Origin of the sequence: Dorea sp. 210702-DFI.3.125, from assembly GCF_020560945.1 — a bacterium.
GTDB classification, from domain to species: domain Bacteria; phylum Bacillota; class Clostridia; order Lachnospirales; family Lachnospiraceae; genus Dorea; species Dorea formicigenerans.
The window spans coordinates 1-57,671 of record NZ_JAJCNF010000006.1 but is presented as its reverse complement, the minus strand read 5'-3'; the positions used below and the strand labels follow the sequence as shown (position 1 = coordinate 57,671).

Below are 57,671 nucleotides of genomic sequence, written 5' to 3'. Positions count from 1 at the left end.
TTTCCGATTGCAAAAATTAATTTTTCGTCTAATTCACAAGCTTTTTCCATGCTTGCTACCGCACGAGTTGTACCGTCGCGCTTTGCTTTTTCTGCCACATCTTCATCAGACATAAAGCAGTACACCTGTCCCCCGTACTGAGCCAGTCTTTTTTTATTAATTCCGGAACGTCCCATCTGGGTATCTGTTACAATGGATGCTCCATTACGGATTGCTTCTTTTGCACGTGCAATTGCATTTTCCGAAAATACAAGGTTCTGCGCATAATCAAAATCTGCACTAGTATGGATACAGCGCTTGATAACCGGTGCTTTTTCCGGATCCAATACAATCCCACTCTGTGTAAGTTCTTCGGTTATAATCTCAAAACTCCTCTTCTCAATCTCAGAAGGAAGTACATTTTCCAATTCGATCGCCATTACTTTTCCTCCACATTTTCCTTCATAATCTCATAAATCCGCTCCATGTCCAGATGTGAACGAATACCATCAGCAAGTTTATCATATTGTTCTTCCTTAAATGACTTCAGATCTATGCCGGATGCTTTTTCCAGTGTAATCCCTTTTTTCTTTGCCAGTGCTTTAACAATTACATCGGTAACACCTTCCATATCAAAAATGCCATGGATATAAGTACCATATACATTTCCATCTGAGATACCATCCTCACTGATCTTACCGCTGACTGTATCCTGAATCCGGCTCATATGCTCCTTGGAAATAACTTCTTCCACGTATGTTGTCTCACCCATATGAATTTCATATCCTTCAAATGCTACATTAGAAAGCTCCGAAAAGATTCCTTCTACATGTGCAAATGTTCCATTTACTCTTGTCCGTGTTTTCTGTCCGGTAAATACAGTCTCCGAAGGCAGCAGTCCCATGCCCTGCATCGTTCCGCCGTCCTCAACCTGATCCGGGTCACATAAAACTTCTCCCAGCATCTGGTATCCACCACAGATTCCCCAAACCGGAGTTCCGCTCGCTGATGCTTTTAAAATACATGCTTCCAAGCCACTTTCACGGATCCATTTTAAATCGCCCATTGTATTTTTAGTTCCCGGAAGAATAATCATATCCGGGGTTCCGAATTCAGACACATTTTTCACATAGCGAAGGGATACTTCCGGAATATTTTCCAATGCCATAAAATCCGTAAAATTAGAAATTCTTGGCGTACGTATGACTGCGATATCCAGAAGCCCGCCACTTTTCTTTGAAGTGAAACGCTCTGTCAGACTGTCCTCATCTTCAATCTCCACATGAAGATACGGCGTTACTCCTATAACCGGAACATTCCCTTTTTCCTCCAGCATCTCGATTCCGGGATCCAGAATAGTCTTATCCCCGCGAAATTTATTGATGATCAGCCCTTTTACACGTTCTTTTTCATCCTCCTCTAATAGAAGCAATGTGCCAAGAAGCTGTGCAAATACTCCTCCCCGGTCAATATCTCCGACAAGGAGAACCGGAGCATCTACCATCTTTGCAAGCCCCATATTGACAATATCATTTTCTTTCAAATTAATCTCCGCCGGACTTCCCGCACCTTCAATTACAATGATGTCATAATTTTCTTCCAGTTTATGAAAAGCCTTCATCACATCTGGAATCAATTCTTTTTTGTATTTAAAATAATCACGGGCACTCATATTTCCCAAAACTTCACCATTTACAATTACCTGAGATCCAACATCGTTGGTCGGCTTAAGTAAGATTGGATTCATGGATACTTCCGGCTCGATTCCTGCCGCTTCTGCCTGTACAACCTGGGCGCGTCCCATTTCTAGACCTTTGTCTGTGATAAATGAATTCAATGCCATATTCTGCGATTTAAACGGTGCAACTTTGTAGCCATCCTGCTTAAATATCCTACATAATCCCGCACAGAGAAGACTCTTTCCTGCATTGGACATTGTTCCCTGTATCATAATCTTCCAAGCCATGTGATCAACCTCTCATTTTCTTCTTTTGTCCGCACTGCGATCCGGTAAAAACCTTCTGACAACCCTTCATAATTCTGACAATCGCGGATCAGAAATCCTGCTTCCAGTGCCTCTTTTTCAAGTCCTGGTCTTCCTTTGAAAAACAGATAATTGGCTTTTGATGCAAATACCACATATCCCATCATCTTCAAGATATTTCTCATATACTCCCGCTGACCAGATACATATTCTCTTGTCTGTCGGATATATTCTTTTGGCTTTTCAAGTGCTGCCACTCCCGCCATCTGTGCCGGAACGGACACATTCCACTGTTGAAGCTTCCAGGACATTTCTTCCAGAATATCCTGATTACTGCTGATTGCATAACCAAGACGCAGTCCCGGCATACTGAATATTTTTGTAAATGCTTTGATGATTAGTAAGTTTGGATATTCTCCCCTTAGATCTGACATCTCATATCTGTTTGGTTCATCCAGGAATTCTAAGAAACACTCATCCAATATGACAACTATATTCTGCTTTTTACAACGATCCAGAATCTTAATCAACATATCCCGGTCAATGGTCTGTCCGGTTGGATTATTCGGATTACACAAAAATATCATATCTATTTCTTCCGAAAGCTTATCCACATAATCTTCCCGAATCTGAAAGTTATCTTCCTCACACAGATAATAATATTCTACTTCTGCACCAACACTTCTTAGAGCTTCTTCATATTCTGAAAATGAAGGCGCTATCACCAGCGCTTTTTGTGGCCAAACTGCCTGCACTACCGCGAAAAAAAGCTCTGCCGCACCATTTCCACAGAGGATTTCTTCCATATTCACTTGTTCAAATCTGCTGATTGCTTTCCTGAGAGCTTCGCATCTTACGTCCGGATAATGCTCAATCTTTGCTACGCTCTCCTGTACCGCGCGTTTCACCGATTCCGGTGTTCCCAACGGATTCGTATTGACCGAAAAATCAATCACGTCCGGGTGACGGTAAATATCTCCGCCATGGAGTTTCCTTGGTTTCTTTTGCACTTGATTCTCTCCTTGATTCTCAATTCATTCTTGCCTTATTATGCGGTTACAATTACATTGACAATTCAATGCATTGTGCCTGTTCTTTTATACTTGTACAGTAAAATACCACAAACATACCAGCACTTTCACAACTTCAAATACCACTAATGCAAGTACTGCTGTCATATACAGTAATGTGTGAGATCTGCGGATATCCTCCGGTTCAATCTCCCGGATCGCATCTCCGATCGTAGGCTTCTTGCAAAGCTTTCCAAAATACCAGGCGTCTCCGGCAAGCTGCACATCTAATGCTCCTGCTATAACGGATTCTGTCTGTGCAGAGTTGGGACTTTTATGATTATATCGATCCCTCAGGAATACTTTCTTTGCATTTTTCCAGTCCATGTGCGTAATTGCAGATGCCAGAATCATAAGCCAGGCAGATAATCTTGCCGGGATATAATTCACTACGTCATCAAATTTTGCTGCTGCCGTGCCAAAATACTGATATTTTTCATTCTTATATCCTACCATGGAATCCATGGTATTAACTGCTTTATAACCAAATCCAAGCAAAGCTCCGCCGATTACCATATAAAAAAGAGGTGCAATAACACCGTCTGACGTATTTTCTGCAACAGTTTCTACCGCAGCCTTTGTCACTCCTTCGATTGTCAGATTCTGTGTATCCCGTCCCACGATCATGGAAACGGCTTTTCTTGCCCTCGCAATATCTCCTGTCTGAATTTCCTGATAGACACGGTCACTCTCCACCTTCAGTGACTTTGTTGCAAGGATCTGATAACACATAAAGCTTTCCACTGCCAGTCCAAGATAAAAGGAAATGTGGTATGCAAGATACAGAATTCCTCCTGGAACTGCCATACTGACTGCCACCACGATTACGACTAATAATCCTCCTCCGATCCGCTCCCCCGTTTTTCCACTAGGGAATAAGCTTCTTATAATTTTTTCCACCCCTGAGATCAAATGACCGATCATTCTCACCGGATGATACAGCCACACCGGATCTCCAAACATCAGATCCAGCACAAATCCCGCCATCACCGGAAGAAACATCTGCAATAATAAGTTCATATCCTTCTCCGTTCTTCACTTGATAATCATAATAACTGCCGTCCGGCTGACCATTCTCATCTCTGGCATATCGGTCCATGATACTCATGATCGTTCCACCATGCGCCACAACTGCGACGCTCTTGATCTGATCATGTCTGCACTCCTTTATGACCTTTTCAAAACCGCGCACACATCTTTTTCTGAATTCTTCCGGATTCTCTCCTCCCGGAAATGTCATGGTCCCCCCACTGTCAATCCATGCCTGATATTCCGGGCAATCCGACAATTCTTTATAATTCTTATTTTCAAATATACCAAAATCACATTCCCTGAGTTCTTCTACTTCATAAAAGTTTTCTTTGAAAATCAATTTTGCTGTTTCCATGCAGCGCTTCATGGGACTTACATATACCCTCTGGACTTCCGGATATATATTTTTCTGAATATAACTTTCCAGTAATACAATTCCCTCCGGGCAAAGTGATTCATCCGTCCGTCCAATATATCGTTTTTTCAAATTGCCTGCCGTCATAGAATGACGAATTAAATATAGTTGTATCATTCCATTTATTTCCTCATATAAATCTGCTTCCATTTATCATAATTGGGGCTTTTGCTCCTAACATCATCCTACTTCTAGTATCAAAGATAAACTATTTGACCTGCGCCTTAATTACCGTCGGAATTCCACAGACAACTCTTATCACACTCTTTGCATCTTTCGCCAGCTCTGTGCAGATGCGCCCTGTAGTTTCCCGTACTTCTCTGAGAAATGGGTCCATCGGCACGATTCCATATCCAATCTCGTCCGTCACTAAAATCAAATCTGGATTTTTCTCCTTCAACTGCTTCGCCAGTTCGGAAATATCTTCTCCTTCCGAGAGCAATCGTTCTATATATTTATGAAAATGAAAAATTCCCCTGTACTGAAAGATTGCTTCTTTTTCGCACTGCTCTCCGTCTGTCCAGCGCACATCCGGAAACGTCTCCTTTGCATAGGCAAGTTTTCCCTGATATGCTCCTCCTATAATCATGATCATCTCTTTTCACATGCCTCGTCTTTCTCTGCGTATATCCTATTGACCTCGCATCTACTTTAATAACAATAAAATCTGTTCCATCACTACAACTGCCAACGCCATCAGAATTTCACACATTTGTAGGAAATACCCTGCCAGATCTCCGGTGACCCCGCCGAATTTGCTGATACACATGTGATGATAATACCAGAATACAAGAAGTGCCATAATCACCGCTGCTGCCCCGGACCATTTCCCCACCACAATCATGAGTGCACTAAGTACGATCAAATATATCATGAGCGTTCTTCGATTCACTCTTTTTTCCGCACTTTCTGAAAATGTTGCCACAAGCCCCTGTCCTTTTTTTCTCGCCTGTGGAAAACAGATAACCGAAAGTCCACTCAATGTACGCGACAGCATAAAGCTAATGGCGATTACTTTCGCTGCATGAGCTGTAAGCATAGAATAAATCCCCGCGTACGCTAAAAAATATACGCTGCAGGAAATAATTGCAAATGCTCCGGCATGAGAATCTTTTAAAATCTCCAGTCTGCGTTCCATCGGCTGATAGGAACTTAAAGCATCCTGTGTATCCAAAAAACCATCCAGATGAATTCCGCCAGTAATAAAGATGGGAATCAGCACTAATAAAATCGTCAAAAAAAGATTACTACTGCCTGGTATTCCAGAAGATAACGTTTCCTGCCTGTCAGCCAGCCAGCCTCCTGCCTGATAGACAACCCATGACGCCAGACCGATAACAGCACCCACCCACGGAAAAAAACACATCGCAAGCGACATATTTTCATCTGTCCATTCACTTTGTGGCATGGGAATCTTGCTGTACATAGAAAATGCAATTTTAAAACTATTCCACATTTTTTTCATACTACTTTGTAACCTTCCTATTTCTATATCCCATCATAGTTGGGACTTTTGCTCCAACATCATTTTACTATTCGCTCATTTTATCTTAATCGGGATTCCATAGACAACTTCTGTTACCTGATCTGCCATTTTTCCAAGCTCCTGATTAATCTTTCCGAGAAGTCCGATATATTTTTTTGTTTCTTCTGAATAATCCTGCAGATCACTATGCACTTCGTTCGTCACAATCGCCAATCGCTCCGTCTGTGTGTTCAAATAACGGATTCCTTCTACAATCGTCTCCAGAACCACTTCATCCTCTGCAAGACTTCCATCTTCCTGATATAGCACATCCGCCAGTAAATTGGAAACGCACTCTAACAGAATTCCTCCTATTTTAGCATTCTCCTGATTTTTTTCGTTCCTACAAGTTTTATTGATATCTAAGATACTTTTACTTCTCTTCCACCTTTGGATAGAATCATCAAGCGTCCTCAAATCTCCATAACACTCCAGCGTCTGAAATCCTTTTCCGGCGCGCATCTGTCTGTGGCGTTCAATCTTCTTTTGTGTCTCTGCACCAAATGGACGCATGGTCGCAATATACAGATATGGGCATATCGCTTTTTTTTCTTCGCTTTTCTCCGGTTTTCCGGTCAGCCACATTTCCGCATAGGCAGATTTTCCACTTCCACTGCCCCCGGTTATTACATGCATCATCATTTTATCCCCAGACTTTCTTTGAATATTCTATTTATCTCCTAATTCTTCATAATCGTCAATGTGAATATCGGAAAATGTACTCATTTTCTCATATACAGCCAATGCCATATCCAGTACCGGAAGAAATGCAACAGCTCCTGTCCCTTCTCCAAGACACATATCACAAGTCATAGATGCTTCCCTCCCAAGTGCCTTAAGAAGAATATGCATTCCCGGCTCTTTGGACACATGAGACACAATGATATATTCTCTGACTTTATTGCACATTTGCACTGCTGCAAGTGCCGCTACCGCTGAGATGAAACCATCCATAATTACCGGAACGTGGTAATACGCTCCGCCCAGATAAATTCCAACAAGTCCGGCAAGATCAAATCCTCCTACCTTTGAAAGTACATCTACCGGATCATCTGCATTTGGCTCATTTTTTGCAATGGCTGTTTTGATAGCACATATCTTTCTTCTAAGACCAGCACTGTCAAGTCCGGCTCCTCTCCCGGTCATTGTCTCCACTGATTCATCTAAAAGGACACTCGCCACTGCACTGCTGGTCGTTGTATTACCGATTCCCATCTCTCCGGTCGCAAGTATCTGATATCCTGCTTCTTTTTTCTCTTTCATAAGATGCACTCCTGTCAGGATTGCCTGAAGCGCCTCTTCTCTTGTCATTGCAGGCTCTTTCACCATATTCTTTGTTCCATAAGCAACTTTATAATTCGGTACTCTTGTATCACGAACCATACCAATGTCTATCGGAAACAGATCTACCTCTGCACTCTGACACATAATCGCGGCGCTGGTAGCTCCTTCCAGAAAATTCTCTGCTACAATTGCAGTTACTTCCTGTCCGGTCTGTGTCACACCTTCTTCCACGACACCATTATCTGCACACATAGCTATCAGTGCACGATTCTTAAGTTCAACCTCGGCATTTCCAGTAATTCCGGCAATCCGGATAATATGCTCTTCCAGCTTTCCAAGGCTATGTAATGGCTTTGCGATAGAATTCCATTTCTTCCGGGCAGTTTCCATAGCCACATTGTCCAGATTTTCGATTCCATCTATAATAATTCCAAGTTCCTCTTCCCTTGTCATCTATTAATAACCTCCTGCTTCTTAGCTTCCTATCCCTCTTGTCTGTCCTGACATCATGCCTGTTAATCTTTTTCTTTATATCTTCTGCACGCACCCGCAAATGCTTCTGCAACTTGTGGGTTTCCCATATAATGAATATGTGGATATCCTGCCAATATTGTATCTGTACTGATCATACACTCCCATCCCCTCGTGGACATCGGTTTTTTCGCTGTAAATGCATGACCACATTCTTCTGATTCGTAATAATGAAATTCATGTGCTGTAATGTTTCCAACATTATGACCAAAAACTGTCCCTTTGGATAATATAATATATCCAAACCTTCTCAGTTTTTCTGTCTTATAGCTTTTTCCCAAAAGCGCTCCGGCCATATCATATATTTTCCCGTCAGAACCTTCCATCCGTTCCTGCAGATACATAAATCCTCCACATTCAGCAATACATGGTACTCCCAACGTTACTGCATGGCAGATACTTTCACGCATAGAATCATTTTCACTTAATTCTTTCGCATACAGCTCCGGATACCCTCCATAAAGAACAATTCCCTGTATATTCTCAGGCAGGCTTCTGTCATGTATTGGTGAAAATGTGACAATTTCTGCTCCCAATTTTTTTAAAATCTCCAGATTATCCGGATAGATAAAACAAAATGCTTCATCATGTGCAACTGCAATTCGAATCCCTTTTTGCAAAGTGTCTGATAAGTTCAAAAGATGCTCTTTGACTTGTGTATCTTCCTGCATTGCTGATACATTCCGGGCAAGTTCTAATACTCCGTCCAAATCTACGGTATCTTCCATCACCCTTGCCAGATGTTCCAGCTTTTCATCGATTTTCTCTACTTCTTCCGGAATCTGCAAACCCAGATATCTGCTTTCCAGAACACATTCTGATACAACCGGAACATATCCATATACGCGGACTTTTAACTGTTCTTCTATCATCTGCTTCATCCTTGCATACATCATCGGGGAGATACGGTTTAAAATCACGCCCTTGATATGATGTTCTGTTTCATATTCCAAAAATCCTTTTACAACTGCAACTGCAGAGACAGAGACTCCTTTGCAATCTAAAATCAATATAGCTGGTGTATCTGTTGTATCTGCCACATCCCATGCGCTGGCTTCTTTTGAAATTCCGGCAATTCCATCATAATATCCCATCACACCTTCCAGAACACAGATATCTCTGTTCTTTCCATGAGAAAGAAGTGATTGTCTCACTCCTGTTCTTTTGCACATAAAGGTATCCAGATTGTAACTGTCGATTCCAAGCACTTTCCGGTGGAACATCGGGTCGATATAATCTGGTCCACATTTAAATGCAGCACAATTAAGACCACGATTTTTCAGAGCCTTTAATATTCCACATGTAATCATCGTTTTTCCGCTTCCACTGGATGCGGCTGTCAATAATAATCTTGGAATTGCATTACTATTTCTGTTATTGTCTTTATCATCTATGGGCTGCATATTTTTTCTGTTTAACTCCTTGTTCAAAGTCCGGCCGTATAATTAATCTAATTCAAAACTTACAACATAAATCGGATTCTGTCCTGTCATCATATGATAACTTCCAACTACTTTAGATTTTGCAATATTGACCTGCACGATTTCATCATTTTTAATCGGATATTTTCTGCAATATTCCAGAGTCTGCGCCAATGTCTCCAGTGAAATAGCATTTAATACCACTCTTGCCTGTGGATTCTTTTTCCTGATAAGCTCCAGAATCTCTTCCAGCCGTCCTTTACTTCCTCCGATAAATACACAGTCTGGTGCCGGAAGATCTTTTAATATTTCCGGCGCACTGCCTTCAATAACTTTTATGTTGCTCACTGCAAATTTTCTGGCATTTTCCTCAATAAGACCAGCTGCCTCCGGATTGATTTCCACTGCATAAACCTGTCCGTCTTCTGCCTGAATTGCAGATTCCACAGATACAGATCCGGTTCCCGCCCCGATATCATATATAATATCCGACTTTCTGATCTTCATTTTTGAAAGACTGATGGATCGCACTTCCTCTTTTGTCATTGGAACATCTCCACGGATAAATTCTTCATCATTCATTCCATGAGTCACCGCATTTTCTCCACCATATGGATTGGCAATGAGCACCGCTGCAAGATTGTCTCCATCATAATCCAGGAATTCTGACACATTTCCTTTTAAAATCTGCTCTCCCTCATAAGTAAGCTCTGCCCCGACTACCATGTTACAATCCCCAAGTCTGGCATCGATCAAAGTTTTTGCAAGCTTACGGACATCTGCTGCAGAACCTGTCAGTGTAAACGTATACTTATTATTTTTCACAGCTGCAAGAAGATTTTCCTCTCGTCCATGAATGCTGACAAGTTTTATGTCTTCCCATGGAATCTGAAGTTTTGCACACAAACTGGAAACTGTAGAAATTCCCGGTAAAATCTCTGTCTTTACACGCTCAGGCTCACCACTTTTTTTCAGCCTGTCACGGATCGTTAAAATCAATTTCTTTGCACCACTGTAAAAGCCAGGATCTCCTGACAGTACAACTACTATATTTTCATCTTGTGGATGACTGAAAATATAATCCGTAATTTCCTCCGGTTTGTAAGCTGCAAATGTCTGCTGTCCTTCTTTTACAACAGATTTTAACATACGTGATGCACCAATCAGTACATCGGCTTCCTCACATGCCTTTTTAACTTCCACAGTCATTGAACCTTCTGTTCCCATTCCGATTCCTGCAAGCGTCACTTTTTGCATTGTTTTGAAATGATACTCTTCTTTTAACAGATCAATGATTTCTTCGTAAGTATATCCGGACTCTTCTTTCTGACGGCCCAGAACGATGATTTTCACACCAGCCTTTTTCGCTGCATTATATTTTTGCAGGAACCCGCCAATATTTCCCGAATCCTTTGTCACCATATAAGAAATGTCATAGCTCTTCATAATTGCATAATTCATTTCCACCGAAAATGGTCCCTGCATACAGATCAGATTCTTTCCGGTAAACCCAAGCTGTTCACACTTATGTGCCACTTTCGCTGTTGAAAGCACTCTCGCATAAACACGTTTTTTGTAATCTGTGAGATTCTGAAAAGCTGCCAGTTCTTTACTTCCTGTCGTTGCCAGAATATTTCCTGTCGTCTGCTCCAGATATTCAATTGCCTCTTCCATGCTATCCACATAAATGCAATCTGACTTTTCAGCTCCTGTATCCCTTAAAATCCTCAAATATGGAACTCCGGCTTTTTCACATGCATTTTGCAGGTTTTCTGTCACTTCTATCGCATAAGGGTGAGTCGCATCCACTACATATGAAGGATGATATTCATTGATAAATTCTATCATCTGATTTTCATCCATCCGTTCATGTGTTGTTGTAATATTACTTCCCTCTGGCAGCAGACTCTCTCCATATTCTGTTGCCACGCAGACATGAACACTGACTTCCCTTTTTACTAAAAATTCTGCCAGCCGTCTTCCTTCTGTTGTTCCTGCATATATTAAAATTTTATTTTCTGTCATATCGATATCCCCTTGGTGTAACCATTTTATCTTTAATTATTTTTGTCATTTTATTCCCTATATAAACGGTAGAAAACATATCTACCTCGGTATTTCGTAGCTCTTTCAGTGTCAGTATGTTCATACTTTCTTCTTCTCTTGCAATATTTCTCACAATACCGCATATAATACTTTCTTCTTTGTACTCAAGCAAAATATCACAAGCCCTTGCAAGATAATCTTTTCTCTTTTTGCTGGAAGGATTATATAAAGCAATCAGAAAATCCGCCTGTGCTGCCGCCCGAAGTCTCTTTTCAATCAGTTCCCACGGTGTCAGAAGATCACTTAAACTGATCATACAGCAATCGTGTCCAAGAGGTGCACCAAGCACTGCTGCTCCCCCCATTGCTGCTGTCACACCCGGAAGAACCTCGATCTCGACTTCCGGATATTCTTCTCCGATTTCATACATGAGTCCTGCCATTCCGTAAATCCCGGAATCACCACTGCACACCATAGCTGTCACACGCCCTTTTTTTGCCTCTTCAAATGCCAGTCGGCATCGCTCCGGCTCCTTTCTCATCGGCGTTGTCATAAATTCCTTTTCCGGAAAATATTTTTTCATAAGATCTACATATACTGTATACCCGACAATCACATCACAGCCCTTTAGCGCTTCCACCGCTGCAACCGTCATCTGCTCATAAGCACCAGGTCCCATTCCAATCACATATACTTTATTCAAAATCCACACTCCATTTCTCCACTGCCACAGCAACTGTCACTCCTTCATGCGCTGTCTTGTGTACCAGAATTTTCTCCCCTCCGGCACACATAGCACTTCTTTCACACACATTATCAACACCTGTGGTCTGTTTTACAAATTCAGATCCTGTAAATGTCCCTTCTGCCTGTTCCAGCTCTTCTTTCGAAAATGTCTGAAACGGTATGTCATATTTTTCACAGTATGTACATAGTCCAGGCTCTTCCTTCTTTAAATCAATGCTTGCTGCAAGTTTCACTGCTTCCGGAAAAATCCCATAATCCTCAAGCACCTGTGTTACATGCTTTTCAATCTTTTCAGCATCAGTTCCTTTCTTACAGCCAATCCCTAAAACCACAGCTTTAGGAATCAAATACAACACCTGTGTTCCGCTTCCTGCAGGTGCATCGTTTTTACAGATTCCTATGTGAATCTTTAAAGCCCTTGAATCACATCTGTCTGACTCATGTATGAATTTTAATTCTTTTGGAATCTGTCCTATGACAGAGCATTCTGGTTCTATCTCTGCTAAAACTTGTTTGCCAGCCAAAATATCTGCAGATACGAGTTTTGCCAGTTTCATATCTTCTATATATAATCTATTTTTCTTTGCAAATATGTCAACCGCCCACTTCTGATTCAAATCTGTTGCTGTTGTGATCACGGCCTCCATGGAAAGCATTTGACTGAGTTTTTCTGCAAGTTCATTGGCACCTCCAATGTGTCCGGACAAGATTGGAATACAGTATTTTCCAAGCTCATCTATAACCAGTACAGCCGGGTCTTCTTTTTTGGACACTACAAATGATGCAACTGCCCGAACTGCAATTCCTGCTGCACCTACATAGATCAAAACATCAGATACTTTCCAATGTTCTCCGGTCCATTCTTTCAGGCTTCCCTCATAAGAATCTGCCTCTTCTTTACATTTGACATTCTCTGCTACAAGCCAGTCTTCTGCCGACAAAGCTTTCCTGACTTTTCCAGCCGTCTTTCTTCCGTTTGCAGTAAAGCTCAGAATTGCAGCTTTCATCTAAGAATCACTTCCTTTCCGGAATTCAGTTGTGAATCCCGGATCATACAACTTTGACCGTTCATAATGGCTGTGAGTCACTACATTTCCCACAAGGATCAGTGCAGTCTTTGTAATCTGATGTTTCCTTGCTGTCTCCACAAGTGTATCTATCGTACATACATATGCCTCTTCCTCCGGCCATGTTGCTTTGTACACAATTGCTGCCGGCGTATCTGGTGCATATCCTCCGGCAAGCAGTTCTTTTACCAGCTTTTCCAAAAGTCCTGTACTTAAGAAAAGAACCATCGTTGCACCATGTGCAGCAAAACTCATGATCTTTTCCCGCTCAGGAACCGGAGTCCTTCCTTCCGTTCGTGTAATAATAACACTCTGTGACACCTCCGGAAGAGTATATTCCAGATTCAGTGCTGCCGCCGCTCCACAAAATGAGCTGACTCCAGGGCAGGAATCATAATCAATTCCTTTTTCATCAAGAATGTCCATCTGCTCACGGATTGCACCGTAAAGACAAGGATCACCCGTATGAAGTCGTACGGTCATCTTATCTTCTTTTTCTGACTTTATCATAACCTCTATGACTTCTTCCAGTGTCATATAGGCACTATTATAAACTTCGCAGCCTTCCTTTGCATATTCCAGCAGTCCTTTATTGACCAGTGATCCAGCATAAATGATTACATCTGCTTCTTTAAGATATCGTTGTCCTCTTACCGTAATCAAATCGACCGCTCCCGGTCCTGCTCCTACAAAATGTATCATTGATTTTCTTCCTCCCACAAATGCATCAAAGTATCTACCTTACTTGTTTTTCCCAAAATTCCATACACATTTGAATATAAAATTGCCCCAACAGGCATCTGATCTGCCATGCGGTATTCCATATATTTTTCAATGGATCTCATGATTTGCCCGATTGTAGCTTCTCGCTCTTCTTCACTTAAAAGTGCAAGCGCATCATCGGTCGTCACGCAATCCAGAACCGCTCTGGCACGATCTGCGGAAAATCCAGCCCGTAGCATTGCCGTTGCCAAAAGATCCATACGGCAGTCTGCCCATCTGGAATGCGTATTCATCACTCCACCTGATACTTTGATCAGCTTTCCGATATGTCCGGCAAGTACAAGCCCTTGAAACTTACAATCTGCTGCCATATCCATGCTCTGCCCTATATAATTACTGCATTTTACTACATCTTTATCCTGAATTCCATATGCTTCCCGCAGAAAATCCAGCCCATAATTTCCTGGCGCCATAATGAGATAGTTCTTTCCCCCTGCACGCCTGACCTTCATCTCTAATTCAATCGTATCAAGCAGAGCCTGTTCACTCATCGGCTCCACGATTCCACTTGTTCCCAAAACAGAAATACCGCCTTCAATTCCAAGTCTCGGATTAAATGTTTTCTTTGCCAGTTCTACTCCCTGCGGAATGGATATCTCTATTTTAATTCCGCCGTCGTACCCATACATTTCACACGCCTCTTCGACTTCTCTTAAAATCATCTGTCTCGGCACTCGATTAATTGCAGCATTTCCTACAGGCTGATCCAATCCGGGCTTCGTCACCCTGCCGACTCCAATGCCTCCGTCCAGGACTATACCAGATTTTATTCTGCTTACTTTACTGTATACTAAAATTCCATTTGTAATATCTGGATCATCTCCACTGTCTTTTCGTACTGCGCAGGAAACAGATTCTATATCCGGATTACTTTTATTATATTTATTAAATTCTTTTTGAGCCTCAGCGATCTTCAGTGTCAACACTTCTTTTCCTGGTAAAGACACTGTGACCTGATCTACGCTGACATTTCCAAGAAGCATTGTGACCGCGGCCTTTGTTGCTGCCTGTGCACACGTTCCTGTGGTATATCCTCTTCGGAGTTTTTTCGTCATAGTTTTTACCCTTCCAGTCTGAAATTCTTGAATTCATCATCGTTCGCTCTCTTCATTCTACCTATCTGTGTGAAGGTTGTCAAATCATTTGCCACTTCCATCTATTGTCTTTTTCTTTCAAGATTTTTATTGATGCCAGACTTTTCAATATCCGCGTGCCGAAATCTACATTCTGTGATACAATAAAGCAAGCAAAGAAAGGAGCCATTTTTTATGTCAGAACAAAAGCAGCGCGTCTATGACGCCTTAAACAAGCTCGGAATTAAATATGAAGTCGTAGAACACGAACCCGTACACACAATGGAAGACATGGACCGCCTCGGTCTTCCTGAGAAAGGAACTCTGTGCAAGAACCTGTTTCTCAGAGATGCAAAAGGAAAACGTCATTTTCTCATTACCTGTGATGAAAATGCTAAAGTAGACTTAAAGTCTCTTGGCAGACAGCTCGGTGCCGGAAACTTAAGCTTTGCCTCAGAAGAACGTCTCGAAAAATATCTCGGGCTCAAACAGGGAAGCGTATCTCCATTCGGTCTCATGAATGATACCGACCATGCAGTCGAATTTTTTATTGATAAAAACTTAAGCAAATGCAAAAGTCTGGGAATTCATCCGCTTGAGAACACAGCAACTGTATTCCTCTCCTTTAAAGATCTGGATAAGTTCCTGTGGAATCTTGATGTGGATGTGATGAAGATTAAATTATAACCAATAGGCAAAACGATATGAGGTTATCTTTCACTGGTAACCTCATTATGTCATATTATTTAACGTTAATTTAACGATTCAAATTTGTTTTTATATTTACATATTGTATTATCAAATTACATATGCTATAATGCCAATAGGCAAAACGATATGAGGTTATCTTTCATTGGTAACCAAAAAGCTGAAGGTGTGTCAGACCTTCAGCTTTTTTATTCCTACTTTTGGCAATGGGAAGGCTTAACCCCACAGGCTAGTTGCCCTCTACTTATCCCCGTCTAACCATTTGTTGATGCGGTGGCAAACCACACCAGCCACAACAGTGATAATAAACGATATGAGTACTTCTTTCACTGGCAACACCCCCTTTCTACGCTATATAGAGGGTAGCAACAGTGTTATTATATCATGTTTCATCCAATATTTATAGTATTATTTTTATACAATCAACATGGCGTCTCCGAAAGAAAAGAAACGATATCTTTCCTGTACTGCTTCTTCATATGCTGCCAATACGTGTTCTCTTCCTGCCAGTGCTGATACTAACATAATCAGTGTTGACTCCGGCAGATGGAAGTTCGTGATCAATCCATCTAAAATCTTGAATTTATATCCCGGATAGATAAAAATCTCTGTCCAGCCACTTGTCGGTTTCAAATGTCCGGTCTCGTCCGCTGCCGATTCAATGGTTCTGCAGCTTGTCGTTCCAACACAGATAACTCTGTGACCGGAATCTTTTGCGCGGTTGATCTTCTCAGCTGCTTCTTCGTCAACCTGATAGAACTCAGAATGCATATGATGATCTGTAATCTCATCTACCTTTACAGGACGGAATGTTCCAAGTCCTACATGAAGTGTCACTCTCGCAATGTCAATGCCTTTTTCTTCTATCTCTTTTAATAATTCCGGTGTAAAATGAAGTCCCGCTGTCGGTGCCGCTGCGGATCCGGTATGCTTTGCATAAACAGTCTGATAACGATTCTTATCTTCCAACTGATGTGTAATATACGGAGGCAGCGGCATCTGTCCGAGCTGGTCTAAAATCTCTTCAAAAATTCCTTCATATTCAAACTTCACCAGACGATTTCCTTCTTCTACGATTCCAACGACCTCTCCAACAAGAATACCTTCTCCAAATACGATTCTTGTTCCAACTTTTGCCTTCTTACCGGGCTTTACCAGTGTCTCCCAGATATTATTCTCTTTTCTCTTTAATAATAAAATCTCAATCTTTGCTCCGGTTCCTTCCTTCGCTCCAATCAGTCTTGCCGGAATAACCTTGGTATCATTGATGACAAGACAGTCTCCTTCTTTCAGATATCCTGTAATTTCTTTAAATATATGATGTGAAGTAGCTCCCGTCTCCTTGTCAAGGACAAGAAGTCTGGAACTGGAACGATCCTCAAGCGGATCCTGCGCGATTAATTCCTCTGGCAGATCATAATAAAAGTCCTGACGTTTCATGATTATAAATCCCCTTCCTGTATGTTTTCTTCTATACTATCTTCTACTTCTTCTTTATTTTCTTTTATTTCTGTTACATTTTCACCTGTAGTCCCGGTTGTTTTTTCAGATTCAGCTTGTGTAAACTCCTTTTTCACTTGCCCGGCATCACTCACGAAACTATATCCTCCATCTGGCACCGCTCTATACGGTTGTCCTGGCTGTGACTGACTCTGCACTTGCACATTTTTCTGTACATAATTCTGTGTCTGCACTGGTTCTCGCGGCTGTACAGACATCTGCGGTCCTGCCGCACTCTGATACTCTGGATACATTTTCACTTTTTTCTCATAGACAACTCTTGTGTCACAGAGCATATCGTGAAAGCCCCGTTTTTCCTTATCAATTCCCACAATAATATATCCAATCCAGATAGATATTCCACATAAGAATCTTCCGACAGTCTCCCGGTATAACACATCCACAAATGAAAGTTTTTCATTTCTGTCAGCAGATACTACCCTAAGATTCATCAGTCGTTTTCCAATCGTCGTTCCAGTACACCATGTCAATAAAGCAAAATACATGACTTTGAAAATATACAACACAATATCTTTTAATGAATAATGAAACAATACATTTTCATCCAATATTGTACCACTGATCAGCGCTCCGATTCCGATCCATGCAAGACGCACAACGAAAAGTCCAATTGCCACAATGACGCTGTCTATCACATATGCTGCTAAACGCACCCAGAACCCAGCATAATTCTCATTACTGTAACTGTTCTGCATAATACATCAGCACCCCGCTTTCCTTCTCTTCGGCAGTTTCCTTTAATATCTGTGCCTCAGATTTTGGAACAAGCTTTTCTGCTTTACTAAATATTGCTGCCAATATGCTTTCCTCACTGCTCGGTGTATAGAACTCGTCTACTCCAAGCTCCGAAGCCATCTGATTCATTACATCCTGGTAAGTTGCGATCTCATCAATAAGCCCATTCGCTTTTGCCTGTTTTGCAGTGTAAGTGCGTCCGTCTGCCAATGCTTTTACCTGGTCTGCCGACATATCTCTTCCGTCCGCAACAATATTTACGAACTCCTGATAACACTCATCGACCTGTGACTGGTAAATTGCGACCTGCTCGTCTGTCAGCTTGGAACTGTCCTTGTTCACACCACTTGTAATACTGACATAACGAATTCCAAGTTTCTCATAAAGTCCGCTCATATCATACCCTGACATAATGACGCCGATAGATCCTGTAACCGTATTCTTATTCGCATAAATCTTATCTCCGGTTACAGACGTCATGTACCCGCCAGAAGCTGCATAATGCGCCATATAAGTCCAGATTGGACGGCCTGTCGTCTCTTTATATTCTATCAGCTTGTCATGAAGTTCTTCCGACTCATAGACCGCTCCGCCTGGAGAATCCACATACAGCAGAATCCCTTTATTATCTGAATCGTCCATAAGATTGTCAATATAATCCATCGTTGTATTGTGCTGATATCCAGACGATGTATCCAGTACACTGCTCTGCGTCTGCTCCTGAATCGTCCCCACTACATTCACAACTCCAATATAATCATCTGCCGGCGGATCAAATTCCAGTTCTCCAGCCAGCATCGTTGTCACATCTTCTGCCATTGTATTTGCAGATAAAGTATTCGTCAATACGCTTGTAACACCTGTCACAATAAATACAGCCCCAGCCACAACCAGACCGATTATCTGTTTGTTCTTCATCTTTTTTCTCCTTTAAGTTCTAAATCTCCATAGCTTTTTTATTGTAACATATGAAGGATTGTTTTTCAAAAAATAATACATTTAACGCGTAGTAAACCTCGAATTTACTACGCGTCCTGCTATTTTGCTAACTTTATTAATTCTTCGATTCTTTTATTACATTCTCCCACCGGCACATCTGTTACAATAACTCTCTTACACTTTTTCATCACTTCAACTGCTCTTGCAAATGTCTCATCACTAATCTGCCGGAATGGTTCTTCTGTAATCACTTCCACTGCCAGAAGTCTTGCAAGCTGATAGTCAATATCATTCTTGTAGAGGATTCCTGCTGCAAATGGAATGTGTTCTTTCTGTAACTGTCGATAAATTGGGATTCCGCTTCCTCCGGACGAAATCACAAATACCTCTGGTTCTCCTTCTATCTTCGGAAGCTCTATGCTTCCAAATACCGGATCAAAAGAACCATTGTCAATTTCATAAAGACTGCGGATTGTATCTTCCTTAAATACCTCTTCTGGCTTTCCATAATGTGCAATGGTATCTCCCTTCACACAGATAATCTTATCCGACACTTTCTGTGCAAGATCAATCTCATGCAGCGACATAATGACTGTAATATGCTTTTTTCTTGCCATACGTTCCAATATTGCAAGTAATTCTAATTTATATCGTACATCTAAAAAAGATGTCGGCTCATCCAGCACAATAATCTCCGGCTCCTGACAGATTGCTCTTGCAAGAAGAACTCTCTGTTTTTGTCCATCACTAATAGCGTTAAAATCGCGGTTTCCCAGATCTTCTGCATGAACTGCCTTCATTGCCTCATCTACGATTTGTTCATCTTCCGGCGTCAGTATTCCAAGCCGCCCTGTATATGGGTAACGCCCTGTTGCCACAATTTCATGACAGGTCATAAGCTCCGTTTTAATACGTTCTGTCAAAACAACAGCCATATTGGAAGAAAGTTCTTTATAAGACATTTCCTGAAGCGACGTGTCATCGAAGAACACCTTTCCTCCAATTAATTTCAATTGTTTTGTAATGCTCTTTAAAATTGTAGATTTACCGGATCCATTTGGTCCAATGAGCGTTACAATTTCACCTTTATCAATACCAATATTAATGTCATGGATCAGTGTCTTTCCCTGGTATCCAACAGCCATATCATCCATTTTAAAATAATAATCTGCCATGTTACATTCTTCCTTTCTCGCGCTTCACCATCATATAGATGACAATCGGTGCACCAAGTATCGATGTGACTGTACTGATATTCAGCTCCACCGGTGCCAGTGCCATACGAGCGATCAGATCACAGATCATACAGAATACAGCCCCTATAAAAAATGTACCCGGTATCACCACAATCGGTTTTGATGTTCCGAACGCTTTTCTCGTAAGAAATGGAACTGCAATTCCCACAAAAGAAATTGGTCCGGCAAATGCAGTCACACACGCGGAAAGAATACTTGACAGTAATATAATAACAACTCGGAATACTTTAATATTCACTCCCATACTCTGTGCATATGCTTCTCCAAGCTGATATGCACTGATTGGTTTTGACAGTAAAAATGTACACACTGCCGCAATTCCAACTACAACTACAGCTACTTTTATATTTCCCCAGCTCATACCGGAAAAACTTCCCTGTGACCAGCCATGAAGATTTACAATATCAGAATCATCTGCAAATGTCACCACAAAATCTGTAATTGCGGAACAGATATATCCAATCATGATTCCTCCTACCAAAAGGGATGCCATATGATGAATCTTCTTTGACATCAAAAGAATGAATCCCGTCGATATCAACGAACCGATAAATGCTGCCACTACTAATGTGTAAGATGAAAAATGTCCTACATATTTTAAAAATACAATCATAGTCAGTGCGACAGCCATCTTCGCTCCGGAAGAAATTCCAAGTACAAACGGTCCTGCGATCGGATTTGAGAAAAATGTCTGTAATAAGAAACCGGACAGAGACAATGCTCCGCCCAGTAATGCTGCCATGAGGATACGCGGCAGACGTATCTTCCATATGATACTGTACTCTACCGCCTCTCCATCATGTAAAAATAATATTCTCAAAATCTTCGGCACAGAAATATGTACATTTCCCGTATTAATATTCAGCACTGTAATGACAAAAAATGCTGCGATCATACACACAAATACAAATGTATATCTGGATCTTTTTCTGAAATTTTCAGTATGAAAACTTAACTGTTCCTGCTTTGTTTCCTTATTTTGCATATTTCTCCACCAGTTTCTTTTATTTTTTGATCTTTATTTCATCTTTTCAAGAAATGTCATCTGACTGGCATCACCATCTGTCAGCATCAGATGAATATCTGAAATCAGTTCTCCAACTGTGTCTGTCGCCTGATATAAGTTCTTACCAGTATACCATACATTTCCATCTTTGACAGCTTTAAACTCTGTAAACAGATTGCTCTTGGCTTCCAGATCACCAAGACTACTCACCTGCCCGTCAATGGTTCCGTTGTAAATAAGATAATCTGCATCTACTGCCGTTGCATAGAATTCTTCCATCGTCAGTTTTACAGATGGCGCATTCCCCTCAGAATTCTTCAGATCCTTGAACACATATCTTCCACCGGCAATCTCAATCATAGTCGGAATGTAGTCATCGGATTTGCGAACAACCACAGAACCGTCTGTATTGATATAAAAATATGCCACTGTCTTCTCTGTATTCTTAAAATCCTTCAGATCTTCGATCACCTTTGCCTGGTCATCAAAAAATGCTTCTGCCTCTTTTTCTTTATTCAACATTGCTCCATAGACTTTGACCCACTCTGTTCTTCCAAGTGGATGAGACTCATAACTGGAATAATCTACAAATACTGGGATATCAAGGTCTTCAATCATCTCCTGCACCTTCGGTGAGTGAAGGATCATCGTAGATTCTACTGCCAGTTTGCAATCTCCATCTACAATCTTCTCATAATCCGGTTCACTGTATTTTCCTGCAAATGTCATAGCTCCGGATTCCATTGCTTTCTTCGCACTTTCTATATACCAGCCGGAAGCCTCTAAACCAGAAAATTTCACAGTATCAATTGCATCTAATGCATCAAATAATGACATGATTGCTGTAGCAGCCATATAAATATTCTGAACCGGCTGATTGATGACAACAATATCACTGTCCAGTCCCTCCGGAGCCTCTTTGCCTTCCGGAACGATCAGATACTGACGTCCCTCATGAACATCAATCAGCTTATATCCATCTTTATAATAAAATACATCGAATTCCTGCGCATACGTCAGATCCATCGCAGACTCATACGTCAGCCCGTCAATTTGAGGGGCTTCTGCTTTTTTTGAATCGCTATTATCTGAGGATGTCTGAGCCGATGAATTCGTACTGTCACTGTTTTCTTTACCGCTTTTCGCAGAGCCACAGCCCATAACCATAAGGGCTGTAGCAAGCAAAAGCGCTGTTATTTTATATATTTTTTTCTTCATGTTCTTTTCCTTTATTCTTCTGTCTGAACTCTTGCCTGGGCAATTGCATCATCACCGGCGTCCTTGACTGCCTGATCAAATAATGTATTCATCTGATCCTCACATCCAAAAAGTACACCGTAGACTTTGATCCACTCATATTTAGCCAGATCTGTCTGCTCATCCTCAGAACGGTCTACGATAACCGGAATTCCAAGTAATGCAAATTTCTCAGTCATCTGCTGGAAGCGCTCTGTCTGCTCCTTTACCGTCAATTTTTTCTGATTTTCAGATTTGTCTTCAGATTTCTTCTTTGATTTTTCATTTGTCTTTTTATCTGATTTCTTTTCTGATTTCTTTTCTGTTTTCTTCTCAGACTTATCATCTGATTTCTTTGTAGATTTCTTGTCAGATTTGTCAGTCTTTTTCTCATCAGATTTTTTATCTGTATCCTTGGAATCTTCTTTGTCCTGATTCTCCTCAAGATCTTTGATATCTGCCTCTTTTGGAAGAATATCTGAAGAAAGAAGTGCAAGATTCGTCTCCTGTTTTACAAGTGTCTTGAAGTCTGGCTCCTCTTCTTTTCCGCCATAAACAACCTGTGCCTTGTCTTCTCCATCTTTCTTCTCCATCTTTTCTGCAACAGAATCAACTTTACAATCTTTTTTCTTATCCCCAATTGCTGCAATATTGTCTGTAAGTCCAAGCTCATCCATCTTCTCGAGAATTGCTTCTGTAGATGTATAAGTCTTATCTGTCGGCATCTGCACTACAATCATATCCTGGTCAAGACCGACTGGGACTTCAACTCCTTCTGGAACAAGAAGATATTTCACAACATTTCCTTTATAAAGCTCTGCTGCCAGTTCCTCTTCACTGATACCATTCAGATTTTCTTCACCATCTTCTGAAATTCCTGCAGCAGCTGCATCTTCTTCTACTGCATTCTCAGATTTTACATTCTTGGAATCTGTACTTTGATTTAATTCTGTATCTTTTGCTGCATCTTCACTTTCACCAGTCTCATTTTCTGCGTTGATGGCTTCTGCTGCAAGCTTCTCCGGATCATTTGCAGTTCCTTTTGTCATATCAATCTCAAGAAGTGTAATTCCCTGATCATAATGATAAATCTTGAAATATTCTGCATAATCAAGCTGTGTCTCTGACTGATATTCCAGTCCCATAATCTCAGGAGCCTTTTCATCTAACTTCTTGCTTGCATTTACACCACCTAATGTTGTACCATTTCCTGCGGCAGCCAGGTAAACAAAAATTGTATACTCAATCTCATGTGCGACTGACATTTTATCTGTCATACCCAGAATCTTATTATTCTGATTTAAGGCAACTGGAATCGTTACTGTAGCAGTTCCGCCGCCTTTTGTTGTATAATATGTATTTCCATTTGCTTTTACATATTGATAATGATCACTGTCAAATACCAGTGTTGCATATGCCTGACCATTCTTAATGGTAATCTTATTACAATAAATCTTAACCTTTCCTGTACCACCTGACCATGTAAAACGATCCGGTGTATACACACCATCTGCCAGTGTTGTAGAGCTGTTTACCTGACTCGTTGCACCGCTCGTATCGGCTTCATACTTAGATTCATTCTCTGCTTTTCCATCATTCGGCTTCAAGACAGATCCGTTATTGCCACTATTGTTATTACCATTGTTTCCGTTATTGCCACTGTTGTTGCCATTATTGTTGTTATTTCCATTGTTGTCATCGCTGATATCACCGATTTTCTTCACTGTCTCTGACTTGAATGTAAGGATTCTGTCATACCAGATTGCATTTTTTATAGAATATGCCGCTACATCTATTCCTTTATCCAAAGCTTCCACTGGAATGGTATAAGTATATTTTCCATTACTGTCTGCTACAAATGGAATCCAGCTAGACTGGTCTGCCGCTGCCGCTTCTTCCTTGGTTCCCATATACAGATATCCATATCCTGTTCCACTCAGTGTCAGCACTGCGCTCATCTTTCCATCTTTTGATGTTAATTTGCAGTCTACCACACGGAACATAGATGCACTGGATTCTACGTCAATACTGTAAATACCATTTTCCAAAACAGGGACATCGCCAATCTTTTCCAGGCTGTTGGAATCAAATGTAAGCATTCTGTCATACCATTGCTGTCTATTATGTGAAAATGCTGCTACTGCGATTTTTTTGTCCAACGTCTCTATCGGCACTGTATAAGTATATTTTCCCTCTTTGTCTACTACATATGGAATCCAGGCAGACTTGTCCGTCTCTGCGGCTTTTGCTCCGGTTCCCATATACAGATAATCATATCCGGTTCCGCTCAGTGTCAGCACTGCACTCATCTTTCCGTTCTTGACGGTCAGTTTACAATCTATTACATTGAACATGGATGAACTGGAAGTTACATTATTCACTTTATAAATTCCGTCTGCAGGAACTACTATTCCCGGGTCTGGATCCGGATCTGGTGTCGGAAGTTCTCCTGTCTTCTCAAGAATTCCATTAATAAATGCTCTTGAATCTTTTGTTGACCACTGACCTGTCTTTGCTGAACGTACGGAATAACTAAATTCTTTTCCAAGTTCTGATACAGGCATTGTAAATGTAAAACTCTTATATCCGCTTGCAATATCCGAACGATCTTTAGGTACAATTGCATTTGCTTCCTTTACTTCGTCAGAATCTGACGGATTACCAATATAAAGTCTGTCATAAGATCCGGCCTGTGTTACCCATGTAACAGTTGCTGTATCTCCACTTATAGAAACACTGCTTTCTCTTTCAAAGTTCAGACTGTATACATTTGTTGTCGGATAAGCAGAACCATAAATGTCATACACACCTTCTGCTGTTGTATTTGCTTTGTTCTCAAGATTTGGAACATTGATGAACAAGTCTCTTGCCCATGTGAACCAGGATTCATTTCCCGGTGTGACTGCAATATTCATCCCCTGTTTTTCAGCAGATACATCAAATGTAAATGTTGTCACATCTTTCTCTGAATCATAAGTTCCTGTGTAGACCGGTGTCTTGTTCTTATCAGCCTGTACTCCAAGATAGATTTTCGTCCACTTATTTCCTTTTACATCCAATGTCATACGGATCTTATCGCCACGCAACACTGCTTTCGAAGAAACAATCGCAAGTTCATTAGATACAGTACCAGTACCACCGGCAATGGTCTTTACTTCATCTGTGGCAGTTGGAAGACTCTCAATTCCTTCATCCGGAATATAAATCCAGAGATCCTTATCTGACCAGGTTCCATCCAGTTTCCCTACCGTAAGTGGCAGTACTTTCCCTTTATCTGATGCAGATACTGGGAATGTAAATGTATATCCTCCCTCTTCTAACTTCGTTCCTGTAATAACAGGATTCTTAATTGTATCCTCTTTATATCCCAGATAAATTTTATCATAGGACACATTCTTGGTCGAAAATGTAATATTCAGATTATCCCCGTCTTCCAAAACTTTTGATTCATTTACCTCAAACATCTTATATGGAGTTCCATTATCCTTTACGACCTGAACCTGACTGCCTGTCACTGTCGGCGCGGACGGGTTTTCTACCTTCGCAATATCAGAAGTCACAGTTGTTCCGTTAGAATCGGAAATTACACAGCGGTACTGTCCGGCTTTATCTGCTGCCATCTGGAATGTATATGTATCAGTCTTTGCACTGATATCATCACAGTCTGCCCAACTTGTTCCATCTGCACTGTGCTGCCACTGATAACTTAATGTGACATTCTCATCACCTTTTGCTGTAACAGAGAGAGTTACCTGTGTATTATTCTTTGCAGCTATATCCTTCGGCTGTGATTGGATCACAATCTCTGTCTGCTTTTTGAAATCATCCAGAGCCGGAAGTTTCAATGCAAGAGAACTAGATGTACTAAACTTTTGTGTTCTTCCATTTCTCGGTACAAAATGTACTTCTCCTCCCGCCATTGAACTCGGTACTTCAAAAGTAAACTTCTCCAAATCCTTTTCTGTATCTACCACTCCCATAACCAGCGGAGTCTTTTCTTCATCGTCTTTGCTTCCGATATAAATTGCATCATAGGTAAAACTTCCACTGCTTGCACGTTGTACCCAGATTGATACCTGAATCTTATCCCCTGCAATCTTTGCCTCTGACTCAGCAATGTTAAACATTTTATATATTTGCCCCGGATTCTTCTCACTATCACTGGCGTAAATAGCAGAAATTTTTCCTGTTGCTACATATCCTTCTTTTTCACTGAGTTTCTCAAATACTACTTCTGCAACATCAGAAACAGCCTCTGTACCTGTGTTATCTTTCACAACACAACGATACTGTCCGGCAAGCTTCTCTTCCATTGTAAATGTGTAATTTGCTGTAACTGCACTAAGATCACTGCAATTTGTCCATGTTGTTCCATCAGTACTGTACTGCCACTGGTAACTAAGTGTAGTTCCTTCTTCTCCGGAAGCATCTACAAAAAGAGATACTTTATCTCCCGCTTTCGCAGTTGTCTCTGAAGCCGGCTGCGTTTTAATTGTAACTACCGTCTGCTTTTTAAAATCATCTAAAGCCGGAAGTTTCAATGCAAGAGAACTAGATGTACTAAACTTTTGTGTTCTTCCATTTCTCGGTACAAAATGTACTTCTCCTCCCGCCATTGAACTCGGTACTTCAAAAGTAAACTTCTCCAAATCCTTTTCTGTATCTACCACTCCCATAACCAGCGGAGTCTTTTCTTCATCGTCTTTGCTTCCGATATAAATTGCATCATAGGTAAAACTTCCACTGCTTGCACGTTGTACCCAGATTGATACCTGAATCTTATCCCCTGCAATCTTTGCCTCTGACTCAGCAATGTTAAACATGGGATATGCCTGACCCGGTTTCTTTGTATCGTCACTTGCAAAGATGGCCTGAATTCCATCCTTTGCTGCATAAGCATTATCATTGGAACTATCACTGCCAGTATTTCCACCCTGGTTTCCACCATTTCCACTGTCATCTTTTCCATCTTCCCCAGATGCCGCAACTGTTACATCTGCTGCTTCTGACGTGACTTCTCCAGAAGCATTCTTTACTACGCAGTGGTATTTTCCAGCCAGTTCTGCTTTCATCTGGAAACTATAATTTGCACTCTTGGCACTTTCCTCTATACAATCTGTCCAGTTCGTTCCATCTGTACTGTACTGCCACTGATAAGTGCAGTCCGTTCCATCTGCCTCTACAGACAGGTTCACCTGCTTCCCTGCTTTTACCGCTGCAGACTGCGGCTCGGAAGTAATCACAGGTGCTCCAGGATCCGGAATACTCATCCAGAGATAATTATCGCTCCAAGTTCCTTCATCATAATGTCCAACTGATATTGGAATCCAACTGTTTTTCTTAGATAATGGAACTTCTATTGTAAATTTATAATTAGATCCATTATCTGTTCCTTTTATAACAGGATTCTTAGTCTCATCCGTCTGTGGTCCGAGGTAAATTGCATCAAATACTTTTTTTGCACCTGTGTGGAAGGTAATCTTCATTTTATCTTCCTCCACTGTTACCTGTGCATCCTCAGTCGGGAACATTTTATAAATATTCCCATCATTTTTCAGCACTTTTACACCATTAATAGCTGCTGTCGGCTGAACCGGAGTCACTGCTTCCTGCGTTGCTATCTCATTTGTCTGAGCGTTCTGTGCTTCCTGCTGACCACCTGTCCCATCTGCCGGGGCACCAGTATTTTCTTTCTCCTGTGAAGCTTCCGGTTGTGCAGGTGTCGCATTTTCTTCTGCTTTTACTTCTTCTTTGCTTTCCTCTTTTGCAGGCGCACTTTCCTGTACATTTTCTGACTCACCAGACGTATCTTCCACCTGCTGTACAATCTCTGCCACATCCTGGTCTTCTGCATATACATTGGTATACGACAACGGTGTTGCCACCATAGATGCCACAAGTACTCCAGCTAAAAAGCTTGCACTTTTTCTCTTCATCTTTTCCTCCTTATTTTGTTTTTACCTTGTAGTTTGGGAATTATCATGAAAATAATTGTACGACAAAGAGAAATCTTCTACTTCCTGATGTAAAAGATTTCTTACTTTTTATATTTCGGCACAATCAATTACTCGTGATCTGGAATTATCATTCCATGTACCAACGATCGGCAGGTTTCCTGACTTGTAAATCTTACATAGAATCTCCTTCCCAGTCTCCCAGTGGATGTCTAACACAACCTCAGATTCTGTGCTAATACATGATCTATGTATTCACTCACAGTGACGAGTTCGTACAGGTCTTGCACCTGTTTCCCTTTTACCTGTCTTCTAAAAACAGCACCGAACGTTCTTCATAATTTTCCATAACAAATATAACATTTAGACTTGAGAAAGTCAATGAAACCGGGGTTTTATTACAATTCATTATACTTCAGTGGCATGCTTAAAAAGCTTTCACAGGATTTCTCCCATAGAAGCTTCTTTTTTCAATTTATACGCCAAATTCCTCATACAATTTCTTACGATATTCCAAATCCTCCAACGCCTTAATACTATCTTCCTGACGATTCTGCTTTGAAAGCTTCATTAATAAATTGGCAAGCCGTTCTTCCCCTATACGTTCTCCTTCTTTTCTTCCTTCCGCTCTTCCTTCTATTCTTCCTTCTATTCTTCCTTCTATTCTTCCTTCCTCTCTTCCTCGTATTCTCCCTTCTCTTAAACCTCGCTCTGTTGCCTCTTCTCTTACCAGTCTTTCTCGTTCTTCCATCTTCATATACTCGACCTCCACACTTGTACTTGTTTTTATCTCCTGTATACTCTCATGCAGACGGCGAAGTCTTTCATCACATTCCTCTGGAAGTCCATGTTCATTACTCTCAGTAATATAATGAAGAAAATCCACTAATTCTTTCGATACTTCATCTTCATTTTCCCCTTTTGTACTGAGAAATAATTTTGTAACCTCATCTCCAAGTAATAAATCTGGCTGTTCCTTGCAGCGACTTTCAAACGTATAGCAATACTTCTTCATTCCATATGGATCATAGTCACAAATTACAATAATAAACAGCGGTTTTAGCTTATCAAAACCTTTTTCACCGCTTTTCAACATTGGTGCGTCCATCAATGCCTGATAGAATCTGGTTCGTTTTGGAATATTTCCTTCCTTCCGATTCTGCATCTCTACATCAAAAACGCGACCATCTTCAGATTCTGCGACAAAATCCATTCGGATTCCACGTTTTCCCGGAATATTGTGAATAACCTTCTGACCTTCTTTCCACTTGAGGCTTTTTAATCGCAAACCAGTAGATAATTCGATAATTGTCTTGCAATTTTCCAGTTCCGCGGTTGCCACATCAAATAGAAAATCGTCCGTGAGATTCATCTCCTTTAATGGCTTCCATCTGTCTTCCTGCATGATTAAGTTTTCGGTTCTCTCCATACACTTTTCTCCTTGTATTATACCATTTATAGTTATTTTTTCAAACATGGAATATCGGACGAATCTGTCCGTATGATCAGAGCAGAACTGCTCTTAAATTAACTTGATCTTTTTCGAATGTTTGAAGTGGGTATATCATAACATATTCAACATCTTCTATACAATCAATTATTGCTTAAACTTTTCTTAAATCTGTAGAACTTTTTATAAATGTAATTTTTACATGCCGTTTTGTTTCATTAGATATACAGATGTAAATAGATTTATAAATTCGTCCGATTTATCAAGAAAGGACAGCCATGTGTTTTTTCACATCGGCTGTCCTTTTGACATTTCATAAATATGCTGTTAAACAAAAGCCACTGACTACAATAGCTTTACTTCTTTAAAAATCCCATGATTCAGCTGATAGCCAACATTCTTAATACACATCTGTCCGGCAAAATGTGCTTTTCCGATCATATGAATGCAGGCCTGTGCATATCCGATTGGCTCTTCTAACTGATGGTCCACAAACTTCGCTTTTTCTGTTCCAATAAGAGCAAGCGTCGTTTTCGGGCAGAGCAGAATCATAGTCTTATCATCGGCAAGCTGCTCTACTTTCTTCAAGAATGGGTACGTAAAATTCACCGTAACAGCTTCCATCATCTTCGGTCCCAGAATATTCACTCCGCCAGAAGAATCTGCATAGCTGATCAAATCTCCCCCGTACTCTTTCACCAGTTCCATATATTTCAAAATCTGATCTCCCAGTTTCCAGAAGACCTTTTCCATCACTTCCGGTTTTTTTCGCATTCCCTTGAACACATATCTTGCATCGATCAGCACATTGAGAATTGTAAATGGTCCTGCCACTTCGAATACAACATGTTCTCCTTCTTCACGAAGTTTTTTACATGCAAGAAGAGTCTCTTGAATTCGTCCTTTCGTGAAATCCATGTCCGGCAGATTTAATATTTCTTCTACATCTGTACAGACATATCCTCCAGCTCTCGGACCTGCAATCTCATTTCCAAGATTTATAATTCCTCCCATAGCCTCTGCCTCTAATGTATGGCAAAATGGAAGTTCACATATAACTGCTTTATCTTTCTCTTTCAACATTTTTGAAAGAGTCACCATTGTATCACAGTGTGTATATGCATCTGGAAATGTTAGTCCCAGTCCTTCTGTCACTTCTGAACGAATTCCTGCTGAATTATCATATGTACAATTAAAATCTTTTATATCTCCCATATTTTTAACATTACCTCTTCGCATAACCAAGATTGAATTTCCTCGCTTTATTCGGGTACTTCCTATCTCATTCGTTTCTTCAATTTTTAGTGAACTTCCGGAAACATAAGACAATCGGCAAACAATCTCTCATAGCCTTCTGTTGCACCAAGTTCCATATAATCCATATGATGAGCCAGTTCTTCCATCTCGCGCTTCACCTGACCGGATAAGAGCGCCATATAAGCCCCGGTCTTGGAAGAGTTACCGACATAGACAAGTTTATCTTTCACTTCTGCCGGAAGAATTCCTGTTCCAATAAGGCTGTCTGCCGGAAGATGTGCTCCAAATTGTCCTGCGATCATAACCTTGTCAAGCTCACTCATCTCTTTTCCTGCCTTCTTAAGAAGTGCATAGAATCCAGACAGAATGGCTCCTTTAGCAAGCTGTACCTGACGGACATCTCCCTGAGTGATCTTAAGGTCTTCCGTCATCTTGAACTGACGTTTGATACCATCCATTTCAATCATTGGGTAACGATAATCTGTCTCTTCCAGATTCTTCAACTTGATAAATGCGCCGTCTTTTCTTACAAGTCCGGTTCTTACCAGTTCTTTTACCACTGCCAGAATACCACTTCCACAGACACCGATTGGATCGGCATTGCCGATAATTTTCAGCTTCACGCCATCTTCCTTAATTTCAACATCTTCAATAGCTCCCTCTGCCGCACGCATACCTGAGCTGATGTTCATACCTTCCAGTGCCGGACCTGCGGCACAGGAACAGGAAAGTAATCTTCCATGATCTGAAAATACAATCTCTCCATTCGTTCCGATATCAATAAACAGAACATTTTCATCTGCTTTATGAAGCTCACAGACATAAGCTCCTGCCACAATATCTGCTCCGATATAAGATGATACTGACGGCAGACAATAAAGTCTTGCCCCCCTGGATGCATAAATACCAATCTCCTCTGCTTCAATATCCTTTGCCTTTACAAACATTGGTGCATACGGTGATTTTCCAATGGACAGTGCATCTACACCAAGAAGCATATGCATCATCGTACAGTTCGCTCCTACAGAGACCTCGTAAATCTGTTCTTTCTTCACTCCGGTCTGTCCACAGACATCTGCGATCATCTCATTGATGGAAGCAACAATTGCTTCCTTAAGTGCCTGTACCCCCTCCTTGGGATGCTCCATCTCATAAGTAATACGAGTCAGGACATCCAGCCCAAAATGCTTCTGTGCATTGATCATAGAGGAATCTGCCAGTTCTTTTCCGGTCAGCATATCAATCAGTGCTGTAACAACGGTTGTTGTTCCGATATCTATTGCGATTCCATACATAGAATCTGTAGTATCTCCCTCTTCCAGATCCATCAGCACTTTTTTGCCATCTTTTTCACGATGGATAACTGCCGTGTAACTTCCTTCTTTGAAATAGAATCCACGCAATACAGAAAATGGAAATTCCACATCCGAAAGCTGTTCTTTAATCTGATCTTCAAATGGTGTCTGGTCTGTCAAAAGCGGCTTATGTATATTCACGACCTGTTTGACAATATCCAAGTCTTTTTCAAATTTTGGCACATATCCTTTTGATAGAACCTCATGCTTGCGCTCTTTCTGCATCAGCTCTACTTCCAGATCACACTGTGGATGAACCATACAGGAAAGACGCACACCACTTTTTACTTCTTCTGGTTTTAAGAAACGTAATTCTGTAGAAGATACTTCCCCTACTTCTCCTGATACGATGCGTACTTTACACTTTCCGCATACTCCTTTTCCATTACACGGATTATCAATAAATATGTTCTGCGCCAGCAAGATTTCCAGAAGGCTTGCTCCCGGTTCATAATCGTATTGCTTGCCAGACTGAACGACACGTAATTTATACATTAGCTGCTTCCTCCATAATTCCATGACGGATTGCCTGGATATTGGTCAGTGGTGACTTCGTTCCAAGTCCGCATGCCGGAGAAATGATATTAGAACCGTCTCTCCAACATTTTACTGCAAGCTGCTCTACCTTCTCAGGCTGTCCAAACTCCAGCGTCCATGTACTGACATTTCCCATCAGAGCGTGCTTTTTTAAATGTTCGCGTGCCTCACGCATAGATACGCAGGAATCGAAACTAAGTACGTCAGAATGTATCAGTTCTGCCTGCGGATATACATTTTTCATCTGTCCGCAAATATGCATGATTTTTCCCATGGTTTCTTTCTGAAGAGCATCCCAGATCATATTATTATATTTGACCGTATACTCCTCAAAAAGCTTCGGTCCCAAAATTTCTCCTGTTCCACTTGGATCGGAAATTGCAATTATATCTGCGCCGGCATCAATCTGTGCTCTTGCAAACTTTATGATCTCATCAGTCACAAACTGCATGTAACGGTGTGCTTCTTCTTTTTTCTTACGAAGCTCTTTATAAAAAATAACCGGCTCCATAACGGAACTTGCTGTGCTGACCGGTCCCGTAATATTTCCGATAATCGGTACATCTAAGTTTCTGGATTTCAGAATACGGATTGCATCCAGTACAACCTTTGCTCTCCCTTCCTCCATACTCATCGGTGTAATAGTCTCCCACTCTGTGACCGAATTGATCGCATATCCCGTTACATGCGGCTCATAAATCTTACTACCCATAGTCACCTGAGCCCCCATAGCTTCTGCCTCAATCGTCATGCAGAATGGAACACCTACATTTTCAAAGCAACCTTTTTCATAATTAGCTTCTGCCAGATCTGCCATCATTCTGGCATTCAGATGTGCCTCCGGCCAACTTACATTTGCCTCATCCATCAGATCTGTCGTTATCATATTCATCATTCCACCGGGACAGATACATGGCGGTCTGTCTGTCGGCTCCTGATGCATGGCTTTCCTAATTCGTTCTTTTGCATCCATAAATCCCCAGCTCCTTTTTCGAATTCTTATTCGGATTCTTTTATATTTAGCCTGGCCTATACCTTTTCAGACCGTTTCCAATACAGCTTTTGTCTTTTCTATCTAGGCAATTCCTGTCAGCTCTTTCGCAACTTTTACAGCTTCAACCGCATTCACAGAATATCCCTCTGCTCCGATATCGTCCGCAAATTTTTTGGAAATCGGGCTTCCTCCGACCATAACTTTAAACTTATCACGGATTCCCTGGTCTTTTAATTTCTCTATAACTGTCTGCATTCCACCCATAGTTGTCGTCATCAGTGTGGACATACAGATCAGATCTGCATCTACCTCTTTTGCCTTCTCAATAAACTGGTCAAGCGGAACATCTCGTCCAAGATCATACATCTCGAATCCTGCTGTCTCCATCATAATCTTTACCAGGTTTTTACCGATGTCATGAGTATCTCCTTCCACAACACCAATAACTGCTTTTTTCTTCGCCTGATCATCTGTATTTTCCAGATACGGACGAAGTACATCCAGTCCCGCATACATTGCATCCGAGCAAAGGAGTACATCTGTTACAAAATACTCTTCTGCATCGTAAAGCTCACTGGCCTTATTCATACCATCTACAAGACCTTCCATAATTCCGTCAAACGCCGGATATCCGGCCTCAATATATTCTTTCGCAACTTCTACGACTTCCTCATCTTCCATCTCTACTACACACTCTGATAATTTTGCTAATAATTCTTCTTTAGATGCCATACTATAAATCCTCCATAATCTAAATTTTTATTTTGTTAGAAAATACCTCATAGCCCGCAAGCTGTTTTTTCCTGACATTCTCATCTCTTGACGTGTTTTATCTTGATATATTTTAACATTAATTACACATATCTTCAAATTGAGCACTTCCATATATTCGTACAGACATTTATCCATTCTATATGTCATCCATCAGATAACGAATCGCCCAAGCCGGCACTTTCGGAATCTCATCCAAAACTTCACTATCATATATAAACGCCACTGGATACTCCGGTTTTTTTCTCGGATAAACACCCATTCCATCTGTAAAATACAGCATTCCATTCAAGTTCGTAAGTTCTCCGTTTTTTTGAAGTTCTTCTATATACTCAAATGCCGGTCTGAAATCAGTTCCTCCCCGGCCATAAAGTGTCAAGTCTTCCATCACCTGCTCCAGTTCTTTCTCTGATGTAATCTTCACATCCTTCTGAACCAACGCATCACACTGGATCAGATGGAAATTCACTCTGTCTTCGCTTTTCTGCCCACTTTTTAATATCTGGTACGTTTTTTCCAGAAATCTCCGAAGTTTTTCTTCCTCCACTGACCCTGAAGTATCAATCACAGTCACAAATGTTTTCACTACCCGGACATCCTTGTACTCCAACGGCTCGATCAGCGGCATATTTCCATACAGTTGCATTCCATAAGTATAGAAATTATAATCAAATTCCTCATCATTGATCTTCATACATTCCCCAAGCCTGGTAAACTTTCTTAAGAATGCACTATAGTCCTGCTTCTTTCTGTTCGCAAGCTTTAAATTCACCAAAAAATCACCGGTTTCACCACTCCGGCTTTTCATAAATGTCTCAAGATCCACCTGAATCTTTTTCGCAGCCTGCTTCCACAGCTCTTCCAATTTTTGATTTGAGAACATGACCTCCCGGTTCTGATTCACCTGCCCTGATTTCACCTGGATTACATCATTCCTGTTTTTTGTTTCGGGATACCAGAAGCTATGGTCATCCCGACGGAAAATTTTCTCCAGCCAGTCTATTTCTGACTCTTTTGTCTTTTTCAGATATCCATAAATCTTTTCCGCATTCATAAGTCCCACATTTTTCCGGATGCGGTCAAGTTCCAGCTTTTCATCTGCCCCGGCACTAATGTCTGCAAAGTCCAGTTTCCAGCTTTCGATGATATATTCTGTTGCCATATCGCATGCAAGATCCCATTTTCTTTGCTCGATCTGCGGATTTACAAAGAAATGTCTGAATATTCCATGCACAACTAAATGCAAATACATTCTGCTGACGAAACCTTTCTCTTTTTGATATGCTCTCAGTACATATTCTGGATTATAGTAAAGATTTTTTCCATCTGTTCCCATACCATATGAACGATTACGCATACATTTAGAGGGACTCTCCGTCAGCATCCGAATTGCCGGTTCCAGAAACCTCATATTGACCAACGTTCTCTGTCTGCTAAAGTTCAGAACTTCTGAAGCCACTTTTATTATTTCCACACACATAAATATTACACCTGATCAAGCTCCAGATTTTGAATCTGATCCATAAGATTTTTCTGTCTCTCGTAGAACATCAAATTCTTATTATGTTTAAAATACTCCCGACATCCATACTGACTGATAAATCTGGCCGTATATTCATTTTCCGTAAGTTCTGTCACAAGTACAAGAATCTCCTGTCCTTCTTCAAACACATCTTCACAAAAGTAAAATGAGTTGGACAGACAGCCCGATGCTTTTCTTGTCTGCTCTTGAAAGCTTTCTGTCAACTGTGCAAAATAATCTCTGAGAATTACAAAATCTCTTTCATCCGGAGTCCGTATGCCTGCTTTTTTCCGGCATTCTTCCAGATAAACAAGCACACGGTCATCTTCCCACACCTGGGCACGGGATAAATTACCGGCACGTTTTTTCTGTTTTTCTTGTTCCATTAAACATTCTTTTTGTTGTTCGATACAAGAAACAAGGTCTCGGCCTTTTTCCACATCTGCTTTTATCTTTTTCAGGCAATCCCCAAATACAAACAATGCATTTTGCATCTCCATTGTCTCTTTAACAGTATCCGTAATTCCATCCATCAAAAGACCAAGGAAAGAAATCCTCTCATCAAAAGATGCTTTCATCGCCCTCTGTCTTACTTGCTCTGATGGAATGCCAAATAAGATACGGTCCACCTGATAATCATTTTTATATTTTTTGAACAAATCATAATAAATTGCAAAGTCACGGGCAATCTGCTCGTCCTGCACGTACTGGCTGATCAGATTCAGATCCACAGGCAGATTCTTCTTTTCACTCAGACACATGATCTGACTTAAATCTTCCCAACCTCTTGCTGTCACAAAATGCTTTCCATCCACTGTATTTTCCACGGAATAAAATGCATCTTTCTTCAGATCCAGATAAGTCAGGATTGCCGGGTGCATCCCCTGCTCATAAGCATATGTTTTCCAGACACTATAATCAGGCTCTACATCCATTCTCTTTACGCGGTCCCAGGACGCAATATCGAATTCCCTCACAGAATGATTGTATTCTGGCGGATTCCCTGCTGTTACGATAATCCAGCCCTCAGGCACTTTGTGCTGTCCAAATGTCTTGTACTGTAAGAACTGAAGCATCGCCGGCGCCAAAGTCTCAGATACACAATTGATCTCATCTAGAAAAAGAATTCCTTCACATATTCCCGTGTCCTCCATCACTTCATAAACCGCTGCAATAATCTCACTCATCGTATACTCAGATACCTGAAATTTTTCTCCGCCATACTCCTTTTCTACAATGTATGGAAGTCCCAGTGCACTCTGCCTTGTGTGATGTGTCATCGTGTAAGACACAAGTGCTACTCCAAGTTCCTGCGCAACCTGCTCCATAATTGCAGTTTTACCGATTCCCGGCGCTCCCATCAAAAATACCGGGCGCTGCTTTTCTGTCGGAATTATATATCTGCCTTTTTCATCCTTTTCCAGGTACAATTTTACCGCATGTTCAATCTGCTCTTTTGCTTCCCTAATATTCATAAATATTATGACAACGCTGCCAGAAGCTGATCAAGCTGGCTGCCCGTCTCCTCCTTTTTATCCTCATTTTGGATTTCATCCTGATAATTCAACAGCATGCTGCGGATCTCCATATCGGACTTTTGCAGTGACTGATCCAGAAGTCTGTTCACTGCCTGTTCCGCCAATAAATTGTAATGAATGAAAAACTGTAATAACTTTTTATTTTTTAATAAAAGGACTTCATAGGAACTCCGGTTTTCTTTCAGATCCTTCACATAAGAATCAAGGATTTCACTTCTTACATCTCCCTGTTCTACCAGGTAATCTGCAAGTCCTGCTGCCGCCCACATTCTCCATTCTTTTGCAAATCTCGTAATCCTCATATTCGGTGCAATGATTTCTTCCATATCATAGCAAGTTGTCCACATATCCCAGTCCTGAAACACTTCTTCATCCACCGGGTTTCCTTCTATATACACTCGTTTTAATGCAGAACATTGTGAAAAGATGCCTTTGCCAAACTCTGTCACCCGTTTTGGGAAATGAAGTTCTTTTAAATTCGTACACCGGTAAAACACCTTGCGTTCTACCACCTCCAGTCCTTTTGGCAAATGTACTTTCTCCAGACTGACACAAGTCACAAAAGCACCTTCTTCAATTCGCTTCACACTCTCCGGTAAATCCACCTGTTCCAGTGCTGCGCACCCGGAAAATGCATGAGCCCCAATCACTTCTGTATCATGCGGCAGTATTACTTCCCGCAGTTTTCCACAATCATTAAATGTATCATGCGGAATCTCCACCAGATGTTCTGGAAACTTCACTTTTTTTAACATCCTGCAATAACGGAATGCACTGTGCCCAAGTTTCTGCAAATTCTCCGGTAATTCTATATATTCCAGAGGTGTTCCGCTGAAAGCATAGATGTCGATTGTTTTTATGCTTTCCGGTAAATGTATCTTTTTGATTCCACTCCCCTGAAAGGCATGCTTTCCAATTCGTTCCACTGAATCTGGCAAATGCACTTCCTGCACTTCCATGCAATACTCAAAAGCACTGTCTGCAATGATCCGGATACCATCCGGCACTTCTACAAATGCGTCAGCTCCAAGATATTTTATAAGCGTATCTCCTTCTATCTGAAGATTTTGATCTACGTTTCCGGATTCCATTACACTTTTTAATACTTCCCGTGCATTTTCACTTTTCAACGCTTTCGTATTCAGTCGTTCCAGCGCTTTCCAGCCTTCTTCTATTTCCTCCAATTCCACATCGTCTGAATCAATATTGTTGACCAGAATTACATCTGCATGTTCAATCTGGTCTACATAAAATTCTCCCAGTCCGGAGGCATATGCCTCCACCATGCCAATGTCTACAACTGTAACATTCGGTCCGATCATCATCTCAAGATGGTCCTTCTCTTTTAGTTGCGTACATACTTTCACGACATCGGACAGTTTTCCAAATCCAGATGCTTCTATAAAAATTCTGTCCGGACAATCTTCCATGGCAATCCGGCGCATCTTTTCTTCAAACTCAAGTGCCATCCCACAACAAATGCAGCCCTCACCGATTTCTTCATAAATCAAGCTGCCTTCTGCATTTTCCCGGTCAACTGCCTGTGCACCAAAATCATTTTGAATTACCGCAGTCTTTCCCTTTACCTGTTCTATACATTGATTTAAGAATGTTGTTTTTCCGGATCCCCGAAATCCAGATATGATCTGAACAACCATGTCCTGTTTATCTACCTCCATCAGATTAGTTTTCTGATTTTATATCTTTTTATTCAAATTGGGCAGATTCTCTTTCCGACACATTTTATTCAAAGTTCTTAGGATCTAATGGCCACTTTCCATACTTTCTTGCTGCATTCATAAAAGCTTCAATATTCTCCAATTTTACCTGACCGGAAAGATCACATCCAGAGGCAAGAATATAACCATTCGGTGAATCCCATGCTTTCTGCAAACACCTCTTTACAGCTGCATCCATTTCTTCCTTTGTTCCCTGAATAAAATAGTCGACCGGTGCCACATTTCCAAGAATCGGCATCTTCTGCCCTGCTGTATTTTTTACATGCTCCAAATCAACGACATTGTCCACACTGATCATATCACTTCCTGCATCTGCCATGTCATCAATTGTTTTGGTCGTATCCCCACATATATGATAGCAGACCATTCCTCCTGCATCATGAATTGCCTGATTTACTTTTTTTGCATACGGAAGCACAAACTCCTGATACTGACTCTTTCTCAAGATTGTGCCAGAAGCGAGTGGATCACATTGTAGGATCAATACCCCTTCTTGAATGAACTCTTTATAAATATCGATAAGACAATCTGTTGTAAACTGCACAAGTCTGTGAACCTTTTCTGGTGATTTCCTCATGGCACGGAACAGCTTCTCTGCTGGATAACAGCTTGTGGCAGCTGTATATGGTCCAGTAATCAGAACCCCGACCGGTACTTCATCACCAATTTCTTCTTTTACAATGTGGCATGCCTCCAGACAATGTCTTAGGTGCGGATCATTTTCTTTTTTCAGACGTTCCGGATCCAGCTTGTCAATATCATCCAAACTTTCAAGCGGATACGTTGCGATTGCAGGTGTCTGAAACTCCGGATCATTGGTCGTTCCCCCAAGCCCAACTCCTACCATGTGAAGCCCGTATTCAATGACTGCAAGGTCATTACCAAATCTTTTGTACGCTTCAATCTGACACTTTGCCTCATTCTCCGGTGAGCTTCTTTTCTCGCGATGAGTCATCCCACATACATCGCCTGACATAGATACTATGACCGGCATTGCAAGCATTCGATCCATCGATTGTCCTGTCATAAAAGCATTCAGTCTTTGATTCGGTGTCATCTGGTCTAATTCGTGCATAAATCTCCTCCTCGTATTATACATGCAAACAATAAGTTTCTCAATATTCTCCCTGGATTTTATACACTATAACTTCTATCACTGTCATGAACGATCAGTATAAAATATTTTTCCACTAAAAAAGGCAGGGAAAATAAAACGAAGTGTCTGTTCTTTTCCCTACCGAAAATCCCAATTCCTATATAGCAGGTTTCCTGGCTTGATTTCATCCTCTGCTTTCCTCTTCCCGGCTTATATTACTGCTGTTCTGTTGCAGATATAAATACCAGTGACTCCGTTGAAGCTTCGTCCATCTTACAGTAGAATAGGCTGCCCTGGATTCTCACCAGATTCCCTTTTAAATGTCAAATCCATCACTAATATAGTCTTCTGCATCCAGTATAATTATTAAGCACGCTTATTTCAAATAAATAATATTGATATATCTACCCAATTATCGTTTTTTCAAATAAAATACACTCAGTCTTCATGGAATTCCTAAAAAGAATAAACTCATAAAAACCAAGTGTACATAATTAAGAATGGCTCTACATTCCTACTTGCGAAACTACATACTTATTTTTTTCTTAATGCTTTCTTTTTCTCAAGATTTGTGACAACCATGCAGCAGCTTGCATCACCTGTGATGTTTACTGTTGTACGTCCCATATCAAAGATACGATCCACTCCAGCTACAAGAGCGATTCCATCTACTGGAAGTCCTACAGATGTAAGTACCATTGCCAGCATAACCATTCCAGATCCCGGCACACCTGCTGTTCCGATAGATGCCAGTGTTGCTGTCAGGATAATCGTCAGCATCTGTGGAAGTGTCAGGTTGATTCCATAACAGGACGCGATAAAGATTGCACATACTCCCTGATAAATTGCAGTTCCGTCCATGTTAATTGTTGCTCCAAGCGGAAGCACAAATGAAGTCACTTCTTTTGATGCTCCCATGTTCTCTACACACTCCATATTGATTGGAAGTGTTCCTACGGAAGAAGCACTGGAAAATGCAAACATCATTGCCGGAAGCATTCCTTTAAAGAATGCGATCGGACTCATACCGCCCATTGTCTTTACTGCTAATGAATATACAACAACTGCATGTATAATGTAGCAGACATACGCTGCTAAAAGCACCATTGCCAGTGAACCGATGATCATCGGACCATTTACTGCAATAACCGGGCACAACAGACAGAATACTCCGATTGGAGATAATCTTAAGATCATCTCCATACATTTCATAAACATATCATTCAGATCATTACACCCCTGAATCAAACGTGGATTTTTCTCCGGTCCAATCAGAATAATCGCAAATCCGAACAATACTGACATCACAATTACCTGAAGCATATTGGACTCAGACATCGGTGCAATAAAATTGGATGGGAAAATATTCACAATTGTATCCATAAATGATACCGACTCTGCTGCTTCATAAGTCAAGTCTGTTGTTGCAACGACCGGGAACATTCCTTTGAACAGATTTCCTCCAATCAATCCAAATGTGATTGCAAATGCGGTTGTACACATATAGTATACAACGGTCTTTAAACCAATTGCTCCTACTTTTTTAATATCCTGCATGGAGATAATCCCACACATAATGGAGAATAATACGATTGGAACTACGATGAACTTTACAAGGTTCAGGAAAATTGTTCCAAACGGCTTAATGTAACTCTCTGCAAATTCTGCATGACTCTGCATCAGAAGTCCTACTACAATTGCAAGAATCAACGCGATAAAAATCTGCATTGCCAAGGACATTTTTTTCTTTTGTTTCATGATTTTAACCTCTCTTTACTTGATTTCATTTCCCCGTTATATTTTACCCCAAAAAAGCACTGTCATAAGACAATGCCTATTCTCTGATATAAAATTATATCATACCTTATTCTGATTCATCAACCAGTTTTTTGCAAGTTCATGTGGAAAATTATGCATTTTTTGATTGGTTGGGGACGTAGCAAACTTTCAAAATACTACGTCCCCAACTGCAAAACACGGTGTCCCTTTTTTGCCTCAAAATATCATTTTTGCATTTTTGTCGCTTCATTTGCACAAATTACATACCTTTCTTGAATTGGGAACATAGTAAAACTCCAAAAAACTACGCCTCAATCTTTCAATATGGTGTCCATTTTACACGACATATGTTGTATGCAATGACTCTTTGTTTGTCATTCCAAAATCTTCTTCTGTCATTACACCTCCCTTTTCAATAATCAAAAATTGGTCATCCCATTTCCCAGACACTAATTTTTCTAATATAATATTACTTCCCGGCACATATTGATATGGCACATTTATAATTGCAGACTCCCTTTTTGCACGCTCTACATATTCTTTTGAATAACAATCATAAACACCTGTATCCACAATATCTACACTCTTGTAAGCATCAAACCAGACTTTCATAACTCTTTTGGCTCTTCTTTCACCATACTTTAAAACCAAATCTTGTTCCATCTGTTCAATAGACATCAAATCTCTGTTTTCAGTCAAATAAAAATGTCCGACTTCTTTTAGGTTGTAATGAAACTTTTCGTCCGTATGCATTAAAAGTGTAATACAATCATCAACTTTTGGCATAATTGTCCGCCTTGGAAAAGTCCATCCTACTGATGCCCCTCCACAAACTCCCAGTCCCAAAAGCACGGTGTCTATTTCCTCCGGAAGTTGTTCCATGGCAAGAAATGCCAACTGCCAGAATTTTTCCGGTCTGCTATGCTTGGAATTATCCAGTTCAATAATGGGATAATTTGTATTCATTTTTTTCTGTGCTGCTTTCACATGATTTGTAAGTGTGGAGCAGACTATTATAGCAGCATTCATATAATCTTCCTTATACTTTTTATATTTCTATATATTAAAAAAAGGCAGAGTAAAAACAGCGTAACCGCTGTTCTTCCCCTACCGGAATCCCATACATATACATAGCAGGTCTCCTGACTTTGCATCCTCCTTTGATCATATCTTCCCCTTGCATCTTAGCCAGAGTGATTTTCCAGACCATCGTCCGCTTCACAGTAGAATAGGCTGTTCCAGATTCTCACTGGATTCCCTTTTCAATGAATTATAATCATCACTATGCACTCTACATAATTAATTTTAACCCATTCTACTCTCGCCAGCAAATAGCTTGTTTCCATATATGCGCTTTATTATTATTGTAATCTATAAGGAATTTTTAGTTTTATATTATAGAATCAACCCACATCTGGTATAATAATAAACTTGCTAAATCTGTTTATTTATATGCATTGGATTTTAATATAATTGCAATCAGTCTTGCTACGGATCTTCGAAGCTCACTTTCTTTTAAAGTTCCATTTTTTAACGCAACTCTGATTTGTTCATGATCAGATACCACCCCCGGGCAGATCAGATCATTTCCTGCCTGAATACAAATTTCTGGTCTGGAACATTTTGCATATCCTTCCGGCATCTCATTTGTCGTTCCCCAATCAGTCATGATCAAGCCTTTAAATCCCCATTCGTCACGAGCTATCTTGGTGCAAAGATCATGGCTGTTGGCTGCATGTACTTCGTTAATCAGATTATAGGAAGTCATAATTGCCATCGGCTGTGCTTCTTTCACACAGATTTCAAATCCCTGCAGATAGATTTCCCGCAGTGCACGTTCACTGATAATACTGTCACTGCCGAACCGGTTATCTTCTTGATTGTTGCACGCAAAATGTTTAATAGTCGTTCCAACTCCGACAGTCTCCTGAACCCCTTCCGTCATGCCTGCTGCCATGATGCCTGAAATAAGCGGATCCTCCGAGTAATACTCAAAGTTTCTTCCACACAGTGGATTCCGGTGAATATTCATTCCCGGTGCCAGCCACAATGTAATCTGAAAGATTTCAAGCTCTTTAGCAACCGCACGGCCAACATTTTTCAGAACTTCCATATCCCATGACTGGGCAAGTACAGTTCCAATCGGAAATGCGGTACAGAATTGGTAATATCTCTCTCCTTGTTTCTCATCACTGATTCTAAAAAGTCCGTCTTCCACACTATCAATAAAATCTTGAATTTTTCGTTCACCACTCACAACATCATAGAATTTATTCAAACGTAAACCTGCAGGTCCGTCTGCCAGCGTGATACTTGCAATTCCTTCATCTACTGCCACAAGACTGGTTTCTGCCGCTGCTCCAGGAACTGTAATTCCAGCAGTTCCAATTGTTCCATCTTTTCCGCGCCGGATTGCACCCGTACACATCTGTACACATTGTTCCACAGATAAATGCTCTGCCATTTGCAACGCTTCTTTTTCTAACAGATCACTTTCTATTCCATAGACAATTTCTGTCGTATCCAGCTCTTCTGCTCTCAATGCAACACTTCTTTTTCCGGCTGTCTCCGTTTTCCATTTTGCCTCTTTTTTCAAAAGACTGTCTTCGTTAGGAAATATTTCTTCCAGTTCTTCTTTTCTTAAACAGCTTGCTCTGTCCTGCTCAAGAATGACTGTTTTATCCAGTTCTATACTTGCTTCAACTTTTGCATGTTCGAGCGAATTACCTATCCAGATTCCGTACATTCCCTCTTCCATAATCCAGGCAGACTTTTCTTCGCAATAGCTGGATAACCCTTTCAGCAAAATAGAAAGTTCTATTTTCTGACATTCTCCAGGTTCAAGTGGCTTTGTTTTAGCAAATGCCACAAGTCTCCGAAATTCTTTTTTTATTTTATTTTGAGGACAAGACGCATAAATCTGTACAACTTCCTTTCCCGCATATCGTTCTCCGACATTCCTTACTTCTACTGAAACTCTGATTTCTCCCGACTTATCCAAATTTCCTGCTTTATATACAATGTTCGTAAGCTTCGTTTCAAAATCCGTATAGGATAACCCGTGTCCAAAGCAATATCTTACAGGTATATCAAATGTATCAAAATAACGATATCCTACATAAATTCCTTCTTTATAGTATTCTTTGTGTACATTTCCATCCATATAAGAAAATGTCGTCGCATTGGGATAATCTTCATATCTAAATGCCCATGTATCAGTCAAATGTCCGCCAAATGTTACTTTTCCAGACACAACATCTGCGAAAGCATTTCCACTTTCCATCCCACATTGTCCCATCTGGATCACGGCTTTTATAGATGAATAACAATCTTTAAATCCAAGGTCAATGATTCCGCCACTGTTAAGTACAAGCACAACATTATCATAGTACTTGCATACTCCGTCTAAAACCTGTAGTTCTTCATCAGACAGGTAGTAATCACCTTTCTCGCATTTGCGGTCTGCGGATTCTCCGGCCGTGCGGCTTATAATATAGAATGCAATATCACATTCATATTTTTTTACCGTCTCCACATCCGGCACACTTCCTGCCGGAATCTGGAACGGATGGCTTGCAAATGTCCGGAAGAAAGCTGCGTGTTCACGGTTACCTGTAATCTCCAGTATCCTGTCACGCCAGGCTTTTTTTTCTATTTCATACAAGCACTTATATTCACTAAGCCAGTCTTCATTTACAATCTCGTATCCTGCATTTTTCATTCCTGCCCATATTGAAATAGTCTCGCGTTCATTTACATCACCGGAACCAGATCCTCCTTTTATAGTCTTTACAGCTCCGCTTCCATATAAAGCAACCTTGCTTCCTGGCTGCAATGGTAAAATATGCTCACAATTTTCTAAAAGAACCATACCTTCTGCTGCAGCTTCTCTTGCTACTCTCCGATTTTGAATCTCATAATCGGAAATCTCTTGGGTTTTCTTTCCTGTATAGATCCTATTCACATTTTTTATCACTCTCATACTTTTCGTACCTCTTCTACTTATTATCACATATATGATAGTTGAGTGTTTCCGGCTACAACATTATCTTACTGTACAAAATAATATTCAACACGACTGCTTATAACTCTGTAATACCTCTTGGCATATAACCTTTTCTTGCACCACGTCCATACTTTGCAGCCGCATTCATAAATGCAATCATGTTTTCCTTCGTCGTATCTATCGGAGTGGTACATCCAGGACAGAGATTATATCCCCTCGGATTGTCTCCAGCTTCAATAATACATTTCTTAATTGCCTGGTCAATTTCTTCAAATGTTCCATTTTTCAATACATCTACAGGTGGCACATTTCCACTGATTGCAACTTTATCACCATAGCATTCCTTCAATTCCTGAAGGCTCTCACAGTTATCTACCCAAAATCCACTGACTCCTGTGCCAATAACTTCTTCCCAGCGATCCCTGGTATGTCCACATATATGAATTCCAGTTGAACCCTGAAATTTGTTCATACGCTCTACTGCCTGTTTTATATAAGGGACAAAAAATTCTTTAAACTGTCGTTTACTAAGTAAATCTCTGGAGCCCATTGGTTCAGAAAGTGTAAACCCAATTCCTAGTTTACGATGAAGATCTTCACAACATTTTACAACACAGTCTGTACTATACTGCAATAATTTGTGGACCTGTTCTTTATGTTTGACCGTACCCTTTAAGAATGTTTCAGTTCCAATCAAACTTGCAGCTGTTGTAAATGGTCCTGCAAGTCCACTACCAATTCCACGTTCTTTTCCATATTTTTCCTGAAGTCTTTCAAATGCTTCTATTATGATAGGAAATCTTCCATCTTTTTCAACATTAATAAGCTCCATATGATCCAGGTCATCAAAGGTTTCCAGTGCCGGCTTTTCAATATAAGACACGCTGTGCTCCGGATACTCGAGCTTTGTTCCGAGTGCTTCTACCAGCGTCCGAAGTCCCAGTCCCATCCCCATATTATCTGCCTGAAAATCTTCTGCCAGACGGCTTTCTACTTCCACCATGGCATCTGCTGAAAAATAATAATCACGAATGGAAATCCCATATAACGGAGGAGCTGTCTCTCCTGCACTTAAAGACGTCGGAATACGGTCCACCTCTTCTCCTCTTGCGTAAGCTATCTTCCTCTCTTTTGGCGTCATCTCAAGTTTTACTAATTCCATCTTTTCTTACCTCTTTCTTCTAACAGAACAACATAGAAAATGGTACTGTTACAATTGATATAATCGTTGTCATAGCAAATATTTCCGCTGCATATACGGAGTCTTTTTCATAACGGAGTGCAAATAAACTTCCCGTCACTCCTGCCGGACACGCTGTTGCCAGTATCACAATAGTCTTTACGAGCTGTGAAACTGGAATAAAATAAAAGACTCCTACCAATGCAAATGGCATCACAATCAGCTTTACAAAGCTTAACCAATATAATCTGTAATGACAAAATACTTGTTTCAGATCTGCCTGAGCAATATTGATTCCTGCTACCATCATCGCCATCGGTGTGTTCATGTTTGCAATCATTTCCATTGGTTCTTCAATAATCTGAGGAACACGGATTTGTGCAACAAAGCAGATAATACCAAGAATAATGGAAATAATTGTCGGTGATGTAAATACTTTTTTCAAAGATTTGATATCACTTTTCCCAGACATTACAATTACGCCATGTGACCAGAGCAAGAAATTCGCCATAGCTACATAGGCAGTCATATAAAAAACTCCTTCTGCCCCAAAAATCCCCTGTGCCATCGGTATTCCGATAAATCCACAATTAGAATACATCAATGCAACTAATTCCACAACTGCATAATCTTTATCCAATTTTCGGACGACCCATTTGCAGATACACCAGATCAGAAAAAAAGCAATAGCTGATAACAGAACCGATATCATCAGCCCTGTTACCAGCTCTTTTGAAAAGTCTTTCTGAAATGATGTAAAGAGCAGGACTGGTGTGAATAAACTCAGCACCAGTTCTGATAATTTCTTATTCATCTCCTGATCTACAATCTTCTTGTGATAACAGAATACCCCGACAAGCGCAAGTATCGTCATCACAAGAGTTTTGTACATCGTCATTCCAGCTAATTCCATAGAACTATTTGTTTAACTCCCACATTGGAACCATCGTTCCCTTTTTCTCTGTCTTGTAGTAATCTGCAAGCGCATCACACTGAACAGCTTTTGCAAGTCCTGTTGCCCACTCTGCATCTTTGTCTTCTTTTCTTACCACAAATCCTACAGCGTATGTTTCTGCATCATCAGAAGCGCATACATAATCTGTTCCATCAAGTCCTGCATTTACCATGTGAGCTGCTGCACAAAGAATAGCTGCTACATCCGGCAGAGACTGTGGAAGAACCTGCATATCAGCCTCGATAAATTTAAGATTCAGCTTATTCTCTTTGATGTCATACTGTGTAGGTGTCTCTACGGAATCATCTAATGTAATCAGACCCTGAGACTCTAACAAATGAAGTCCACGAGCTTTATTAGAAGCATCACTGCAAAGAGCAATTGTATCTCCATCTTTTAACTCATCAACAGACTTGATTTTTTCTGAGTACATCGCAAATAATGGAGCTGCCGTCTTTGGTTCAACCATTACAAAATCTGTTCCATTGGCGTCGTTGTAAGCTTTTAAAAATGGCTCATGCTGATACCAGTTAATATCAATACTACCTTCTCCAAGTGCAACATTTGGCTGATTACTGTCATCGAATACTGTAACATCCACTTTATAACCAGCTGCCTTAATTGCATCCATAACTGCATCTACCTGATCAGCGTTATCACGTACACCTAATTTGATTACTTTCTTCTCATCAGATGACTCTGTCTTTGCATCATCAGATGATTTGCTGCTTGATGAACTTCCGCATCCAACTAACATAGTTCCTACCATTGCTGCTGCCAGCAATACGCTTAAAATTCTTTTTTTCATGATTTTCTCCTTTTTACTTCTTTTGAATCTTAAAAATCTATCTAAAAATAAGTCAGACTTATTTTCAGCCAATATAGCAGATAGAAGATATCTTCCACCTCTAACCCAAATGTAAATGTTTAATCAGACACTTACTTCAGTTTCTTGTAAATCCAGTCTCCAAAATACTGAATAATTGCTACCAGAATTATCAGAATCACACAGATTGAATACATAATCTCCTGATTGAAGTTCTGATAGCCATATGTAAGAGCTGTTGCTCCAAGTCCACCGGCTCCTACTGCACCAGCCATAGCTGTACAGCCAAGCAAGTTTATGATTGCGAGACAGAGTCCGGAAATTATGGACGGAACAGATTCCTTTAACATTACTTTTACAATAATCTGCACTTTAGAAGCGCCAAATGACTGAGCAGCTTCAATCAAGGCAGGGTCAACTTCTTTAAAACTGTTCTGGAAAATACGTGCCATAAATGGAGAGCATGCTACAGTAAGCGGTACAAGAGCCGCTGTCTCTCCGATGGACGTTCCCACGATTAATCTTGTAAATGGAATAATCGAAATCAGCAGAATAATAAACGGGAATGATCGAATCGTATTGACCAGAAAATCCAGGATACGGTTTACCACAACATTCTCGCAAAGTCCTCCTTTTTCAGTTATAACGAGAATGACTCCAAATATAAAACCAAATATTGTAGACATAATTCCTGAAATCACCAACATCTTCAATGTTGCAAAAAATGCAGGTACAATCAACATCTGACATAACTGTAAAAAAGTATAATTTTTCAATGTCATTATTCTTCATCCTCCTTTGTCTCACACTGCGTCTCAATCTCATGCCAATTCAAACCTTCTTTTGTGAGATAATCTGCAACAAATTTCAGATGTTCATTATCCACATTAATTGTAAAAATTCCCATGCTGTCATTCTGATAATCCTGAATCTTTCCATCTAGAATCGGAAATACATAATTCAATTCTTTCGACATCTTTGCAAATAATTCCCCATCATGGATATTATTAACAAGATATGCAATCTGGATGTTATGTCCTTCATCGGGAAGTTTTACTGTCTCTTCTCCAAGAAGTCTCTTCAATGACTGTGGCTGTTTAATAAAGATTTCTTTTACAGTACCTTCATCTGCAATCTTGCCATTTTCCAGAATGCATGCTTTATTACACGCTTTTCTTACAACTTCCATCTGATGTGTTACAATGATAACTGTGATTCCAAGTTTCTGATTAATTTCCATCAACAGATCCAGAATCGAATTCGTCGTTTTCGGATCCAGTGCTGAAGTAGCCTCATCACAAAGCAAAATCTTCGGATCCATAGTCAATGCTCTTGCAACTGCAACACGTTGCTTTTGTCCACCACTTAAATTTCTCGGTTTTGCATTCATCTTATCTCCAAGACCAACCAGTTCCAGAAGTTCTCTTACTTTTTTATCAATCTGGTCTTTTGGATATTTCCAGCACTGCATTGGAAGAGCGACATTCTTATATACCGTCTCTCGTTCAAGTAGTGAAAACTGCTGAAAAATCATTCCAACATGTCGTCTGAATTCTCGTAATTCTTTATCTTTCAAATCTTTGATCTCGCATCCGTCAACCTTCAGGCTTCCTTCCTGATAAGATGTCAGACCATTGATGCAGCGAAGAAGTGTAGATTTTCCTGCGCCACTTCGACCTACTAACGCATAAATATCTCCGTCTTCAATTGTCAGGTTGATACCTTCCAGAACGGAGCTTCCATCGTCTTCCCATAACTTTTTCAGATTTTTTATCTCAATCAACGTTTTTTCCTCCTTCTAAATTACTTTTCCTATTTTATACAATTTTCTCAATAATTTCTTCATTTATAATTCCAATCTTTCTTGTTTTAATTGTGCATCGTGCACAATTTATCCCATGTATTTTTGTGCATTTTATTGATTATATCTATATAATCGTTCTTTTATTGATTATATCTATATTTATCTTTATAGACATATGTTATATCTGCACAAAAACAGGGTGCATCTATCTATATTTGATAAATGCACCCTTGTCAATTGTAATTATTTACGAATCATTTCTACAAATGCTGCCAATCGTGTATTTAATTGTCCCACATCACCTTTTGAATAGTCTGTCACTACAGCCAGATATGGCAAATTCTTTTCTTCATTCACGAAATTCTTCACACTGATGGATTCCATTTCCACAGAATGACAGCCCGATAATATCATCTCAACTACCCCATCTACATGATAGTCATCAATCATTTCTCCAAGAAGATGGATACGATTATTATTCGGTGTCATAATTGCACACCCTATACTAAAATATTTTCTTGCAATTGCACCATAAACATCTGAATCATCTTCATCTACCATACGCTCTACTGCTTTCGCTCCAGTACAGTTTTCGAAACCGACTACAACTCCGCCGTTATTCTCAATTGCCTCTACGATTTTATTTGTATCTTCGCCCATAGGGCAGCCGGTAATCAGGATTCTCGGTCTCTTTTCTAGCTGACGACCTTTCTCATATTCTTCCAGAATACGATCTGACAATTCATTTAACTCCTTTGTCATCTCTTCCTGACCAAACTGATATTTCGAACCATAAAGCACCTTACCAAGTTCCAGTCCAGACATTGGAACTGGTTCCAACTTCATCAAACCATAAAATCTCTTCAATGCTTCTCTTCGCTTATTCTGCGATACAATTGCACGTCGAATATCATTCTCTGTAATAACTACCTGAAAATATTCTTCCAGAAATTCTTTAAACCGGATAATCTCTTCCCGCCAGAATCTAAGTCCGCCTTCTGACTGTGTATTCGGCAATTCCATAACATAAACTTCTTTAAACTCAGACATCAATTCGTACATTTTTTTCTTGCCGTCACATGTTGTTTCTCCCACAACCAAATCCGCAAAATGAAAATAAGGACACCGATCAGATATGGCATAACCATAGCTAGATTTGATTAATGGACATACATTCTTTGGCAATACCGTTTCAGCGAGCTCTACTGTTTCATTCGCTGAAGAACATAGCCCCACAGGAATTGCTCCCATGGCAACTGCAATTTCTCTTGGAAAAAACGAACAATATGCACCGATTATCGGAATCTGCTTTTCTTTATATTCTTTTACCTTCAAAAATGACTGTTTTTTCTTGTCTTCAAACTCATCGAAGATTTCCGGCAAATCCTTGATAATCTCCATTCTCTACTTCTCCTCTTTCTCCTGTTCCCGCAGGAGTATACTAATTAAAATCTTATGAGCAATTCCCGGCTCATTAATATCTACTCCCAAAATCTCATTAATTTTGGAAAGTCTATAAATCATTGTATTCCTATGTATAAACATTTTCTTTGCTGCCATACTTACATTATTACCTACAAGCAAGTATTGCTTTAATGTCTCATAAAATTTTGTTTCCTTTGCCTCATCTTCGCTGGCTAGTTCAGTAAGTTCACGCTCCAGATATCTCGCATGTCCAATATAAGATAATGCACAAGAACAGACTATCTGGACATAATAATCTTCTTCACGAAAACTTCTTTTATCCGGTTCCTGTTCATGCGCAATCTCCAGTGCTTTCTGACACATAAATCGTTTCTTATCAATCAATTCAATCTCATTAAAGCTTCCACTTAAACAACATAACAGCTTATATTTTTCACACATGTTATCCATAACTTCACAAATTTTTTCTCTGCATTCTTCTGTATGTATATCTGTGAAAAGAAGACAAGCATACTGCTCCTCTATATAAACAAACACATTTTCATATACATCACTTACATAATTAGCCGCCTTTTGAAGTTGCAGACTATTATAAACTTCTGTACATACAACTGCTACTCGAAATGGGGCAACAACATATTCGTTATATATATCGTTCGTTCCATTCAGAAGCTGCTTCCCCTCGCCTTCAAATAATAACCGGGCAATCACACGACGTATTGTCGATATATGAGAATGAGAATGTTGTTCCTGACGCTCCATCAACATTCCAAGTCCCTGACAGACAATATCATTCATCTGAATCAATGTTTCCTCTGCATCTTTTGCATTACAAATTCCTGCATCCAGAATAGATATAACGAAACCTTCTGCATCTCCTTTGACTACAATTTCATTCACAGCATAATATTCTTCCGATACATGAATGAGCATGGATTTGCCCCCTGACTCTTTCGAGCGATATTCGATCATCTGTGAAATCAATTCTACTCTTCGTTTGCTGTCCATACCTTCCGGCAACAGTGTTTCATTATATTCTCCTTTATGAGACATTGCAAGTATCTTGCCTCCAATGTCCAGAACAATCAAAACAACCGGCGCATATTCTGTAATATAATCTGTAAATTTCTGTACAGAACCAGTAATCCCTAATGCTTCAAATGCTCTCCTGTAACAGACATTCAGATCAATTTTTTCTTCCATCTCTTCTCCCTCCCGGCATCTACTATCTCCTTTTATGATACCACCAGGAAAATTTTGCGTAAAATCAGTTCTTTTCATATATCTATAGGTTTTTTCTATAGAATTAATTTTTTACGCCTTTCGTTATATTATCCTGTTATCTTTCCTCACTCTCATCAATCTTTTCCCCGAACCAAATGTTCAGCTCTCCGCCGATCAAAATGCAATACATGCAGAAATACATCCACATCATGATCAACATGATCGTTGTCAGACTTCCGTACATACTGGAAAATCCTTTGAACACATCCACATATACAGAAAACACCCAGGAAATGACCATCCATCCCAGCGTAGAAAATACTGCTCCCGGAAGTTGCCTTTTATATGTGTCTCTTCTATTAGGAAGGAATTTATATATCAACAGTAAAAATACAATCATTACAATCGGTGTAATGATATTCCTTGCCCGGATCAGCCAGTCGGCCATATTTCTTAAAAATGGTACATGCTCAGCAATAAAAATATTCAGGCTGTTACCAAATACCGACAACACAAGTAAAAATATAATAACGAGTATAAACATTACTGTATAAACAGTTGCTCTTATCCTAAGGAAAAAATAGTTACGTGTCTCACGGCAATTATACACACAGTTCAGTCCTGAACTCATGGCAAGTACACCTTTTCCTGCAGACCAAAGTGCTACCACGATCGTAATCGGGATAATACCAGATGACTGATTATAGACCTGATTGACAATGGATGTAATCAATGAATCTACCGATGATGGAAATACCTGGATCACAGCCGTCATGACATCAGCCTTTGTGACGGGCGTATATTGCACCATAGTCAGTAACAACAATATAATCGGGATCATGCAGAGCATAAAGAAAAATGCTGTCTGTGCAGCGTATGCCCCTACATGGTCTTTCGTTATCTCTCCAGTCAGCTCCATGATGTCATCATATAATTCTTTTATCTTTTTCATCACTTTTACCTAGCTTTGTTTATGTTCCGGCGTTCCACTTTTCCCAGTGATACCGCCTGTTCTGAACAGTTACATAATTTTATATTTTACCCGATTTTATACATTTTGTCTACGAACAATTATCCAATGGTGACGCCTTGATAAAAAAAAGTCAATATTTCCTGATAGTTTTTTCCACATTTTGCCATTTCATTCGCACCGGTCTGACTCATGCCAATCCCATGTCCGAACCCGCCGCCCTTTATGACAAATGTATCTCCGGACTTATTTATTGTGAAAAATGCACTTGGAAGAAGCTTGCTGCTTTTGACTTTTGTACCGTCCTGCTTTATAATTGTGTATCCTTTTCCTCCAAGAGCACGCCGGATTTTATTTTCCGTTGAGACTCTTACACTACCTTTGTCACCGACAGCCTCTATTGTTAATACTACACCACCCGGTCCATTTTCCAAAATATTGATATTCTGCAACGTTCCAATATCTTTGCCGGTATTTAGTCCAATCAAATTTGATAAAGTCTTTGCCTGAATCTTCGCCTCCCAGCGATACCATGGCAGATTTCTCTCATAATCACCGTTCTCATCTTTTACTTCTACAGACTGAAGATATCGGTTTCCGTCATTCTCCTCATTCCCCCAGGCTTTCATACTGGTCGTCTTTCCGCAAGAAGTGGAATAATAATAAGTCGTCACAATCTCTCCGTCCAGACGCACGACTTGTCCTGCCGTCTCCTGAACAGCTAGATCTGCGCTGTCTGCCGGTGCACTGTTGCCGTAGACCTGATAATTCGTACTGTCATCCACATGAGCTTCATATTCCGGATATCCATATTCTGCCATCTGCCTGTAGGCGTAACTTCTGGCACAGACTGCCTGCGCTTTCAGCGCTTCTATTTCATAACCGGACGGCATTTCGCTGGGCACGACCCGGCACAGATAATTCTCAACGGGGAGTTCATTGATAATCGCAATTCCTTCCGCTGTTGTCCGAAGCTCCAGTATGCCTTGATAAGAAGGACTCCCGTATCCACGCTTCAGGCTATTTACCGTAATCTCCCCTTCTTTTGCCTGGATTCGGATATTCCCACTCTGAAAACGGCTGTCATCTGGCATAAATGTCACTTCCATCCCCGCTTCACATTCTTCTACTTTCTCCCCATACGTAATAGAAAGTCCAGATGTTGAGCTGACTGTCACAGACGGATGAATGGTATTCTTATATCCATCCGTCATAAGAAGAACCCGGATATTCGGATTAGACACTACCTGCGTCTCTTCTCCCTGATTTTTCTGCTCCGTTTGAACTTCTTCCTGCTTCTGGTCAAATGCTTCTTTTTCCTGACGGTTTCCACGAACTCCGCCTTCGAGATTACTTGTTAGTCCTGCAATAATAAACACCAGAACCAGCACTGACATACCATAATAAAATCTCTTTCCTCCTCGAAAATGTTTCAAACTCTATTCTCTCCCTAATCATTATGCCCTATGATTGATTCAACACCCACTCAAGTAGAAGGGGAATCAAATAAATGTCCCCCTCACATTAGAAAAAGACAGCCGCATAAACGACTGTCCTTTATCTTTTGTATGTTCCCCAAAATGCCGGTTCCTGTATTTTGACTCCTAGCTGTCTGCTAGGTGGGTGTCCGCATTCGCTTTTCTGCCATCCTCTGCATAATGAAGGCTCGACATATTACGAAGATATAAGAGTCCCGTTTAAAGTGATGTAGGTTCAAAATAACAGGAGTTATCGTGCATCCCAGGTTCTTACTTCTTGAATTATTATAACTCATTTACCCGTTTTTTACAACAGGTAGATTTATCTAGTTTCCATTTTATAAAATCTAAACATTACATTAAATATCATTATTTTTTCTGCAGTGACTGAATTGCATTTACCAGATTCAAATATGAATCTTCTACCTCTTCCTGATTTGGCTTTCCCTGAATCGTTTCTTCGGCCTCTTCTTTTGCCTGATTTAAAGTATTTACTGTTTCATCTGTATAAACACTCTGATTAATCTTTCCGGCACTTTCAATCAAATCTTTCAGTTTGCTTTCGTCTACTTTTTCAGCATTAATAACAAGCGCTTTTACTTCCGTCTGATTTTTTGATGTCTGCTCTTTACCAGCCATGCGGCTGATAGCAAAAACTGCTACCGCCGCAATGACTATGCATAAGATCAGGGCTGCCAGGATATAGGCTTTTTTCTTTTTATTCCGGTATCTTCGATACCGTCTTTTGTGTTTCATGTGATTATTCACAGTTTCTAGATTGTTCTTTTTCTCTTAATCAGAACAATAATTGCTGCCACTGCTGCTCCTACAAGTGTAAGCATGTAAGCGATTGGCATACTCTCATCACCTGTTTTTGGAGCTTTTTTATTTTCGTTCTTTGCTTCTGCTTTCTTAGCTGCTGTCTTCTCTACCTTCTTATTGTCAGTAGTTTTGTTTGTAGTATTGTTTACTGTATTGTCTGTAGAAGGTGTAGCTGGCTGAGCTGGCTGAGTTGGCTCTGTCGGCTGAGTTGGCTCTGTTGGCTCAACTGGATCTACCGGATCAACTGGAGTCTCATCTTTTGTAAATGTAGCTGTTACTGTGTAGTCATCTTCTACTCCATATGGGAACGCAATAGAGCTTGTGTTTGTGTCTAATGAGTATACTACTTCACCTGCTTTATTTGTTACTTCCCAGCCTGTCCATGTATATCCTTCTTTTGCTGTTACAGTTGGAAGGAATCCAAGTGTATAATCAGCTTCCTGAAGATTATTGTTCTCAAGCTTTGTTGCTCCGTCATATCCTTCAAACTCACCCTTTTCAGGATCTACAACTACATTTGCATTAACTACTGCTGTTGTCTTATTCTCTGTAAATGTAGCTGTTACTGTGTAGTCTTCTTCTACTCCATATGGGAACGCAATAGAGCTTGTGTTTGTGTCTAATGAGTATA

General features: G+C 40.4%; 46 protein-coding genes, 1 other RNA gene and 3 riboswitches (1 of these 50 running past the window's edge). Of the genes, 1 reads left to right on the top strand and 46 read right to left on the bottom strand.

What is annotated here, in order from left to right:
* The 15 genes from LI164_RS04650 to cbiD all read right to left on the bottom strand — a co-directional run.
* A protein-coding gene (locus LI164_RS04650) for a precorrin-8X methylmutase (protein ID WP_173793688.1) crosses the window boundary here: on the bottom strand, positions 1-419 show its 5' portion. It extends 217 nt beyond the left edge of the window; 419 of the gene's 636 nt are visible here — the first part of the coding sequence; the start codon lies at positions 417-419; the stop codon falls past the left edge of the window.
* Positions 419-1,945 carry a cobyric acid synthase gene (locus tag LI164_RS04645; protein ID WP_227086793.1) on the bottom strand — a complete coding sequence of 509 codons (1,527 nt, stop codon included), beginning with the start codon at positions 1,943-1,945 and terminating at the stop codon, positions 419-421. The genes LI164_RS04650 and LI164_RS04645 overlap by 1 nt, the downstream gene beginning before the upstream one ends.
* Entirely contained in the window at positions 1,927-2,973 is a 1,047-nt protein-coding gene (locus tag LI164_RS04640; protein WP_005334123.1) for a histidinol-phosphate transaminase, read from the bottom strand. The genes LI164_RS04645 and LI164_RS04640 overlap by 19 nt, the downstream gene beginning before the upstream one ends.
* An 87-nt stretch (positions 2,974-3,060) precedes the next feature.
* Positions 3,061-3,996: an adenosylcobinamide-phosphate synthase CbiB gene (cbiB, locus tag LI164_RS04635; protein ID WP_052302923.1), complete on the bottom strand. Its 936-nt coding sequence runs from the start codon at positions 3,994-3,996 to the stop codon at positions 3,061-3,063.
* The gene (locus LI164_RS04630; protein ID WP_052302932.1) at positions 3,902-4,597 is read right to left on the bottom strand and encodes a histidine phosphatase family protein; all 696 of its coding nucleotides are present in this window, start codon (positions 4,595-4,597) and stop codon (positions 3,902-3,904) included. Before LI164_RS04630 ends, cbiB begins: the two co-directional genes overlap by 95 nt.
* Positions 4,598-4,688: 91 nt before the next feature.
* Entirely contained in the window at positions 4,689-5,069 is a 381-nt protein-coding gene (locus LI164_RS04625) for a bifunctional adenosylcobinamide kinase/adenosylcobinamide-phosphate guanylyltransferase (protein ID WP_005338752.1), read from the bottom strand.
* Positions 5,070-5,126: 57 nt separating this feature from the next.
* Positions 5,127-5,945: an adenosylcobinamide-GDP ribazoletransferase gene (locus LI164_RS04620; protein ID WP_005334129.1), complete on the bottom strand. Its 819-nt coding sequence runs from the start codon at positions 5,943-5,945 to the stop codon at positions 5,127-5,129.
* Between the two features lie 75 nt (positions 5,946-6,020).
* Entirely contained in the window at positions 6,021-6,644 is a 624-nt protein-coding gene (locus LI164_RS04615) for a bifunctional adenosylcobinamide kinase/adenosylcobinamide-phosphate guanylyltransferase (RefSeq protein ID WP_215651183.1), read from the bottom strand.
* A gap of 30 nt (positions 6,645-6,674) precedes the next feature.
* Positions 6,675-7,742, bottom strand: a complete 1,068-nt coding sequence (cobT, locus tag LI164_RS04610) for a nicotinate-nucleotide--dimethylbenzimidazole phosphoribosyltransferase (RefSeq protein WP_215651172.1) — start codon at positions 7,740-7,742, stop codon at positions 6,675-6,677.
* Between the two features lie 62 nt (positions 7,743-7,804).
* Complete coding sequence (locus LI164_RS04605) at positions 7,805-9,223, bottom strand: cobyrinate a,c-diamide synthase (protein ID WP_227086792.1); 1,419 nt, start codon at positions 9,221-9,223, stop codon at positions 7,805-7,807.
* A 42-nt stretch (positions 9,224-9,265) separates the two neighbouring features.
* Positions 9,266-11,266 (bottom strand): precorrin-6A reductase, encoded by a 2,001-nt coding sequence (cobK, locus tag LI164_RS04600; protein ID WP_227086791.1) that lies wholly within the window; start codon positions 11,264-11,266, stop codon positions 9,266-9,268.
* On the bottom strand, positions 11,253-11,990 hold the full coding sequence (gene cobJ / locus LI164_RS04595; RefSeq protein ID WP_040015674.1) for a precorrin-3B C(17)-methyltransferase: 738 nt from the start codon (positions 11,988-11,990) through the stop codon (positions 11,253-11,255). Before cobJ ends, cobK begins: the two co-directional genes overlap by 14 nt.
* The gene (locus tag LI164_RS04590; protein ID WP_227086790.1) at positions 11,983-13,041 is read right to left on the bottom strand and encodes a cobalt-precorrin 5A hydrolase; all 1,059 of its coding nucleotides are present in this window, start codon (positions 13,039-13,041) and stop codon (positions 11,983-11,985) included. The genes cobJ and LI164_RS04590 overlap by 8 nt, the downstream gene beginning before the upstream one ends.
* A complete protein-coding gene (cobM, locus tag LI164_RS04585; RefSeq protein ID WP_168933721.1) occupies positions 13,042-13,803 on the bottom strand; it encodes a precorrin-4 C(11)-methyltransferase in 762 nt (253 codons plus the stop codon).
* Positions 13,800-14,939, bottom strand: coding sequence for a cobalt-precorrin-5B (C(1))-methyltransferase CbiD (gene cbiD, locus LI164_RS04580; RefSeq protein ID WP_005334142.1), 1,140 nt, complete (start codon positions 14,937-14,939; stop codon positions 13,800-13,802). Before cbiD ends, cobM begins: the two co-directional genes overlap by 4 nt.
* 213 nt (positions 14,940-15,152) lie before the next feature.
* Here cbiD and LI164_RS04575 point away from each other — a divergent pair, with 213 nt between their 5' ends.
* Entirely contained in the window at positions 15,153-15,644 is a 492-nt protein-coding gene (locus LI164_RS04575; RefSeq protein WP_040015675.1) for a prolyl-tRNA synthetase associated domain-containing protein, read from the top strand.
* Between the two features lie 435 nt (positions 15,645-16,079).
* Here the strand turns inward: LI164_RS04575 and queA are convergent, their stop codons facing one another.
* From queA to LI164_RS04420, 31 genes are all read right to left on the bottom strand, one after another.
* Positions 16,080-17,105: a tRNA preQ1(34) S-adenosylmethionine ribosyltransferase-isomerase QueA gene (gene queA / locus LI164_RS04570; protein ID WP_147567548.1), complete on the bottom strand. Its 1,026-nt coding sequence runs from the start codon at positions 17,103-17,105 to the stop codon at positions 16,080-16,082.
* A 2-nt stretch (positions 17,106-17,107) separates the two neighbouring features.
* Positions 17,108-17,881, bottom strand: coding sequence for an RDD family protein (locus LI164_RS04565; RefSeq protein ID WP_227086789.1), 774 nt, complete (start codon positions 17,879-17,881; stop codon positions 17,108-17,110).
* Complete coding sequence (gene sppA / locus LI164_RS04560; protein ID WP_005334150.1) at positions 17,862-18,839, bottom strand: signal peptide peptidase SppA; 978 nt, start codon at positions 18,837-18,839, stop codon at positions 17,862-17,864. Before sppA ends, LI164_RS04565 begins: the two co-directional genes overlap by 20 nt.
* Positions 18,840-18,958: 119 nt before the next feature.
* Positions 18,959-20,035 carry an ABC transporter ATP-binding protein gene (locus tag LI164_RS04555; protein ID WP_117606468.1) on the bottom strand — a complete coding sequence of 359 codons (1,077 nt, stop codon included), beginning with the start codon at positions 20,033-20,035 and terminating at the stop codon, positions 18,959-18,961.
* 1 nt (position 20,036) lies between these two features.
* Positions 20,037-21,101, bottom strand: a complete 1,065-nt coding sequence (locus tag LI164_RS04550) for an iron ABC transporter permease (protein ID WP_005338727.1) — start codon at positions 21,099-21,101, stop codon at positions 20,037-20,039.
* Between the two features lie 33 nt (positions 21,102-21,134).
* Positions 21,135-22,340 (bottom strand): ABC transporter substrate-binding protein, encoded by a 1,206-nt coding sequence (locus LI164_RS04545; RefSeq protein ID WP_227086788.1) that lies wholly within the window; start codon positions 22,338-22,340, stop codon positions 21,135-21,137.
* Between the two features lie 11 nt (positions 22,341-22,351).
* On the bottom strand, positions 22,352-28,294 hold the full coding sequence (locus tag LI164_RS04540; RefSeq protein ID WP_227086787.1) for an immunoglobulin domain-containing protein: 5,943 nt from the start codon (positions 28,292-28,294) through the stop codon (positions 22,352-22,354).
* 151 nt (positions 28,295-28,445) lie between these two features.
* Positions 28,446-28,656: riboswitch (cobalamin riboswitch) on the bottom strand.
* A gap of 131 nt (positions 28,657-28,787) precedes the next feature.
* A complete protein-coding gene (locus tag LI164_RS04535) occupies positions 28,788-29,741 on the bottom strand; it encodes an Rpn family recombination-promoting nuclease/putative transposase (RefSeq protein ID WP_227086786.1) in 954 nt (317 codons plus the stop codon).
* Positions 29,742-30,107: 366 nt separating this feature from the next.
* Entirely contained in the window at positions 30,108-30,977 is an 870-nt protein-coding gene (locus LI164_RS04530; protein WP_147567541.1) for a uroporphyrinogen decarboxylase family protein, read from the bottom strand.
* Positions 30,978-31,063: 86 nt separating this feature from the next.
* Positions 31,064-32,869, bottom strand: coding sequence for an ASKHA domain-containing protein (locus tag LI164_RS04525; protein WP_227086785.1), 1,806 nt, complete (start codon positions 32,867-32,869; stop codon positions 31,064-31,066).
* The gene (locus tag LI164_RS04520) at positions 32,862-33,884 is read right to left on the bottom strand and encodes a methylcobamide--CoM methyltransferase (RefSeq protein WP_005334161.1); all 1,023 of its coding nucleotides are present in this window, start codon (positions 33,882-33,884) and stop codon (positions 32,862-32,864) included. Before LI164_RS04520 ends, LI164_RS04525 begins: the two co-directional genes overlap by 8 nt.
* Before the next feature lie 102 nt (positions 33,885-33,986).
* A complete protein-coding gene (locus LI164_RS04515; RefSeq protein ID WP_117613073.1) occupies positions 33,987-34,637 on the bottom strand; it encodes a corrinoid protein in 651 nt (216 codons plus the stop codon).
* Positions 34,638-34,815: 178 nt separating this feature from the next.
* On the bottom strand, positions 34,816-36,156 hold the full coding sequence (locus tag LI164_RS04510; RefSeq protein WP_227086784.1) for a VWA-like domain-containing protein: 1,341 nt from the start codon (positions 36,154-36,156) through the stop codon (positions 34,816-34,818).
* A 5-nt stretch (positions 36,157-36,161) separates the two neighbouring features.
* Positions 36,162-37,673 (bottom strand): ATP-binding protein, encoded by a 1,512-nt coding sequence (locus tag LI164_RS04505; protein WP_227086783.1) that lies wholly within the window; start codon positions 37,671-37,673, stop codon positions 36,162-36,164.
* Between the two features lie 5 nt (positions 37,674-37,678).
* Entirely contained in the window at positions 37,679-39,415 is a 1,737-nt protein-coding gene (locus LI164_RS04500) for a leucine-rich repeat protein (RefSeq protein WP_227086782.1), read from the bottom strand.
* 64 nt (positions 39,416-39,479) lie between these two features.
* Positions 39,480-40,550: a uroporphyrinogen decarboxylase family protein gene (locus tag LI164_RS04495; protein WP_005334172.1), complete on the bottom strand. Its 1,071-nt coding sequence runs from the start codon at positions 40,548-40,550 to the stop codon at positions 39,480-39,482.
* A 166-nt stretch (positions 40,551-40,716) separates the two neighbouring features.
* Positions 40,717-40,926: riboswitch (cobalamin riboswitch) on the bottom strand.
* Positions 40,927-41,105: 179 nt separating this feature from the next.
* Positions 41,106-42,329 carry a dicarboxylate/amino acid:cation symporter gene (locus tag LI164_RS04490; protein WP_005334178.1) on the bottom strand — a complete coding sequence of 408 codons (1,224 nt, stop codon included), beginning with the start codon at positions 42,327-42,329 and terminating at the stop codon, positions 41,106-41,108.
* Positions 42,330-42,686: 357 nt separating this feature from the next.
* Positions 42,687-43,379, bottom strand: a complete 693-nt coding sequence (locus LI164_RS04485) for a DUF1638 domain-containing protein (RefSeq protein WP_117657513.1) — start codon at positions 43,377-43,379, stop codon at positions 42,687-42,689.
* An 85-nt stretch (positions 43,380-43,464) separates the two neighbouring features.
* A riboswitch (cobalamin riboswitch) is annotated at positions 43,465-43,652 on the bottom strand.
* A 142-nt stretch (positions 43,653-43,794) separates the two neighbouring features.
* Positions 43,795-46,332 (bottom strand): glycoside hydrolase family 3 N-terminal domain-containing protein, encoded by a 2,538-nt coding sequence (locus tag LI164_RS04480; protein ID WP_227086781.1) that lies wholly within the window; start codon positions 46,330-46,332, stop codon positions 43,795-43,797.
* A 100-nt stretch (positions 46,333-46,432) separates the two neighbouring features.
* Positions 46,433-47,518, bottom strand: a complete 1,086-nt coding sequence (locus LI164_RS04475; protein ID WP_227086780.1) for a uroporphyrinogen decarboxylase family protein — start codon at positions 47,516-47,518, stop codon at positions 46,433-46,435.
* Positions 47,519-47,537: 19 nt separating this feature from the next.
* Positions 47,538-48,434, bottom strand: a complete 897-nt coding sequence (locus tag LI164_RS04470; RefSeq protein ID WP_227086779.1) for an AEC family transporter — start codon at positions 48,432-48,434, stop codon at positions 47,538-47,540.
* A 19-nt stretch (positions 48,435-48,453) separates the two neighbouring features.
* On the bottom strand, positions 48,454-49,299 hold the full coding sequence (locus tag LI164_RS04465) for a MetQ/NlpA family ABC transporter substrate-binding protein (protein ID WP_227086778.1): 846 nt from the start codon (positions 49,297-49,299) through the stop codon (positions 48,454-48,456).
* 131 nt (positions 49,300-49,430) lie between these two features.
* On the bottom strand, positions 49,431-50,099 hold the full coding sequence (locus LI164_RS04460) for a methionine ABC transporter permease (RefSeq protein ID WP_117980849.1): 669 nt from the start codon (positions 50,097-50,099) through the stop codon (positions 49,431-49,433).
* Positions 50,099-51,100, bottom strand: a complete 1,002-nt coding sequence (locus tag LI164_RS04455; RefSeq protein WP_117980850.1) for a methionine ABC transporter ATP-binding protein — start codon at positions 51,098-51,100, stop codon at positions 50,099-50,101. Before LI164_RS04455 ends, LI164_RS04460 begins: the two co-directional genes overlap by 1 nt.
* A gap of 264 nt (positions 51,101-51,364) precedes the next feature.
* Positions 51,365-52,522 (bottom strand): double-cubane-cluster-containing anaerobic reductase, encoded by a 1,158-nt coding sequence (locus LI164_RS04450; RefSeq protein WP_227086777.1) that lies wholly within the window; start codon positions 52,520-52,522, stop codon positions 51,365-51,367.
* Positions 52,523-52,525: 3 nt separating this feature from the next.
* A complete protein-coding gene (locus LI164_RS04445; RefSeq protein ID WP_227086776.1) occupies positions 52,526-53,749 on the bottom strand; it encodes a helix-turn-helix domain-containing protein in 1,224 nt (407 codons plus the stop codon).
* Positions 53,750-53,885: 136 nt separating this feature from the next.
* Positions 53,886-54,722, bottom strand: a complete 837-nt coding sequence (locus LI164_RS04440; RefSeq protein WP_215651154.1) for a YihY/virulence factor BrkB family protein — start codon at positions 54,720-54,722, stop codon at positions 53,886-53,888.
* 119 nt (positions 54,723-54,841) lie between these two features.
* Entirely contained in the window at positions 54,842-56,176 is a 1,335-nt protein-coding gene (locus LI164_RS04435; protein WP_227086775.1) for a SpoIID/LytB domain-containing protein, read from the bottom strand.
* 132 nt (positions 56,177-56,308) lie between these two features.
* A non-coding RNA gene (gene ssrS, locus LI164_RS04430) (6S RNA) lies at positions 56,309-56,490 on the bottom strand.
* A gap of 97 nt (positions 56,491-56,587) precedes the next feature.
* Complete coding sequence (locus LI164_RS04425; RefSeq protein WP_005334192.1) at positions 56,588-56,974, bottom strand: hypothetical protein; 387 nt, start codon at positions 56,972-56,974, stop codon at positions 56,588-56,590.
* Positions 56,975-56,991: 17 nt separating this feature from the next.
* On the bottom strand, positions 56,992-57,671 hold a 680-nt coding region (locus tag LI164_RS04420), incomplete at its 5' end, for an LPXTG cell wall anchor domain-containing protein (RefSeq protein WP_227086774.1).

Coding starts and splice junctions, on each gene's coding strand:
- LI164_RS04470 (WP_227086779.1), bottom strand. CDS start 48,434: ATGACGATGTACAAAACTCTTGTGATGACGATACTTGCGCTTGTCGGG.
- LI164_RS04475 (WP_227086780.1), bottom strand. CDS start 47,518: ATGGAATTAGTAAAACTTGAGATGACGCCAAAAGAGAGGAAGATAGCT.
- LI164_RS04445 (WP_227086776.1), bottom strand. CDS start 53,749: ATGGAAGAAAAAATTGATCTGAATGTCTGTTACAGGAGAGCATTTGAA.
- LI164_RS04485 (WP_117657513.1), bottom strand. CDS start 43,379: ATGAATGCTGCTATAATAGTCTGCTCCACACTTACAAATCATGTGAAA.
- cobT (WP_215651172.1), bottom strand. CDS start 7,742: ATGACAAGGGAAGAGGAACTTGGAATTATTATAGATGGAATCGAAAAT.
- LI164_RS04620 (WP_005334129.1), bottom strand. CDS start 5,945: ATGAAAAAAATGTGGAATAGTTTTAAAATTGCATTTTCTATGTACAGC.
- LI164_RS04495 (WP_005334172.1), bottom strand. CDS start 40,550: ATGCACGAATTAGACCAGATGACACCGAATCAAAGACTGAATGCTTTT.
- LI164_RS04450 (WP_227086777.1), bottom strand. CDS start 52,522: ATGGAGATTATCAAGGATTTGCCGGAAATCTTCGATGAGTTTGAAGAC.
- LI164_RS04590 (WP_227086790.1), bottom strand. CDS start 13,041: ATGAAAGCTGCAATTCTGAGCTTTACTGCAAACGGAAGAAAGACGGCT.
- LI164_RS04425 (WP_005334192.1), bottom strand. CDS start 56,974: ATGAAACACAAAAGACGGTATCGAAGATACCGGAATAAAAAGAAAAAA.
- LI164_RS04500 (WP_227086782.1), bottom strand. CDS start 39,415: ATGGAGGTAGATAAACAGGACATGGTTGTTCAGATCATATCTGGATTT.
- LI164_RS04630 (WP_052302932.1), bottom strand. CDS start 4,597: ATGATACAACTATATTTAATTCGTCATTCTATGACGGCAGGCAATTTG.
- LI164_RS04480 (WP_227086781.1), bottom strand. CDS start 46,332: ATGAGAGTGATAAAAAATGTGAATAGGATCTATACAGGAAAGAAAACC.
- LI164_RS04535 (WP_227086786.1), bottom strand. CDS start 29,741: ATGGAGAGAACCGAAAACTTAATCATGCAGGAAGACAGATGGAAGCCA.
- LI164_RS04490 (WP_005334178.1), bottom strand. CDS start 42,329: ATGAAACAAAAGAAAAAAATGTCCTTGGCAATGCAGATTTTTATCGCG.
- LI164_RS04555 (WP_117606468.1), bottom strand. CDS start 20,035: ATGGCAGATTATTATTTTAAAATGGATGATATGGCTGTTGGATACCAG.
- queA (WP_147567548.1), bottom strand. CDS start 17,105: ATGAAACGTCAGGACTTTTATTATGATCTGCCAGAGGAATTAATCGCG.
- LI164_RS04625 (WP_005338752.1), bottom strand. CDS start 5,069: ATGATTATAGGAGGAGCATATCAGGGAAAACTTGCCTATGCAAAGGAG.
- LI164_RS04515 (WP_117613073.1), bottom strand. CDS start 34,637: ATGGCATCTAAAGAAGAATTATTAGCAAAATTATCAGAGTGTGTAGTA.
- cbiB (WP_052302923.1), bottom strand. CDS start 3,996: ATGTTTGGAGATCCGGTGTGGCTGTATCATCCGGTGAGAATGATCGGT.
- LI164_RS04465 (WP_227086778.1), bottom strand. CDS start 49,299: ATGAAAAAAAGAATTTTAAGCGTATTGCTGGCAGCAGCAATGGTAGGA.
- LI164_RS04575 (WP_040015675.1), top strand. CDS start 15,153: ATGTCAGAACAAAAGCAGCGCGTCTATGACGCCTTAAACAAGCTCGGA.
- cbiD (WP_005334142.1), bottom strand. CDS start 14,939: ATGACGAAAAAACTCCGAAGAGGATATACCACAGGAACGTGTGCACAG.
- LI164_RS04605 (WP_227086792.1), bottom strand. CDS start 9,223: ATGCAGCCCATAGATGATAAAGACAATAACAGAAATAGTAATGCAATT.
- sppA (WP_005334150.1), bottom strand. CDS start 18,839: ATGAAGAACAAACAGATAATCGGTCTGGTTGTGGCTGGGGCTGTATTT.
- LI164_RS04460 (WP_117980849.1), bottom strand. CDS start 50,099: ATGACATTGAAAAATTATACTTTTTTACAGTTATGTCAGATGTTGATT.
- LI164_RS04615 (WP_215651183.1), bottom strand. CDS start 6,644: ATGATGCATGTAATAACCGGGGGCAGTGGAAGTGGAAAATCTGCCTAT.
- cobK (WP_227086791.1), bottom strand. CDS start 11,266: ATGACAGAAAATAAAATTTTAATATATGCAGGAACAACAGAAGGAAGA.
- LI164_RS04645 (WP_227086793.1), bottom strand. CDS start 1,945: ATGGCTTGGAAGATTATGATACAGGGAACAATGTCCAATGCAGGAAAG.
- LI164_RS04530 (WP_147567541.1), bottom strand. CDS start 30,977: ATGGGAGATATAAAAGATTTTAATTGTACATATGATAATTCAGCAGGA.
- LI164_RS04510 (WP_227086784.1), bottom strand. CDS start 36,156: ATGTGTGTGGAAATAATAAAAGTGGCTTCAGAAGTTCTGAACTTTAGC.
- LI164_RS04550 (WP_005338727.1), bottom strand. CDS start 21,101: ATGCAAAATAAGGAAACAAAGCAGGAACAGTTAAGTTTTCATACTGAA.
- LI164_RS04565 (WP_227086789.1), bottom strand. CDS start 17,881: ATGCAGAACAGTTACAGTAATGAGAATTATGCTGGGTTCTGGGTGCGT.
- LI164_RS04505 (WP_227086783.1), bottom strand. CDS start 37,673: ATGAATATTAGGGAAGCAAAAGAGCAGATTGAACATGCGGTAAAATTG.
- LI164_RS04525 (WP_227086785.1), bottom strand. CDS start 32,869: ATGTATAAATTACGTGTCGTTCAGTCTGGCAAGCAATACGATTATGAA.
- LI164_RS04440 (WP_215651154.1), bottom strand. CDS start 54,722: ATGAAAAAGATAAAAGAATTATATGATGACATCATGGAGCTGACTGGA.
- LI164_RS04520 (WP_005334161.1), bottom strand. CDS start 33,884: ATGGATGCAAAAGAACGAATTAGGAAAGCCATGCATCAGGAGCCGACA.
- LI164_RS04540 (WP_227086787.1), bottom strand. CDS start 28,294: ATGAAGAGAAAAAGTGCAAGCTTTTTAGCTGGAGTACTTGTGGCATCT.
- cobM (WP_168933721.1), bottom strand. CDS start 13,803: ATGATACATTTTGTAGGAGCAGGACCGGGAGCGGTCGATTTGATTACG.
- LI164_RS04545 (WP_227086788.1), bottom strand. CDS start 22,340: ATGAAGAAAAAAATATATAAAATAACAGCGCTTTTGCTTGCTACAGCC.